We start from the raw sequence: 57,671 nt of genomic DNA on the forward strand, positions 1-57,671 counted from the left end.
GTATCTGGCACGACGCAAGTGCAATACTAACCGAAGCAAAGAGAACAAGTTTCTTTTTCATGTTATTCATTTTAAGTAATTGTTTTTAGAAGTTTTGTAACTGATGCAAAAGTAACCGAAAGACTAAACTTTCCGTTGCAGGATTGTCCAAAAGGTGTTTGAACCTTGCTTTTCAAGTTTTGATTTTGTTGAAAATGGTTTTAAATTTCTCCAATATGCCCTATCTAAGGCATATTGGAGAGAAATTATGTTTCTATTTTAAATCAATTATTTACCCCAGCCCGGATTTTGATTGAACTTTTTCATCAGGTCTAAATCTCGTTGTGGAATAGGGAGTAATTCATGTTTACCTTTCTTCGTAAAGGTGTAGGCTATAAAATTACCTTCTGGATACCAACCCACAATATCTTTGTACGTATTAACAATTGATTCATAATAAATTCCCCAACGCACTAAGTCTTGACGACGTTGACCTTCAAAAGCTAGTTCATAAGCACGCTCATTTTGAACGGCCTTTTTGAAGTCTTCATATGACATTGTTTTTAGATCAATTGCAGAATTGCCTGTTAGATAAGGTTTCCCATATCCGCGACGACGTACCATATTAATTGCAGCTAATGCATCACTGGTTGGTCCATTATGACACTCGTTTAAGGCTTCAGCATAAAGTAGGAGGACGTCTGCATAACGAAGAATATACCAATTTATGTTTGACTTATCTTTGTTTAATAGTGAGTTGTGTTGCTCAACATATTTTTCGGTATCCCATTTTGCCGGAGTGTAAATTTGTTTGTTTTTCTGTCCTGCACTTGGATCTTCTAATTCACTTTCTTTGACGTATAATATTTTATTTGGAGCATATTTGTAGTTGGCAATTGATAGATCACGACGCAAATCATTGGGCTCTTTTTCTTTCCATCTTAGATAAAAAGGGTGTATAACTTTTACGTTTGCTGAATTACTAGCACGTTTACCTTCAATTTCAGATACGGCTACTCCATTCCATTTGCCGATACGACCACATGGATCTTCACTTGCGCTACCTGTAACAGTTGGAGCAAAGAAACTAACTTCAATTAAGCTTTCCGCAGGATCCCAAACACCATTACAAGTGTTTTTCCATAACTGTTCATAGCTATCTAACAAACGGTGTTTACCAGAATTGATGAGTAAAGAAGCGGTTTGAGCAGCCAGTTCCCATTTACTTGTATCCTTTAAGGGGGCACCCGCCCATGTTGCATACACTCTGGTCAGTAATCCTAATACAGCTCCTTTAGATAAACGGAATTTATTATCTCCCCGAAGTTCATCTTCAGTTGCATAGGGAAGTACGTCAATAGCATATTTCAAATCATTTTCAATATACTTATATACATCTGTGGGATCTGCTTGCACAAAGGTTTCTGGATTCTTATAAGATTCAGACGTACTTGTAATGAGTGCTATGTGTCCATACCACCGTACTAGTTCAAAATAATATAATGCTCTCAATCCCCGTGCTTCTGCTAAATAGAGTTTTGCTAATGCTTGGTCTTCAGTGTTATAAGTTATCATTTTTGCTTCTAATCTTTCTATAAAATCATTGGCGTCATAAATAGCGTTATATAGTGCAGCCCAAGTGTTTTGTACATATGAATTACTCGTAGTAAATGCGTTTGCCGGATAATCCCGGAAACTATTAGTTGTATTACCTTCGCATTGGGCCAAATCATTGGTTATGTCAAAGTATATAGATAGGTTTAAGGCATACATGTTGTCGGAAACCATATCTCTGTATACACCTAATAATACATTTTTAGCTTCTGTCGCGTTATTCATGTAGTTGTTTTTTCTGATTTCAGAACGTGGATCTTCGTCCAATAGGTCAGAACATGAAGTGAAAGGCAGAATGCACAAAGCTAATGTCGAAATATAATATACTAGTTTTTTCATTGTCTTTCTTTATTTAAAATTGAATATCAAGTCCGAATGTAAATACTTTGCTCTTAGGATAAGCTCCCCAATCCAGTCCTGGTGTCATCGGATTGCTGGCAGCTGAACTGACTTCAGGGTCGTATCCACTGTATCCGGTAATACAAAATAGGTTTTGCGCACTAGCATATACACGAAGTTTGGATATATATGCTTTCTTAGTCCATTTATGAGGTATAGTATAACCCAAGGTTAGGTTTTTCAATCGTAGAAATGAGCCATCTTCTACAAAACGGGAATATACATCTCCTTTTACATAGCCTTTTAAAGAAGGTACTTTGTTGGATGCATTCGTTTCTGTCCAACGGTCTGCAACTTCTGCTAGCATATTGTATCGTTCGTCTTGTGAGCAAGTGGCGAATAAACGAGTGGCATTATACACATCATTTCCATAGTTGAATTGCAGCATGAAACTAAGATCTACTCCATAGAAATTGAATGTGTTAGTGATACCACCGAACCATTTTGGCATAGCGTTTCCGATTACAGTACGGTCTCTGGTATCAATAATGCCGTCTCCATTCTGGTCTTTGTATTTTACAACACCAGGTGCTACTCCTTGTGTATAACGTGTATTATTAGTAATCCCGGGTTTTAGTACTTTTTGCCCTCCCGGAGTTGTATAAAAATCGTTGGCTTGATAAATTCCATCAAATTCATAACCGTAAATAAGACCTAATGATTCTCCTACAATAGCCCGATAGTCTGATTGAGTGAAGTTTGTTTTATCAAAATTAGAATATGCTTCAGCATAATTGGCTCCTGAAGATAAAGCTTTCAGTTCATTGCGGATAAATGAAATATTGAAATCTGTAGTCCATAGAAAATTTCGTTTCTGAATATTTGTACTGTTGACACTTACTTCAATACCCCTGTTTTGTATTTTACCAATATTCTGCATTTGTGATGAGAAGCCAGTTACGTATGCTAAGTTTTGGGCCAATAACAAATCTTTGGTGTTTTTGATGAAAAAGTCTGCTGTTATGTTCAAACGGTTAGCGAAGAAGCCTAAATCTATTCCGAGATTGGTAGTCGTTGAACCTTCCCATTTCAAATTATTATTTTTCAGATGTTTGGGGTTCAACACGGTTGCGGTGCTGTTGCCTATACCATATTTACTTAAAGAATATAAATCGAGAGATAGGAAGTTAGCAATCCGGTCGTTACCTACAGTACCCCATCCCAGGCGTAGTTTCATATTTGAAAGGAACGGTAAATTCTCTTTGATAAATTTCTCTTCGGAGATACGCCAAGCAGCAGAAAATGAAGGAAAGAATCCCCATTTGTTTTTGTATGAGAACACTGTAGAGCCGTCAGCACGTACAGTCGCCGTTAATAGGTATCTGTTGTCATAGCTATAATTACCACGGGCAAAGAAAGATAGCATGGTTTTATCAGTGAAAGAAGTCGCAACTTTACTAGGGGTGGCACCTAATCCAAGATTATCATTTTCCATTTCATCAGTTGGAAAGTCTTTTGCCTGTCCCAGTAGATATTCTGTGCTTTTGTACGAAATCTCTTCACCTAACATTACATCATAACGATGTTTTTTAATTTTCTGTTCCCAAGTTAATTGATTATAGTTTGTCCAACGTTTGTCACGTCCCATTTGAGTTTCTCCATAAGGCATTCGGCCATTTGTAATCGACTGGCGTGATTTCTCTTGATAGAATATATCTGTACGGCTGTTGTTAGTATTATATGTTCCGGCTGTTTTAAATGTCAATCCCTTTATAATCTTATAAGTTAATGACATATTTGCAGTCCACATTTCATTTCTTTTGTTATTTGTCACAGATTCAGCTTGAACGATAGGATTCATTTGTGCCAGACTTTCTCCGCTTTCCATCATGATAGGGTCTATGGCACTTGCCAATAGTTCTTCATTGGTCATTCTTAATCCACCGGTAGGACGAGCTCTTAATACTTGTGCCAACATATTGAAGCGTCCGCTATCACCGGAAGTTCCTGCTCCCATTTTATTCGTGTTAGCATAATTAATAGTAGCATCTAAGGTGATTTTCTTTGTGATTTTCTGGTTGACACGGAATTTACCTGTAGTTTTAGTGAATCCACTATTTTTAAATATACCGTTTTCTTTATAATGTGAGAATGAAGCTGAATATTTCGTGTCTTCATTACCACCCGTTATCGAAACATTGTGATCTTGTGACCAAGTTGGAGTGAAGGTCTCATCTTGCCAATCTATCGGACTAACTCCGATATAGTCATCTAGTGTCTGGTATCTGTATGGAACGCCATTTTCATCTTCTCCTTGTTTGTAGTAATTAGGAATATATTGCGCTTTTTGTTCACTTTGTAATTTTACAAATTCATATGGATTCAATACATCTAATGTTTGTGCGATTTTACGGTAGCTTGCCGAACCATTATAACTAATAGAGGGCTTGCCGGATTTTCCGGATTTTGTTGTGACTAATACAACGCCATTTGCTGCACGGGCACCATAGATAGCGGAGGAAGAAGCATCTTTTAATATTTGAATAGATTCAATGTCAGAATTGGATAAATAATCAATGTTGTCTACTTGAAACCCATCAACAATGTATAGTGGAGAAGCATCACCATTTAACGTTCCTACACCGCGAATTTTAATGTCGAATCCAGCACCGGGAGTACCATCTGTTTGGGTAATTTGTACACCGGCTACCTGACCTCCTAATGCTTCCATAACGGAGCTACTTTTGAAACCTTCAATATCTTTAGAAGCGACAGAAGCTACTGAACCAGTCAAGTCATTTTTCTTCATGGAACCATATCCCACTACTACGACTTCTTCCAGCATGGCATTATCGGGAAGTAATTTTATAGAAAGGACTTTTCCCGATTGAGCTTTTACTTCTTGTGTTTGATAGCCAATATAGCTAATAACCAACGTTGCGTTTTTGCCGGCTTTAACTGTAAACTTACCATCTAAGTCAGTCGTTGCCCCGGTTTGAGCACCTTTCACTCTGACTGTTGCTCCAATAAGAGGTAAATCAGTTTCGTCTACTACAACTCCTTTGATGTCTTGCGCTGAAACGCAAATTGTAATGAGGAGAGCTAAGAGGGTGAACCACCCTCTTTTGCTGATTGTTTTATTTAATATATTATACATAGTATATTTACTTTTTTAGTTTAGAAATTTTCGTCAAACCAAATTAATATAGGGAATATCTTGGAACCGTTGTTTATATTATTTTCATTTTTGTCTTTTGTAAACGTCATTTGTCCTATCATTATTCCATTTGCATAACTGCTGGCAGGTGCTTCTCCTTCATTAGATAAATTATCGTCGCCATACCATTTATTTGCATTAATCTTAACTGCGAATGTTTCGGGAATTACATAACCTAAAGGTTTGGTAAGATCTCCGGTATTTTTATAATATGACATTGGGCTCTTTTCTCCGTAGTTAGGTACTCCACTTCCATAATAGTTGCGCCATACTTGATTCATAAAATAAGATTCGTCAGCTGGAGTAGTGACTCCTCCAGTCGTCTTATTCGTACTAATAGCACCACTTTTGTGGGATTTAGGTCCATTCAGATTATAATAGAAGAATGAACGACGATAGTCTAATAATAACTGGGATGTGTCGCTTATACCACTAATTACAGGATTTGTTGAAGTCCCGCCCCTATTTGGATTCACTTTGAATACAAATGGAGTGTATTCGATAGTAACGCCACTAGATGCGGCAGCGTAATCAAAAGCCACTGGTATTTTAAGAGTTCTTTTTTCTTCTCCTGATCCGGCAGAAGCTTCTATAATAAGTAGAGCGACTGGTGAATCTGTTGATATGTAGTCATCAGCAGATAGAGTTATCTTACCTGTATTTGGATCAATGGTAGCATTTGCCATGTTACGTTGACTTGTAATTTTCCAAGTGATGTTGATTCCCTTACCATCCAAATTAGTGGTAGGCATTAAATTCAAAGCAGCTAGGCTAGCACCATCTTTTACTCTATATTGTGAGGCTTCCTTCGTTTTGTCAAGACCTAAATTGTTTCCATAATAAATATATTGGATGTCGTTGGGATTTTCCTTTATATTTAATGTAAATGTTGCATTCTGGCTACCTTTATTATTAATTGCTTGTACGGTAATAGTATAAGTCCCTATAGGGATCGTATTATTCTTTTCAGCTTTAATAGCTCCGGTCTCACTATTGAGTAGTAATTTACCATTCCACTTCGGATCTGGATCTACAAATGAAAATTGTATATCATCTCCTTTTAGCCCTTCTGAAGGAGCGACTGAAATACTTGTATATTGCACTCTTTCTACATTAGTATATGAGAAGTTTTCAATAGGAGCGATATATCCTACCGCAGATAGTGTAAAGGCACCTTCCATTACTATACCTTCTGGTGCATATTCATTGATAACTTTTATATCAATCACATAATCAGTTCCATTTATCATTCCATGATTTGCTGCTACGGATAATACACCGGTTGTCGGATCTATTTTTATTTTATCTGTAGCAGGTGTCACTTTTTCAATACTGTAAATCAAACCTTCTGTTGAGCCTTTTAGTGTTGGTATAGGGCTGGTATAGCTTGTCGGTCCACTTGAAACGGATTCTTCTTCTATTTTTCCCTTATTTTCAGAGTTGTAAGTTACTGATAATGGTTTGGAAGTTATATTGAAAGTAATTGCATTTTCAAATATACCTTCTCCAGCAAGCGTAGTTAGTTTTAAAGAAACAGGATAAATGCCAGGTTGCATTTCTGCTGTTTTATCTTTATTGATTGAGATAACACCCGTGTTGGATATTTTAAAAAAGTCGCTATTTGGTCCTTTTGCGATCGCATAAGTTCTGATAGACACATGCTCTCCTTCAGTGGTGACTTGGGCAGTTGCTTTAGATTCTCCAACTTCTTGGAAATTAACCTTTATATAGTTAGGTTCTACTTTGATACCATCAGGAACAGGAGCCATCATGTTTATTGCAATTGCATCTTTAAATTCATGATAAGAGCCATTGGACTTACACCCAATTGAAATGCTATAAAGACCTACTGCTAAATTCTCCGTATTAGTGATTTCAATAGAGCCTTTATTAGGATCTATGATGAAACTTTCACTCGAACATACTTCTCCGTTAAGAGTGATATTGGTTATGTTGAATTCTGATGGCGTACCTCCGACATACGTTGGAGGATTTACAGTGTAACTCATTGATGGCCCTATATCAGTTACACCATAGTAATAGACTGCAAAACCGATAGTATTCGTTGTCTCTGTATCTTCACAAGAGATACCTATAGCACTTAAAGTAGCTATAGACAAGGTTATAAAGAATCTTGTTGTTAACTTTTTTAGATTCATTGTTTTTATAATATTAGTTAGTTATTATAGTGTATAGCTTAAATTATATTCTTCGCCATTGACTGTGACTTTGATAGAACTTCCGTTCTCGCTGTAATTTTCATCTGTAAATTCGGCAGATATGGTAGCTGATGCGGCATCTGCAATAGGTAAAATTACTGTGATAAAACGAACAGCTGTCTCTTTAGCTCCCTTTCTAAGTGTTACCGTATATCCTTTGCGATTAATTGAAGTGTCGATATCATTGGATAGCTTTCCATTGAATGAAGTTGCAGCGTCAGTGATATTCTTGCTGGCAAATGTTCTCATTATAATGTTGTTTCCGTCAGCAAAAGCAGTATGAGCTCCAAACTGGTTTAAGTCAAGAACTACTTCTTCATCAGTTCCTGGGCAGAGGTTGAAATTTAAATTGTATTTTTTTCCGTTATCAGCTCCATACCCTTCATCTATAAGAACAAAGAATTCTTTATCTACATTATTCTTATTTACATAGAAAATGGCACGGCGATGAGATAAGGTTTCGTAGCTTGCATTTTCTGTTACTACAACATCCACATTATTTTGTGTTTCCATTTTCAGAAAACGTCCTTCTGTTGTTGTAATATTATTCGCATAGATAGTCATTGTGTTGTGCCATTTAGTTTGGCGGAACTCATTACGCTTAGCTTCATTGCCACTATATGCGAATACTCCTGAATCAGGGAAAAAATTACGTCCGTTACGATATAAACTGAATGTACCATTATCTGGTTGACAGTGCCATTTGTCATCCGGATTATAGTTGTTTTTTAGAATCAACATAGTGGAACCTGCGTCCCAACCGTTACGTAAGATATAATAACCGGAATATTTGTAGGCTTTGGTTAAATAGGTGGGTTTTTCCCCCTCATTTCCTTCGGTAGCCATCCACTTCATGTTTTCATTATCGGGAAACATCTCAACATAGCGTTTGAAGTTCTTGATTAATACGCTCTTTGATAAACGTGCTGACCGGGTATCATTGAAATTATCCATTGTATAGTCAGGGTAAGTGATATCCATGATAAACTCTGTAGCTTTACGTAATGACTCCATATAATTGGCAGGAAATTTATTAGCCTTATTGTTTTTTTGAGCTACTTCGTAAATATTGTAAAAATCGGATATTGCACCAATATGATAACTTGGGTCAAGCTCATAATGTACACCGTCTTCATTGAACTGTTCTTGTACTTGAGTATTCAGCTTATTAGCTCCTTCTTCTAACCATGTGGAAGCATTCTTAAATTCGGGCAATAATACGCCTGCCATAGCTACTGCATATGCTTGTGTTACTAAAATATTACTATCTGCATAGTAGTTTTTGCGAATGTTTTCCACTTCATCAGAGAACTGACTTAGAAAGATTGATAACCAAGCTGGAGTGAAGTTGGAAGAATACATATAATAAGTCATCAATTCTATTTGTGAAGTAACGCGTTCTGCTACTTGCAATCCGATCCATGGATAATAATCATTAGGAGTGATACCGTCTGGGCATGGATAATTCGCCATCCAATTTGAATAAACTTCAATCCATGATTTAACATATGATTCATTTTGAGTGACCCGATAAGTTTTGGCTTGGGGGACCATCCATTGATGACGATGAAGCTGATATTTGAATTCGTTGTCTGTTATACCACTAGGAATATAATTCCAATCAATTTTTCCATCTTTATTTTTAAAAGAGTAATAGACATTGTCGGCATCAGTTTCACCTTTTTTCTCCTGAAAGTTACGAATGTAAAATCGGTATTCTAAAGCTTGCTCTGCCATATTTTGCTCGGAAGCGGATGCTGTTGTACTAATAAGAGATATGTTAGGGTTGATTACCTCTGTTCGCAAACGATAATATTCTAGCAGTGCTTTAGCTGCTTCGTAATATTCTTCCGCTTGATAGTGCTTTTTAACTTCTTCCAATCCGGGATAGTCGAGGTTGATGACATCAAAAAGTTTTTTTTCAATACCATTTTCGAGGGATGGTTTGGATGTTGTTCCTTCTTTGTTGGGTTCTCCAATGATTAATTCGTCTTTGTCGTCTGTGCAATTAGACAGAAAGAACATTGCGAATAAACAAATAAAGATGTTCTTCATACTTTATTAGGTTTTAATTATTAAAAGTTATATTTTACTGTTTGCAAATGTAATCTGTTTATTTAGAAATAGTGATTGGTCTTGTTCACACTTTGTTCAAAAAATGATTTTTTGATATTAATATTGTTGAATCATATATCAATAATGTCTAAAAAAATGTTTTTTAGGCTGATAGTAAGTCTTTTATATATCATAATGTAAACTTTATCCTGTTCAATTCATGAAATAAACTAATTCATTTTGGTGCGGAAATGAGCTAAATAATCATTTATTTTTAGGCATAAGAACAAAAGAACATAAATGCTGCGCTTTGAAAATTATTTCAGTTGCTTATTGAACTGCTATTTTATTTTTTGTTCTTATGTTCTTCTGTCTGAATTAAATTCCCGTTTAACCAAAAACTGCCTGGTTTGGAATCAATTGGCACTAATGATTTTATTAGTTATTTTTAAGCAATCGTTTACCTATTAATAGGTATTTCATTTCCTAAGGAGTTTTCGTTTGACAATTGTCAAGCGATAGTTCAACATATGTCAAGCGTTCGTTCAACAACTGTCAAACGAAAACTTCTTAGGCAATTGAAAAAATAATATAAGCAAGAGAAAGAAATAAAAGCTGCATATTGACGAGTTATTGTCAGCGATAGTATTGGGGGCTATTTCCATACCGAAATGAATTAGTTCAAATCCGTGCGGGAAAGAAGAAAAGCGCTACTTTATATATTGGTGTATGTGCAAAACTTCACCTTGTACTTACAATAGGAATTCTTCTATATTATCAGGAGTAATCACTGTGAAAGTAGCTTCCGGATTTATCAAAAGAACAAAATTCAAGCTTTTTTCTTCAAATCCAAAAATATCATGGTTTTTGTGGATTGTATTCCGTAAAAAACATGATATTTTTGGATTTGCTTTGCTGGTTACTTATCCTTTTGCTTTCTTAATATACTCCGTAGGCAAACATCCGAAATACTTCTTGAAACTCGTAGCAAAATAAGACGGCGTATTGAAACCTACCATTGTGCTGACCTCTGCTATTGTATAGCGGCCATCCTTCAGTAATTTTGCCGCTTCGTTGAAACGAATCTTGCGTATAAAGTCAATAGTCGATTCGCCTGTGATGGCTTTCAATTTAAGATGCAGATTAGAACGACTCATATTCATTTCTCTGGCAAATTCGTCAGTAGAGAATTCAATATTATCCATATTCTTTTCTACAATCGCTACAGCACGTTTTAGTAAAGCTTCATCCATGGCGTTAAACGTAATCTTTTCCGGTTCCACTTCCAGGGATTTGGAATACCGTTCAAGCATACGTCTACGGGTACGCATCATATTCTGTATCTTCGTAGTCAGGATAGCAAGTGAGAATGGTTTCGGGATGTAATCATCCGCACCCATTTGCAGACCTTCCATCTGGTCTTTGACTTCGCTTTTAGCAGACAGGATAATCACGGGAATATGACAGGTACGGATATTTTGCTTCACATTCTTGCATAATTTGATACCATCCATCACAGGCATCATGACATCAGTTACAATGATGTCAACTTCATTGTCTTTCAGTTTTTCCAAAGCTTCTTCACCATTTCCGGCTTCCAGCGTATTGAAGAGTTCGGCTAGTCCGCTGCTAAGATAATGGCGGATTTCATTATTGTCTTCTACAATAAGAATAGTGCCACGCTTCTTGTCACCGCCTTCGATCGTTTCGTTTTCGACCTTTTCCGTATCAATGAAATACATTTCTTTCGAGTTGGTGGAATATACCTGTCCTTCCTCATTCAGAGTGTCATTAGAAGCTAGTTCGGAGGGTTTGTAGGTATTTATGTCTTGTGGCAGATAAACAGAGAAAGTACTGCCTTTACCCTCTTCACTATCCAGTTCGATACGACCATGGTGCAATTCTACCAGGCGTTGTACCAGTGAGAGACCGATACCACTTCCTACGTGCTCACTCTCTATCTGATAAAAACGTTCGAATATTTTTCCCTGTTTATTGATGGGAATACCAATACCGGTATCACTAACTTGCAGTACCAACCAATTATTTTCCTCTTTCAATGTCACAGTAATGCTTTGACCGCTTTCCGTATATTTGAAAGCATTTGAAAGTAGGTTATTAACAATCAGTTCCAGATAATTAGGATCAAAAAGTTCCTCTTTATCTTCCAATTCGGAATGGAGAGTATAGGTAATCTTTTTGTGGCGTGCCAGTTTATCATAAAACAAGAAATTATCTTGTATTAGTTGATGCGCATTCTCTCTCTTTGCTTTCAGCTCGAAAACTCCCAATTCGGCGCGGCGATAATCCATCAATTGATTGACAAGATGTAGCAGGCGATTAGCGTTGCGTTGGATATATTCCAGCTGATTACGAGTCCAGCGGTCACTGATCTTATTGATTATTTCTTGTAGAGGAGCTAAGATAAGAGTCAACGGCGTGCGAAGCTCATGGGAAATATTGATGAAGAAACGCATCTTCATCTGGTTGATTTCTTCTTGATGTTCCTTGTCCCTACGTTCAATCTCCAGCTCTGCTTCCATGCTTTTACGCATCCAGAAGAAGCGGAAGACGAAAGTGATAAAGCCGATAAAAATAGCGAGGAAAAGCACGATTGCCCACCAGGTCTTGTACCATATAGGGAGAACAACGATTTCCAACATCGTAGGAACGGTATTCCATTTCCCGTCACTATTAGCAGCTTTTACCAGAAAATGATAAGTACCTTGTGGCAAGTTGGAATAGGAGACAGTACGTTTGTCTGTCAGATAATACCACTCTTTATCATATCCTTCCAATTTATAAGCGAAAGTATTGTGTTGACCTGAAATATAGTTGGATACCACAAATTCAAGCGTAAAAGCCGTTTGCCATGATTTTAGCGTGATACTTTCTGTTTCATTGATATTCTTAGTCAAGATACCGGTTTCATCATCCGGACGGACTGTTTTGTTAAACAGTTGAAGTTTAGTAATGACTACCGGAGGAGTGTAAGGGTTGTCCAGTAGGAGTTCCGGGCGGAAAGTTGTGATACCGTTGATACCCCCGAAGTACATTTGCCCGTTAGAGGTGCGGCAGAATGAAGAAGTATTAAACTGATTACTTTGCAACCCGTCGGATTCCGTAAAATTGCGGAACTTCTCTGTCTCCGGATTGAAACAGGAGATACCACGGTTGGTGCTTACCCAGAGACGCCCAAAGGTATCTTCCAGAATACCGTAAACCACATTATTGGGTAAACCGTTAGCAGTCGTATATCGTTTGATTTTCTTCTCTTTTTCATTAAAACAGTAGAAACCTTCACGCGTACCTACCCAAATGATGCCATTGGCAGCTTCATAAATGCAATTGGTAAACATCTTTGTTACAGATGATTCCGGAAGGATAGGGGCTTTTTCTATTTCGATCCCTTCCTGCTGAAAGACTGATATACCTTCTTCACCACCAATCCAAAGACGTTTACGAGAATCTCTGAACAGGATTGTGATTCGTTGTGAAGTAAATGGCGTACCGTCTTTTTCTTTATCTATGGTGGTGAAGCTCCGTTTCTCCGGATTAAAACTAACCAGTGCACTTAAAGTTCCTAATAAGATACTACCCTCCTTGTCAGGAAGAATGGCATAGACATTTTCATTGACCAACTGGCTATTCAGCTGATTGAAACTTTCCATTTGTCCACTGTTGCGGTGGAGAACAGTCAGACCACCGGCATGTGTTCCTATATATACAAGTGATTTTTGTTCGTCTACATATACGGCTTTGATATTGTTGGAACCAATACCGATTTCCCGTTCGTTTTCCTGTAAGATATAGTGCGTAAACTGTTGTGTCTTGGGATTATATAGATTCAATCCCCCATCATTCGTTCCTATCCATAAGTTCTTATCCTTATCTTCGGTAATGCAACTGACTACGTTGTCACTTAAAGAATTCTTATATGGAATACGCTGAATATTCTTGAATCTGTTGCGGATCGGATGATAATAGTTTAGTCCTCCGAAATAGGTTCCAAGCCACATTCCACCCTGCGAATCCATAAAGATACTGCGGACCGAACGCTGTGACAGACTGCCGCTTTCTACCGGACTGCTGCTGTAAGAAACGAAAGAATCGTTTCCTTCATGATAAATGTTCAGATCATTGAATGTTCCTATCCATAGGCGATTTTGCGAATCCAATGCCAGAGAACGGATATAATTGGAACTGATACTTTTAGGATTGGAAGAAGAATGATGATAGGTCTTGACTTCTTGTGTTTTCGGGTTAAATAGAAGTAGACCGGCTCCTTCGGTAGCTATCCAGATGCGGGTAGGAGATTGTTGCAAAATGGCTTGAATCTGCTTAGTGCCTGTTATCGGAGTAATTCTTTCCAGTTTCTTTTGAGGAATGGAGTAGCTGTAAAGCCCGTCAACCGGGGTGCCGATATAGATAATATCGCCTTGCCTGTAAAGAGCAGAAGCCACTATCTTATGCATAGCCGTACTAAAAGAATCATCAACGAATCGTGATTCTTTAATATCGAACATAGTCAGACCTTCCTGTGTACTTATGAGCAGTTGTTCCGGTGAGATCTCCGCAATTCCGTTGATTTGCAGCTTCTTCCCCTTCTTTTCGTAGAAGAAATTTCTGAATTTATCCTTCTCTTCATCATAATATGACAAACCATCCCGCGTGCCGATCCAAACCCGTCCCTGACTGTCAGCCTTTACGATTCGCGAAATGTCATTAGCGATGCTGTTCGGATCATCTTCATTATGCTGATAAACTGTAAATGAATACCCATCGTACTTGTTTACTCCGTCATAAGTTGCGAACCACATATTGCCTCGTTGGTCCTGATCGATAGAGAATACAGTACTTTGTGACAATCCTTCATTAATAGAGATATAGGAGAAGTTGATTTGCTCCGGAATATCAGAAAAAGCATAATTAACCCCTGCGCATAGAAAAAGTAGACAGATTGCTATTTTGTTAAAGCTGCTCATTATTAGTTCATAAGATTAATAATGGCATCAAAGATAGTGAAATCTTTGATATACCCCATGAATTGACCGGAAAACTATACAATCTTTCCAGTCTATACAGTGGGTGTATGGAGGTGTTCAACAGAGAGAAAGAAAATGTAGGAGGATGGAAAAAATGCCACCGATTTCACAGATTAACATGGACTTTTGTATCGAAAATCTTCGAATTACATTTAAGTCCATGTTAATCTGTGAAATCGGTGGTGAAACTTGAAACTGGCAGGCAATTTATTATTTAGCTAAATCTCCTATTTCGTCTAAATTCTTCTGAATATCATCATCAGTCAATGAATAGTTTACCAAGTCACCGGCCAAATACTTATCATAAGAAGTCATATCGATCAGGCCATGTCCGGAAAGGTTGAACAGAATCACTTTTTCTTCTCCTGTCTCTTTGCATTTGTTAGCTTCGCGGATAGCTGCTGCAATAGCGTGGCTGGACTCTGGAGCCGGAATAATACCTTCAGACTGTGCAAACAGACAACCTGCTTCGAAAGATTCCAATTGCTGTATATCTACTGCTTCCATCAGATTATCCTTGAGCAACTGTGAAACGATGACACCTGCACCATGATAGCGAAGACCGCCGGCATGGATATGGGCCGGAGCAAAATTGTGTCCTAAAGTAAACATCGGTAGCAACGGAGTATATCCGGCTTCATCACCGAAGTCATACTGGAACTTACCACGTGTCAGTTTCGGGCAAGATGCAGGTTCGGCAGCAACGAAACGAGTCTTTTTTCCTTCCTGTATCGTGTGACGCATGAATGGGAAAGAGATACCTCCGAAGTTGGAACCACCTCCGAAACAACCGATTACGATATCCGGATATTCGCCTGCCATTTCCATCTGTTTTTCGGCTTCCAGTCCGATAATAGTCTGATGAAGAGTAACATGGCTAAGTACAGAACCAAGCGTATATTTACAGTTGGGAGTCATTTGTGCCAGTTCAATAGCTTCAGAAATGGCTGTTCCCAATGAACCCTGATAAGTAGGGTGTTTAGTCAGAATATCCTTACCGGCACGGGTAGACATGGATGGAGAAGGGGTTACCTGTGCTCCGAAAGTCTGCATGATGCTGCGGCGGTATGGCTTTTGTTCATAACTGATTTTTACCTGATAAACAGCAGCTTCCAAACCGAAAACCTTAGCTGCATAAGAAAGAGCGGCTCCCCATTGTCCGGCACCGGTTTCAGTGGTGATGTTGGTAACTCCTTCTTCTTTGCAATAATAAGCCTGTGCCAATGCAGAGTTCAACTTATGTGAACCGATAGGGCTGACACTTTCATTCTTAAAATAGATATGAGCCGGAGTACCGAGTGCTTTTTCCAATCCGTAAGCACGAACCAGCGGAGTACTGCGATAGTACTTATACATTTCGCGTACTTCTTCCGGTATTTCGATCCATGCATCGGTTTGATTCAGTTCCTGATGGCACAGCTCTTTAGCGAAAATCGGATACAAGTCTTCCGCTTTCAGCGGTTGTTTGGTTCCCGGATGCAACGGAGGCATAGGTTTGTTTACCATATCCGCCTGAATGTTGTACCAGTAGTGTGGAATTTCTTCTTCGGGTAAGATATACCGTTTTCTTTTTTCACTCATAATATTGTAGTTTTTTAGTTTCTTGTTGCCAAAAGTACTCAATTTTTTAATATTCAGAAAATTTTGTCAACAAAGAATCGGTTCTAATTGTTATTTTACTTAAGTTTGCACGATCCTGTTAAAAAAGATGATATGAAGATTTATCATAAGTTTTTATTGTATCAGAATAAACTGCTAAAACCCTATGTACGTATCCTGTTAGGACTGGTAGAAGCACTCACTTATCTGGTATCTCTGTTGTTGATTGTTGGAGTAGTATATGAACACGGTTTTCCCTTATCCGTAGATGAAGTGGCTAATTTGCAGACATTGTATAAAACTGTCTGGATTATCTTTCTGATTGATGTTACTTTACATATTTCACTGGAATACCGGAATACTAAAAAACAATACCGGCGATTAGCCTGGATATTAAGCGGGTTATTATATCTTACTTTAATACCCGTCATTTTTCACCGTCCGGAAGAAGAAGGAGCTATTTTGCAGATTTGGGAATTCCTGCATGGGAAGTTTTATCATCTCCTGTTATTATTAGTCCTTTCTTTCCTCAACTTGTCCAATGGTCTGGTGCGCCTGTTGGGACGGCGTACCAATCCGTCTTTGATATTAGCAGTCAGTTTTATGGCTATTATCCTGATTGGAGCAGGTCTACTGATGCTTCCGCGCTGCACGGTGAATGGTATTACCTGGGTAGACTCTTTATTTACGGCTACCAGTGCCGTATGTGTTACAGGTTTGGTTCCGGTAGATGTATCCACTACATTCACCACTTCCGGATTAGTTGTCATTATCCTGTTGATTCAGATTGGAGGATTAGGAGTGATGACATTAACCAGTTTCTTTGCCATGTTCTTCATGGGAAACACCTCCATTTATAATCAGCTTGTTGTACGTGATATGGTTAGTTCCAATTCGTTAGGTTCATTACTGTCCACCTTATTATATATATTGGGCTTTACCCTAGTCATTGAAGGGATTGGCATGGTTTCGATTTGGTTTAGTATTCACGGTACGCTGGGAATGACTTTGGAAGGCGAGTTAGGTTTTGCTGCTTTCCATGCTATATCAGCTTTTTGTAATGCGGGTTTTTCTACACTTTCCGGTAATTTAGGGAATCCGATGGTGATGACCAATCATAATGGACTGTTTATTTCTGTTTCTTTGCTGATAATCTTCGGTGGTATCGGTTTCCCCATTCTTGTCAATTTCAAGGATATTGTATTATATCACCTGCGTCGTTTCTGGAAATTGGTCCGTACACGCAAACTGGATCGTCACAAAATGCAGCATCTTTATAACCTGAATACGAAAATCGTGTTAATCATGACTTTTCTGCTTTTATTAATCGGTACATTAGCTATTGCTGCTTTTGAGTGGAATGCTTCCTTTGCCGGTATGCCTTTGGCAGACAAATGGACACAAGCTTTCTTTAATGCCACTTGTCCGCGAACAGCCGGTTTCAGTAGTGTCGATCTGGCATCGTTGAGCGTGCAGACTTTGTTGGTTTATCTATTCTTGATGTGGGTTGGCGGTGGTTCACAATCTACGGCAGGTGGTGTGAAAGTGAACGCTTTTGCAGTTGTGGTTCTGAATCTTGTAGCCGTATTGCGTGGTACTGAACGGGTAGAGGTGTTTGGCAGAGAATTATCTTACGATTCAATCCGGCGTTCCAATGCAACAGTAGTCATGTCATTGGGAGTGTCATTCATTTTTATTTTCACATTGAGCATACTCGAACCGGGTGTTTCCATCATGGCATTGACTTTCGAATGTGTCTCTGCACTTAGTACTGTGGGATCTAGTCTGAATCTGACCCCTCATTTGTGTGATGCCAGTAAGTTGTTGGTATCCTTGTTGATGTTTATCGGACGTGTGGGATTGATAACATTGATGTTGGGAATTGTCAAACAGAAAAAGAATACAAAATACCGTTATCCGAGTGATAACATTATAATAAACTAAAGATATGAAGTATATTATTATCGGTTTAGGAAATTACGGCCATGTGTTGGCAGAGGAATTGTCTGCATTAGGGCACGAGATTATTGGTGCGGATATTAGTGAAAGTCGTGTAGATTCAATCAAAGATAAGGTTGCTACGGCTTTTGTCATTGATGCCACTGACGAACAATCATTATCAGTGTTGCCATTAAATAGTGTGGATATAGTAATTGTAGCGATTGGTGAGAATTTTGGTGCATCGATACGTGTTGTTGCCCTATTGAAGCAGAAAAAGGTTCCTCGAATCTTTGCCCGGGCTATTGATGCCGTACATAAAGCGGTGCTTGAGGCTTTTGAACTTGAGCGAATCCTGACTCCGGAAGAAGATGCTGCCCGCAGCTTGGTGCAATTGCTTGATTTTGGAACGAATATGGAAGGATTCCGCATCGATCAGGATTATTATGTTGTGAAGTTCACGGTTCCGGAGAAATTTGTAGGATATTTTGTGAATGAGTTGAATTTGGATGAAGAGTTTCATTTAAAGATGATAGGGTTGAAGAGAGCCAATAAAATAACCAATTGCTTGGGCATTTCTTTAATGGAGCTTCATGTAAAGAATGAATTACCGGCGGATGAGAAAGTGGAAGAGGGAGATGAGCTGGTTTGTTACGGTAGATATCGCGATTTCCAAGCTTTCTGGAAAGCTATTTAATGTGCAAAATCTAGTGGATTTCAAGATAGAGGGATGATGATATTTGTTGGTAAATAGTATAATGTTGGCAGTTATCCCCTTTGGTTTTGTCTGATTATTGTAATTCCGGTTTGCAATTATTAATTGTTGCAGGATGAAGTTTTATACTATATCCTATAGAGGTGAAATTGAGCTGCACAATCAGGCTTTGTGATGTTTCCGGTTTTCGTTGGTCGAACACGAAGTTGCCTAGACTATAGAAAATAGGCTTACCTTTAAAATATTCTTCTTTCTGAATGACATGCGGATGGTGTCCGATGATGGCATCCGCACCTGCACGGATAAGCCGGCGTGCTCCTTTTCTTCTGTCTCGCGTTTCAGATATCCCTTAAAATCCAGACCAAAACCTCTCCATGCATATTCCGCTATCAGAAATTTTCCACTTCGTTCCCGTTCCACGGTGCGTATCAATACAGGAGTATGTTCACGAATCACTCTAAAATCTTCCAAAGGTTGTGCTACCCTCGAACCTAACCAAAGTGGGCGGATATACGCTTCATCTGCAATCCGGTAAATAAATAACCGCTTGTCGGGTTTGGGATCGAATCGGGTAGGCTTGATAACCCCCACAATAATTTCCGGCATCCCGTCTCCTGTAACATCTCCATAATCAAATTGATAGACAGGATAAGGCAATTTCCAAACAGAGTGGGAGGGTTGGTCTGTATTCAAATGAATGACATAGAGCGAATCAGATTCTTTGTTCAGAGATACTTCCATGTGTCTTTGATTTACTTGCCATTCAAACCAGTTTTCTTTCCGGCATGAACAGAACATCAGTAAAAGACCTGTAAAAATAAGGAAGTGAATCCTGTGCGACATATCTGTAACGTTTTCTTTGGCAAAGATAGATATTAACCTGTATTTACCTGCTTCTTTTCTCGTAAAAGTGAAAAATCCAGTATATTATATATGAAAACCACCGGACTTCTCTTTAGTTAAGAAATCCGGTGGCTTATCAGATATTATAAAGCGTATACCTTATTTCGTTTGAATACGAATATTTCCGGCTTTCACTCCATTTGCTTTGGCTGTAAATACAATTTCTCCGGCAGTTTCACCAGCTTGTATGATAGCTGTCAACATTCCGTTGAAAGCATGCATCTTCGGAAGATGAAATTGTTCCAGATTTGTCGGGTCGCCATTGGCAGCGGCACGATATTTACCGGTTCCCTTTGCAGAGAAGTTAATCTGACGATTATCAGTAGGGCAGAGGTTACCATCTTTGTCTACAACTTTCACAGTCACATACGCTAAGTCTTTTCCGTCTGCAGTCAATTCGTTACGGTTGCTGACCAGTTCGATATGATGAGGTTTTCCGGCAGTACGAACCACTTTTTCCGCTACAGCTTTTCCTTCTTTGTTATAGGCTACTACTTTTACTTCTCCCGGTTCATATACAGCATCCATCCACATCAGACGATAGCGGTTCTTCAACGAACTATTATTCTTGCTTTGTTTACCATAACTTTTACCGTTGATAAACAGTTCGGCTGTAGGATAGTTGGTATATACAAATACAGGAGTCACTTCGCCTTCACGTCCCGGCCATGTCCAGTGAGGCAGAATATGCAAGGTTTCCGCATCCTTGTTCCATACACTGCGATACAGATAATAGCGGTCTTTAGGCAGACTGGCAAGGTCGATAATACCAAACATGGAACTGTGATTGGGCCATGCATCCGTGTCATAAGGTGATGGCTCGCCCAGATAGTCAAATCCTGTCCATACAAATTGTCCGATTGTCCAATGGTTATCGTCGGCCAGTGCAAAGTCCTCGTCCGGAATATTTGACCAGGAACAGGCTTCCACATCATAAGAGGAACACTGATGGTCTTCATACTTAGTACTTTTCTTATCCTCTACCGGGAATTTGTATACCCCGCGTGAACTGACAGTAGAAGCAGTTTCACTACCCAGAATCAGATTCTGCGGAAGTTGGTCATAAGATTCCTTATAGCGTTGGGTACGGTAATTAAGTCCCGGAATGTCAATCATTGCTGCAAATCCGTTCGCAAGTACACAAGTAACCTGATCCATTCCACAAGTGACAGGACGTGTCGGATCTTCTCGGTGGCAAATGTCTTGCAGGAATTTAGCCACTTTATAGCCGACAGGGCTACATTGGGTCGGCACTTCATTACCGATACTCCACATAATCACACACGGATTATTCCGATAATTATGGAGCATATTTACCATATCACGTTCCGCCCATTCATTGAAATAACGGTGATAACCGTTTTCACACTTGGCGATGTCCCATTCATCGAACGGTTCAATCATCATCATAAATCCCATTTCGTCACACAACGCTACGAGTTCGGGAGTCGGCATATTATGAGAAGTACGGATAGCGTCACATCCCATATCTTTCAGCAATGTAAGTTGATGGCGAAGCGCTGCTACATTAATAGCGGCACCCAGCGGACCTAAATCATGATGATTGCATACCCCTTGGAATTTGCGATGTTTTCCGTTCAAATAGAAACCCTTATCAGCGATATATTCAATGTTGCGGATACCGAAACGGGTCGTGTAAGTATCCACCAGTTTATCATCTGCGTAAATTTTGGAAACAGCCTTGTAGAGCGACGGACTTTCCGGTGACCAGAGCTCGGGTGCATTTACAATAAAGTTTTGTTCGAATGGTTGTCCGTGATTAATGCGACTCGTATTTTCTTTGCTGGTAACCACTTTTCCGTCCGGAGAAAGAATCTCTGTCTCTATACGGATTTGTGTTTTCTCACCGGCATTATTAATCTTCGTTTGAAGACGTACGGCTGCAAAGTCCTTGCTGACATGAGGAGTTGTGATTTGTGTTCCCCATACAGGCACGTGCACTTTATCAGTCACGATCAGATGCACATTACGATACAAACCTGCTCCCGGATACCAGCGCGAGGACTGCGGACGATTTTCCAAACGTACGGCCAGCGTATTATTCTTTCCGTCTTTGTTTAATAAAGACGTCACGTTACAGTGGAAAGAGTTGTAGCCGAAAGGCCAGAAACAAGCTTCTTTTCCATTTACATAGACACGTGCTTCGCTCATGGCACCATCAAAGAGCAGCGTCACCTCCTTATCGGCAGGAGCATCAAAACTGGTTCGATACCATCCGGTGCCTACATAAGGGAGCCCACCGGTACGTCCTGTTTTCAAGGAAGCCTTTTTCTCGAAGTTCTGTGTTACAGCTACATTCTGCAGGTCATTATTCATATCGAATGGACCGAAAATCGCCCAATCATGCGGAATAACAACCGACTCCCATTTAGTGTCATTAAACTCCGGCTGGCTAGCCTCTTTAAAATCTCCTTTACTGAATTTCCAGTTTTTCTCGAGCAGCGTCTCACTGCGTTGCGCTTGCAATGTGCAAGCGACGCCCATCAAAAGTACAGCTAATAACTGTTTTTGGTGTTTCATGTTCATTTTTGCTTTTCAGGTATAAAATATTTTGGATTCGGGGTAAAGTTATAAAAAATGATTCAATAATCTTATCTCTTGAAAGCATTAAATGCGCTGGTGGGTTTACCGGTATCGTCAAACAAGCCTTTGTGATAGCCTTTCCAACCACCGTAACTTTGAGGTTCCCAAGTGAAAACACCGAGGCATTGATCTATTTCTTTAGCTTTAGTCATGAAATCGGTAAAAAACTCTTCTGCTTCTTCATAATTCCAGTAAATACCAAGCTCACACATCATGACAGGTGTATTATATCGTTCAATCAGACTTTTCATATTAGCAATACAATCATTGTTTAATTGTCGCCAGTCTTGGGTATCCGGTTCCGGATAAAGAGACATACCGATTACATCCCATTTTCCCCCATCGGCTTTCAGACCGTCAAACAGCCAGATATATCGATTGGGATTATTGCCCTGATCGATATGTACGATAACTTTAGCTTCCGGGTAGATTGTTTTAACGGCATCGTATCCCGCTGTTACCAGTTGAGCGAAGTTGGCGGTTTTTCCGCTGCTAGCAGCTCCGTCAGGTTTTAACATGCCTGTACGTGTCTCATTACCCACCTGCACCCATTCTACATCGATACCTCTTGCTTTGATTGCACTTAATACTTCAGTGGTATGGTCGGCTACTGCTTGTTTTAATTCATCAAAGGATAGGTCGGCCCAAGCCGCCGGTTTCTCTTGCCGTCCCGGATCCGCCCAAATATCACTATAATGGAAATCAATCATAATACGGTAGCCTAAGTTGTGAGCGCGCCACGCCTTGGTCACTACATCGTCTTTATCACACCATCCTTCCGGATTAAAGAAACCTTCCTCTTCCGACCATCCCTGATCGGGATTTACCCATACACGTAGACGGATGGCATTCATGCCCAAATCCCGGAGTAGTGACATACATTCATGTCCGTTTCCTTCAGCATCATAGAATTTGTAACCTTCCTTTTCCATTTCTGTCAACCAACTGACATCGGCTCCTTTGGCAAAACCAGACATGTCATAGGCTTGATCTTGATTTTCCGGAAATACCGGTTTATCATCATTGTTGTCACAGGCTGTGAAGAAGGCTCCGCACAGTAGTGCGGAAGCCATCAATATATTTTTGAATCGTTTCATAATTATATACTGTTATCTAAAGGTTATTTATTAGAAGCGGAATAAGTACCGTCTATCAGATTGACTGTGATAGTATAAGTTCCGGCAGTCAATGGAATACCGTCGTTGCTGTTATAATATAGTTTTCCATTGCTTCCTCCATACGCTCCGGTCCAGTCATCTTTTATATAAAATTTGATACCCCAGTTAGAATCTTGTGATAACGTAATCGTTCCCGAATATTCTCCGGTAGTTCCTGTTGTGGCGATAGGATATAAATTGTTATCCCCCTCTATTCCATAATAACAATAGATGTTATTTCCAACTGCATAAGTTTTATAGGTCAACTCTTTTAATGAAACGTCAAACAGATAAAGACCGGCAGCAGGTGCAGGAATATTCTTTGCTTGTCCATTTACAAGAGTTCCAGCTTCTGCCGTACTTTCCGAGTCATCATTGGCAATGGTGTACATTTTGTCGGTGTCCCATGCATCTCCTGATGAGAACAGGGTCATCGCATAATTTCCGTATTGTGAGTTGACATCCACTATACCTGCATATTTTTGTTCTTCCTTATAGTACACTTCAATTTTATGATCGTATGTCCAGTCGCTACCTTGGCCGATTCCCGGCAAATACAAATATTGTCCCTCTTCCGGTTCCGGCTCCGGTTCTATAGAACCTTCTTCTACTGATACAGTCCATTGTTGAGGGTTGCTTAGATCGATAGAAAGCGTACACTCTCCTGCCTGTGGCACATTAACTGTTATGTCTCCAGCTGTTTCTCCGAGATTTAACGCTGTGCTGCTGCCGCTGAATGCCATAGGAGTATCTTTAGCTTTCGTGTCATCAATGTCGTATCCACCATTATCATTCGGATTGGCACATGTATGGTCATATAATTTACCCGTTCCACTGATTTGGATAGTCATACTTCCGGCTGCATTAGCATTGAATGTAGCTGTCCATTTTCTGCTTGTTTGGTTAAATTCCATTGTTGCATCGATATCTCCACTGACGTTCAATGTTGGTATTTGTATTCCGTTCCATTGCTTATTATTCGTGTCAAATGTGATATAATAACAACCTCCAACTCCTGGGAACCAGCATTTCCAATCCCCTGCTGTAGTTAGTAAGAACGGCATTCCGGTTTCGTTGTCATTTCTCCAGATCGTTCCGTTGGCTTCTTTAATCAGGAAGTTGTACCAGGCATTTACTCCTACAAATCCTTTGTATACACCATCTGTATTTACTGAAAATAAACTCATACCGGTGTCTGTGCCGTTTTGATCCAGCATGCTGGCGAAACGCATATCCAGTTCATAAGGAGTGATGTTGATTACTTCCACATTGCTATATGCCGGTTCGATGTTGTTCCCCGTTGTTCCTTTCAGTCTGAAATAGAATTTAGTGGCTACATTGGCTTCAACCCCCAGATTATTGGTGACAATATTTAATTCGGCTCCATTGTAAGTCTTGGAAAGAGAGGTTTCGGTAGACTCAACGATCGTTCCGGAGAAATCTTCGTTTAATGCAACCTGTATACTTGTTTTCAATAAGTTGGTTGGTTTGAAATCCGGATTGTTGATAGCCAATGTCCGGTCGGTCCATGCCAGTGACAGAACATTCTTTTGTGCGATATCTTCCGTCAATACAATGTTGTTTGTAGAAGCTATCAATTCATTTTCTGTCAGGCTCGATAAATAATATTTATCTGCGTCATCTTCACAGGCACTCCATATAAAGAGAGCCGCCAATGCAAGGAACAGACTATTTATAGTTTTCATATATCGTTTGTATTAGAGGATGATTAATAATTTTCATTATATAAATTGGGATTAGCCGTCAGTTCGGTAGCCGGTATCGGATAGATATTATACTTGCTATTTACAACTACGCCACCTTTTTCACCACCTTTCCATTGCCACAGATATTTGTCGGTAGTGAACATTCCGAAACGGATTAAGTCGGTGCGACGGTATCCTTCCCAATAAAGTTCACGGGCACGTTCTTTCAGGATAAAGTCCAGTGTCAGGTCGGCTTCCGCTTTATTATGAGAGTCGTCGCCATAAGCACGTTCTTGCAGTTTATTGATATATCCCAATACAGTTCCTTTATCACTACCCGTTCCGCCACGTACCACAGCTTCCGCCATCATCAGATATACGTCTGCCAAACGGAATAAAGGATAATCTGTATTTACACCACCATCTGCAGTGTTGGAAGCAGTTGCTCCGACATCTGTCAGGTTAGTCCATTTTTCTACAAAATATCCGTTTGACTGGTTATCCATCACATCCAGATATTGTGTTTGTCCGTCAGTGAAGAACATATAGCGCTTATCATCAGTTCCACTAAATAAGGCCGGAATCTCTCCGCGTACACGGAACATTCCCCAACCGCTTTTCACACCATAATTTTCAGGAATCTGTTTGTCGGAAGTATTACTTACGGCACCACAGACGATGTAGGTGGAAGAACCCCAAGATACGGTATGTGTAGCGTCCACAGGTAAGGTGAATATAATTTCGTTGGCAGTACGCTTATCATTATCCGCATTGAATAGTTTGCTGTAGTCATCTTCCAATGAATATCCCTGTGCGATAGCCTGTTGACAGGCAGCGATACATTCTGTATACTTCGACGTTTCAATATACACCTCTGCGTTCAGATAAAGTTTGGCAAGCAATGTATAGGCGGCTCCTTGTGAAGCACGTCCATAAGGACAATCCCCTTTGCTAAGCATATCATTTGTAATGGCATTTAATTCAGATTCTATATAACTGAAAATTTGTGCAGACGTATAACGTGGAGGCAGATAGCCGACAGTCGGGTCATTCTCTGTTACGAACGGGATGTTGCGGAATAAGTCCATTGCATGGTAGTAGAATAAAGCACGCATGAAACGAGCTTCAGCCCGGTAATGGCGGATTTCAGTTTGATCCTGTTCGTTAAATTCTGCCAGCTTTTCATCGGTTGCGTTACGGAGAAATTCATTGCATAATGCTATGTTATAATAAATCCGATAGTACATGTCTGATACCCAAGGATCATTAGCATCCCAACTTAAATAAGTCAATCCACTCACATTATCACCTGACAACCAGGTAGAGGCCACCTCGTCTGTTCCACATTCCTGCAGGTTGAAGAAGCAACGCATATAATCCTGTCCACTATTACTGCTCAAGTCTGGATCACCCCCTTTTTCCTGTCCGGTGGTCACCATGGCAGCATATATCTTACCTAAAACGGCTTTATAGTTTTCAGCATTGGTATATATCGTAGAAGATGTTTCGTCTTCATGCGGATATTGGTCTAAGTCGCCTATGCAGGAGTTCAGCAATAATGCACTGCAAAAATAGAAGGCTGTATATAATATCTTTTTCATGATTCGCTTGTTTTTAAATAGTTAGAAGTTGAAACCTACATTCAGTGAGAAGGTGCGCGGACGTGGATAGAAGGAATTATCCACACCATTAGGAACCTCCGGGTCGACGCCGCTGTACTTGGTGATACAGAATACGTTCTGAACCATGGCACTCACATTCAGGCTACATCCTTTGCAGATTTGACCGAAATTATAGTTCAACGATAGATTATCCATTTTCAGGAAAGAAGCATTTTCTACATAATAGTCGGACAAGTACTGACGGGTCTGGAATCCGGTTTTCAGATAACTTGTAGACAGGTTATTCAATTGATAGGAGTTGTAGCTTACTGTTTCCCAGGCTCCGGCGTTCATAGCCATGGCATTATAGACATAGTTACCGATGTTTGCACGCAAGCTTGTACTCAAAGTCCATTTTTTCCAGCGCAGTGAAGTACTGAAACCGAGAATGTAATCCGGAGCGGGAGAGTGGTAACGATATAAATCGGAAGAGTTGATTTGTCCGTCTCCATTCACATCAAGATAGGCACCTTCTACCGGTTTTCCTGTTTTTTCATCATAGAGTTGATGATAAACGTAGAACATATAAGGGGCGTATCCCTCACTTAATGTTTGTACTTGGTAACTGTCGATATATGGACCTACTGAAGTATTTGTAGCGACAGTTCCGGCAGATAAAGACAGATTTTTTACCTTCATCTTTTGCCAAGTCATGTTGAAGCTGACATCCCAGTTCCAGTCTTCTGTCTGGATAGGAGTTGCATTCACGCTGAATTCAATACCCTGACTGTCCACATTTCCCACATTGGTGGTGATGTTACGGTCGAAGGTGGTACCTGCTGCGGTGGGAACTGTTGCAATCAAATCTTTAGTCTGGCGAGTGTAGTAGTCAAAGCTACCGGTAATACGGTCTTTCAGAAAGCCGAAGTCGAATCCAATATTCCATGAGGTAGTGGTTTCCCATTTCAAGTCAGGGACGTAAGAGCTGGGACGGTAGGTATGGATATATTCATTTCCCATGATACCTTCTGCACCATTTTGGCTTTGAGTATAGATAGGTAGATAATTGTAGTTACCAATACCGTCCTGTTGTCCGGTCACACCGTAACTGGCACGAATTTTCAGATTGCTCAATACTTTATTATCTTTCAGGAAAGATTCTTCCGTCACTCTCCATCCCAAGGCTACAGAGGGGAAAGTACCCCAACGTACATTCTTGGCAAAGCGTGAAGTAGCGTCCCGGCGGATGGTGGTAGTTAGCATATAACGTGAATCGAACGAATAATTCAGACGACCGTAGTATGAAAGTAGTACATGGCGTTCGTCTTTAGCCTTTGAAGTCTTTTGTATTTCTCCCAGCGTGTTCATTTCGTAGTAAAGCGGAGTTGTAGCTTTCCAGTACTGATAATCGTAACCGGCTGTTACGTCAAAACTACTTTTAATCGATTCTACCAATTTGTTGTAGTTGGCATACAAAGTCAGCAGGCGATTTTCTTTCTTCTGTGGACCGTAGCTGTAATCCAGACCGGAAGTGGTGTAATTCTGTGCAGCTTCTGCCGGAACATATACACTTCCCTTACCTTGTGCATAGTCGTAACCTAATGTAGCGTGTAGCTTTAAATCGGGGAAGAAATGAACACGATAGTCCGCATCGATATTTCCGATGAAACGTCTTACGTTACTTTGGGAATCATTCATTTTGATAAGTCCCACCGGGTTCATTACAGCACCGTTGGCTGGTGCACCTGTATTGTCTATTGCTTCCGTGTATCCTCCAAAAGTATCCAGTCCTGAATAAACGGGGATGGTTGGATTCATTGTAGAAGCAGCCCAGATGGCATTCGTGTTACCAAATGTATTGTTATTAATAGACCCTTTCGCATTAATATTCAGTTTCAAGTGGTCTTTGAAGAAAGAGGGGGTTACCATGATGCTTCCCGTGTAGCGTTCTGCGTTGTCTGTGCGTAACAAACCGCTTTGATTGTAATAACCTACTGATATACGAAATGGCCAGTTTTTAGCAATTTTTCCGGAGATACTAAGATTATTATCCGTACCGAAAGCATTCTGGTAAATCTCATCATTCCAGTCCGTATGGGCTGTGCCGAGTAAAGATTGTTGGGCAGTCGTTCCTTGCGTACGGATAGTGTTGACAAATTGGTCATAACTTAGCATATCAGCCAGCTTAGTACGTGTCTGGATGGAATTTGTCGTACTGAATGTAATCTTCAGTTTATCCGAACTTCCTTTCTTGGTAGTAATCAGAATAACCCCGTTGGATGCACGCGAACCGTAAATGGCAGTCGAAGAAGCATCTTTCAGAATGGTCATACTTTCAATATCGTTCGGGTTGATGAGGCTAAGGAAATTCCCGTCATTACCGCTGATGCCTCCCTGTTCCAAAGGAACGCCGTCCAGTACGATCAAAGGGTCATTACTAGCGTTCAGTGAAGCACCACCACGCACACGGATCGTACTTCCCGCAGTGGGAGAACCACTGTTGGACATGATTTGCACACCGGAAATCTTACCATTAATCAGTTGCTCGGGAGAGCTGACCAATCCCATGTTGAAGTCCTTGCTGCTGACGTTAGTTACCGAACCTGTCAGGTCGCTTTTACGCTGCGTACCATAGCCGATTACTACAACGTCGCTCAATACCTGTGAATCACTTTTCAACTGGACATTCAAAGTAGTACTGTTGGCAGGAACTGGTACTACCTTTGTTTCATATCCTACATAAGAGAATTGCAACTCTTTGCTGCCTTGTGGCACATTGAGTGTATAATTACCGTCGAAATCGGTCACTGTTCCGGTAGAAGTACCGACAATGAGGATACTTACTCCGATCATCGGTTCCTTGTTCTCGTCAATCACTTGTCCGGTGATTTTCTTGCCTCCTTGTTGGGCGAAGGCAGGAATGGTGCCTCCTAAAAAGGCTGTACACAACATAAGTAGTACAGTCAGATGGCGTAGATTTAAGATATTCCTGTTCATAATTACTGTGTTATTGATAATAGATTTATTTTTACTTTTTATTTAAAAATCAGCGGCTTTTCCCTTTCTGTCTCTTCCGTTTGCTACCCCCTTTCAGAAGGCTTCAGACGTGGTTCAGACGAAAGATTTGTTCCTCACCGAGGAAGACCTTGTTCCTCACCGATGAACGACCCTTTCCTCACCGAGGAACGAAGGCTTCGACAACGGGGAACTTTAAGAACGATTATTCCAGCCAGATATTTCCTAGTTCAATCTCAACTAACTCTTTCTTGTTTCCTGACATTGACAACTCCAGCTTTTCAATCCTTTCCGGTAAAAATGCGATTTCCGTTTCCGGATGGAAATACTGTTTCAAGAAGGTCGGATAAGCTATCGGCAGCAGTGCCGTGTCTGTCTGGCGTAAATCTTTCAACGGTATCCGTATGATTCCCTCCGATGATGGAGCAGGACAAGGGCTTTTATAAGTATATCCGTCTGACGTTACGAAACCGGCACTGAGTCCTTCCGGAAGTGCTTTCGTGCGATTTACCCGGATACAGAGAACGCTACAACCCTTTACTCTTTCTTTTCTTTCTTCAATCAGGTTCTTTACGAACGTGCGGAGGAAATAGTGCGGATTTTCTCCTTTAGGAGTAAACCGGAACCGGAGCAAAGGTTTTTCCACCGGAGAAGAATCAACCAAAGTACGTTGGAGATCATTCCATTCGGGAAGCGTGTATGCTTCTATCCGGCTATCTGCGTCCGTAATAGTCAATAGTGGTATCGCACTATCTGGGGCAACAACACGAGTAGTCCAATAGGCTCCGGAAGTATAATTCCAGTCCAGTGGATTTCCCTTTATTCCCGATGATGAATTCCTGTAATCGGAATTTCCTGTGGGATAAGTGCGAGTGCTGTTGCCCCGGCATACGATGATGTTATACCTGAAACAATCATCCTTTATTTCTGTAGCGGGTATCGTTGCTTGATAGGTATATCCGCCTGTACGTTTCATCTTGATATATGGATTATGCTCATTCCAAAAAGATATCTTATCGGTGTAGATAATCACAGAATCCGGGAATTCGGTTCCTACCACCTGTGCACTAATCGTCAAATCCTTATTTGCTTCAGTGGTTGCCGATGGAGTATGAACGACTTTATAATCCGTCACACGTGGAGCAGGAGCCACATACTCTCCGATGCGGATGGAATTCCATTGAGAGTCTGCCTGCCAGTTCTGTTTGGGCGTACAGTTTTTACGTTTCAGCAGATAGGTACCCGGACGAAGTCCGCGGATAGTCCCGTCTGTCACATCTCCTTTCTGCTGATTTCCTTGATTGAGGGCCGTAAAGGTAAATTCCATCCCTAAATCAGGTATTTGCAAAGCCATGTCCCAAGTACCATAAGCGATGGTAACCACTTCTTTATCGAGTGACGGTTTGGCAAACGGATCGTTCACTACTACCGCGTCCGGCATCACTTCCAGTCTCCAGACTCCCGGTTCGAGGCAATCCATGAAATAAGCACCTGTTCCCTCATAATGAATGATCGGAGAACTGCCACAACCGGCAATGGAAACAAGTTGTGACGCATCTTTGGGCTGGGTGTTGGTATGATTGGAATAATAGAATTTCTTTCCATTATTTAATTCGCTCAAGTCCTCTGTATAACTGACACGAAAACCGTCACCAAATAAAGTGTTCTGTGGATAACTGCCGTATGATTCACCTCTTTTCAGACTGCGTGCAGCTTCGGCGGCTATCTTCATACTGATAGCTTTATGAGGCGTACAGGCAAGATTCAAGAAATGAGTCTGATATTCCGTATTGGCATAAGCGATATCCATCGGATCATACGCAAACTGGGTAATCCATTGAAAACCTGCTGTACGGAAAGTGTGTACCATGGCCGGATACATATAAGAATACATGATATCTGCCGGATCGAACTCATATACCATCCGTGTTTTCTTATCGAATCCTTTCACTTTATCGGAAAAGGGAATATCATAGCGGTCTATATAGGGAAGGAAATTTCCCTGCTGTGTCTGTCCGGATACCAGTCCGATGGGATACCATTGATAAGTAGTTCCCTGAATGGCAGTTTCGTAATAAGCCTCTACTACATATCCGTTGTGGCTTACATTATAGAATACAGGTTTGCGGTTTCCTGTTTTATTGATCGCTTTCAGCATCCGGTTGATATAGGCTTTTACCTCTTTCTTCGTACCGGAATGACAAGGTTCATTATTGATTTCGAACCCAACAATGGAGGGATCGTCTTTATAAGCTAACCCCGTATATGGATTGACGTGCTTCACCAAACCATGAAGATAGGTTTCTTGTGCAGCGATAGCTTCCGGGTGGGAGTGCATATCGCATTTATCATATTTATAGGAGAAGCCGCCCGTCTGTATGTTTCGTTCGGGATATCCGTTCCCGAAGTTGGTCTGCGCGGTAATCACAATATGAATATTGCGTTCTTTGAGTTTGGCAATCAGGTAGTCCATCAAGTCGAGATGCTCGTTTTCGAGGAGATTTCCCTGTCCGTCTGTCAGTTCCACATCCCATAAATGAATACGGTAAGCATTCAGTCCCAGACGGGAGATATGATATACATCTTTATCTATAGCAGCTTTGCGGTCCAGTCCCAAATATCCAATGGCACGGTAAGCATGGGCGAAAGGCAGCGTATAATTAACACCGAAAAAGGAAGCCTCCCGGCGGGTGTCACTCCAACGCATCACCCCATTTCCATCTATATATATAATAGGTGTAGAGGATGATTTGCCTTGCACTTTGACAAAGGTAGATATCAAACAAATAAAGGTAAGGATCAACAGTCTTTTCATGCTATCAAATTTATCGGTTTATTGACAGCAACAAAAGTAATTTATTGGTCATTTCAATAAAAGCACAGATTGGACATATAAGGATAAAAATAGGACGAAATGTCTCCAAATACCTCTACAGGTCTTCATTAAGGTACTGGCGTGGCGTTTTTCCGAATTCTGCCTGAAAACATTTGGAGAAGTAAGAATGATTGGAAAAGCCTACCATGTACATCACTTCGGCAACGGTAAACTTCTTTTGTTGCAACAACATGGCCGCCTTTTTCATCCGGATCGATTTGATGTATTCCACTGGAGACATTCCGGTCAGCTGTTTAATTTTCCGGTAAATCTGCTTATTACTGATACCGGATAATTCACAAAGCGCATTCACATTCAATTCCGATTCAGAAAGATGATCCTCAATCAGGCGGATAATGTTCGACAGAAATTTCTCATCTTGAGATTCTGCTTCGATTGGTTTAAGAACAGGCAACGATTCCAACTGCTTTTTCACTTGTGTCGCCGGAATCTCTTCTTTCTCTACGGCGATGACAGGGATATTCAGGCCAATGGAAGTTCCTTTTCCTTCGTTCGAGGTGACTCCGTTGATGTGACCGCCATGAAGTTCCGTATAAGTCTTGACCAGATAAAGTCCGATACCTGTACCTTCCTTATTGCCGGAATGTGGAGACTGGAAAAAGCGCTGGAAGATATATGGAATATCTTGTTGCGGGATTCCGCTTCCTGTATCAGAAACACAAATATCCAACAATTCCGTTTCTTCACGATAGAAAAGAGACAGGCGGACACTTCCACCATCCGGGGTGAATTTGACGGCATTTGAAAGCAGATTATCTAAAATCACTCCAAGTTTGATGGCATCCATATCAGCATAAATTTTGGCTTTATTCGTCTCGAAATGGAATGTGATCTGTTTGTTTTCCTCATAGACGGAAAACAGGCTACGGCTGAATGACACAAGTTCGATGCGCGACAAAATCAGCAGCGAATCTTTATTATCCTCTATCCGGTTGAAGTTTAATACCTGATGAATCAATGAGTTTATTTTCATTGCATTACGCTGTACCTCCTCCAGTGTCTGTTTCTCATGCACTTCTTCTGCAACGGGGAGCAATTGACTGACAGGAGCGATAATCCGGCTAAGCGGTGTCTTTAATTCATTAGACAAATGGGTAAAGAAAGCCATTTTCTGGCGTGATTGTTCCAGAATCTTCTCTTTTTCCATCCGTTCCATTTTTAGACGGTTCTTGACACGGAAAAAGTTGATAACCCAGGCAATGAGGCTCAAGAATAAAAGAATGTAGATTATCTTTGCCCAAAGTGTGTAATACCATGGAGGGAGAATTTTAATATTCAGGATATATGGATGCTCGGAAGGAGAACCGCTCTTTTCTACTTTGCTGATTACCAGCTGATAATCCCCATAACCCAGATTACTGTACGTAATGCGATTCGTGTTGGATTGCAGGAAATTCCATTCTTTGTCCATACCTTCCAGCCGGTAGACGAATTCATGTTTTTCTTCTAGCGAGTAGGGGAGGTCTGAAAGTTCGAAAGCCAGGTTGTTCTGGTCGTATTTTAGTTCGATAGCATCGGTATAACGGATGTTGGGAATATTCTCTCCAGTATGCGGAGACATCAGTTGATTGTTGATATATAAGGCAGTCAGTAAAATGGAGTGTTCCGGCTGATTCATGGCTTGTATTTCGGGACGGGATATGCCGAACCCGTCTGCACCTCCCAGATAGATATTTCCATCTTCCGGATCAAACATGAGACTGGTGAAACGTTTATCCGTCAGGCTTTGCTGGCGGGCATCCATTGTTCTCCGGTCGATGATCCAAAGTCCGTTAGTGGTGGAAACCCAGATATGTTCTTTTACAGAGGTCATAGACAGAATCTCGTTATTGCTGAAATTGCCGAAAGAGATACTTTGCTGACTCGAGTCTTTGGGATTGATACGCATCACCCCTCCGTGAAATCCTACCCAAAGCATGCCGTCTTCATCCCGTAAAAGGTAGTTCGGGCTCTTCTCGCCACTTAATTCATCGGCAAACAGCTTTGTCACTTGCCGCGTACGGGCATTGATTTTGTCTATTCCTTTGCTGTTGTATAACAATACCCATACATTACCTTCCGCATCAGGGACAATCTGATTAATGAACATCCCCGATAACCCATTATGAATGGAATAATTTTGATCGGCTACATACGATTTTCCGGCAGATTGTATCAGTTTATGTTTGTCCACTACAAAGATGCCTCCGAGACAGGTGGCGATCCAAAGCTTCCCGTCAGTATCTTCAAACAGGTAATAAGCCCAGTTGGTATTATAAGTTCCTGTATTGTCTACGATGTTGTAATGTACAAATTGATGGGTATTATAGTCATAGCGGTTGATACTTCCGTCTGTGGCTATCCATAACTGCTGTTCTCTATCCTCGTAGATGTGCCGTATCCGGTTGTGGGATAACGGATGGTTTTTATCCCCCATTCTATACCAGATAGCATCGTGTTTATTGCCTGCCGGATGGGTGAACCGGATCACTCCGTTTGTACCTCCGAACCAATAGAATCCTTTGGAATCCCGGAACAGGGAATAGAACTGATTTCCGTCTCCCGTGCCTGTGATTTGAGAAATCGGTACAAATTGCAGCGCACTGTTATAGCGTGACAGGGAAATGCCATAATCTGTTCCCAGCCAGATATTATGTTCCTGATCCGAGAATATGTTCCAGATAATATTGTTGGTTAGTGACTGGATATTGCGTGAATCGTGAATGATATGCTGCAAAGGTTCTTTGTCATTCTGGTACACATAAAGCCCGTTGTCTGTACCTGCCAGCAAATTTTCATCTCCGTCCAGTGCCAGTGATTTGATGGAGTTGTTATGAAATACCTCTATCGCCTTCATCTCTCCTGTAGTGGGATTGTATTGGAAGAGATAACCTTCCATCCCGATCCAGATACATTGTCGGGTGGTGTCTTCCAACAGAGAATTGACAAACAAATTGCTGCCTCCCCGGTTAACGGGCAAAAGGATGTTTTCAAATTTTCCACTTGCCTGCACATAGCGGCATAATCCGTTGTAAGTACCTATATAAATTTGATTATCTTTTGTCTGAATGACGGAATAGATGGTGTTATGAGGCAATCCGGTCTGTTTGCTATCGAAATGATTCAGTTGACGGCTTTTTAACTGATAAGTATATAATCCATTCAACGAACCTATCCACAATGTATCTCCCTGGAGTACCATGGTACGGACATCCGTTGGGAAATCAGTATCCGGTTGCTCATATTTGTCTGTTCGATAGTTATAAACAAGAATCCCGTTATCTGTTCCCAGATATAAATAAGTGTTATCTGCTATAATACCGCAGTAGATACGTGTGTTAGTACGTTCTCCATACGTGAAATGCTGTTGTGTGGAATAACCGTCATAACTGAATAAACCCTTGTTGGAACCCACCCATATCAGTCCCTCGCTATCTTGCAGGAAGCAACTAATCACCGAAGCTTCGGCCCCGAGATAGATGTTGTCGAATTGCTGATAATTTACTTTTTGCCCATACACATTGCCACTGCTACAGTAGGCAAGGATGAGAAAAAGAATTGTTGTAATTCGTTCGCGCATGGTGTTAGGTTTGCAGGTTTTTAAATCTGTAATTGTTGTAAAAGTATTCCTTCTTTTCTGCAAATGTAGGAAAAATGTCGGTTACACTTGTAAATATCCCGCTCTTTTTGTTCCTTTGCTATCTATTTATAAACAGAAAACTTACGTATGAGAAAACTAATTTATTGGCTTTTATTGCCGTTGGCAGTGGCTGTGAGTGCATGTGGCGGTAAAAAAGGATCTTCAGATAATACGTCGACATTGGCGATGATAGACAGTGTGGATGCTCACGGATTGCAGCGTATGCAGACGTCTAAGAGCGAAACCGACTTTAAATTTAAGGGGAAAGATTATCATTCCCTCGTTTCGCGTACTCCGGATGAAAATCTGCCCCATGTGACAAACGAGCTGGGAGATACCTATGTCGACAATAAAATAGTGTTGCACCTGACTCGTGGTAATGAAACCGTGTTGAACAAGACCTTTACCAAGAATGATTTTTCATCGGTAGTCGATGCGAACTTCCTATCTAAGTCTATATTGGAAGGCATTGTATATGACAAGACTACTCCGCAGGGAATTGTGTATGCAGCGAGTGTTTGTTATCCGCAGACAGATTTGTATATGCCGCTTTCCATAACGATTACCGCTGATGGAAAAATGAGTATACAGAAAGTGGATATGCTTGAAGAAGATTATGACGATGAAGCACCTAATTAAGCTTGTAGGCGGGTGTTGACAGTAAAATTACACAAATGTGAAAACATTTGAGACAAAAGAAAGGCAGCCAATGAGGTTGCCTTTCGTATTTTTGCACCGTCAACAAACTTAATACCGAATAGAATGAAGAAAAACATTTTTGCTATCTGTGTGGTAGCAGTAGGATGTACGGCACTGACCGCTCAAACCCAAGATACACAAACGTTGGTTCCGCTTACGGAACGGGTAAACGTGCAGGCGGATTCGGCACGCGTCAATCAAATTATAGACGATTGCTGGGTAGCAGTAGGGACTAAAAAGCCTCATGCAATTCAACGCGACTTCACACGTATGTTCAACGGTAAGCCTTCCTATCGTTTTGAATTGAAGGAAGATGATAACACCCTGTCAGGATATGCCAAAGGGGAAACAAAAGGGCGTGCGGAATTTTCTTATTGTTATGCAGCTTCCGATGATTTCAAAGGCCTGCCTGCCGATGTTTATCAGAAAGCACAGATTACCAAAACTGTATATCATCATGGGAAAGGTATTTGTCCGCAAGGAGCTTCCCGCGACTATGAGTTTGCCGTATATATTCCTTCTTCATTGGGTAGCGATGTCTCGACAATTTTTGCCCAATGGCATGGGATGCCGGATCGTACATTGGTACAAACTCCACAGGGAGAAGTGAAGAAACTTACGATTGACGAGTTCGTTGAACTGGAAAAGACTACAATCTTTAAAAAGAATGAAGGGCACGAGAAAGTAGCCAAGCTGGATAAACAAGGTAATCCGGTGAAAGACAAACAAGGAAATCCTGTATATCAGGCCGGAAAGGCCAACGGATGGCTCGTGGAACAAGGAGGCTATCCTCCATTGGCGTTCGGGTTCTCCGGCGGATGGTTCTATATCAAAGCAAATTCCGACCGTAAGTGGCTGACGGATAAAGACGACCGTTGCAACGCAAATCCCGAAAAAACACCGATCATGAAACCTGTAACATCAGACTATAAAGCATCGACCATTGCTTACAAAATGCCTTATGCCGATTTTCCGAAAGACTGCTGGATTACATTCCGCATTCATATTGACTGGACAGTCTATGGCAAAGAGGCGGAAACGATTGTAAAACCGGGTATGCTCGATGTGCAGATGGACTATCAGGAAAAGGGGAAAAAGGTTAGTAAACACATTGTAGACAATGAAAAAATCATGATTGGACGTAACGACGATGATGGTTATTACTTCAAGTTCGGTATTTACCGTGTAGGTAATAGCACTAAGCCGGTATGTTACAATTTGGCAAACTATTCAGAAAGGTAATTAGTCAGAAGGTAAAAAGAGAGTGATATCCGGATGTTCTTTTTGTGAGCATCCGGATATTTTTTTAGTTCTTTTACCGTTTATTTGTCAGCGCAGCAATGATAGTGATACCATTTTTACTGTCATAATTTGCTGATTGTAATAAAGTTAAAAATGATAAAAAATAGGACTGCATCTAGTAAGTACGTGTCAGGTATGCAAAAAGATTTGTTTTTTTGCCGCTTGCCAAATGGCATATATAAAATAACTAGTGATGCAAATGATGAACAAAAATGGGTTTAGCCGATGTGCAGAGTTCTACATCGGTCGTTTGCGAAAGGAAGGAAGGCATTCTACAGCGCATGTCTATAAGAATGCTATCTTCTCTTTTAGCAAATTTTGTGGCACGTCCAATGTGTCGTTCAGACAGGTTACCCGCGAGCGTTTACGACGTTACGGGCAGTACCTTTATGAGTGTGGCTTGAAGCCTAATACGATTTCTACGTATATGCGTATGCTTCGTTGTATTTATAATCGAGGAGTGGAAGCAGGTAGTGCACCTTACGTACCCCGATTGTTTCATGATGTTTATACGGGAGTAGATGTTCGCCAAAAGAAAGCTTTGCCTATCGGTGAATTACGTAGACTTTTGTATGAGGATCCCAAATCGGAGCGTTTGCGTCGAACACAGGCTATTGCTGCCTTGATGTTTCAATTCTGTGGAATGTCATTCGCGGATTTAGCTCATCTGGAGAAATCAGCTTTAGATCAGAATGTGTTACGGTATAACCGTATCAAGACTAAAACTCCGATGAGTGTGGAAATACTTGATACTGCAAAGGAAATGATCAACCGGCTTCGTAGTAACCAGGATTCTCATCCGGATTCTCCGGATTATCTGTTTGATATTCTTAGCAGTGATAAGAAACGGACGGATGAAAGGGCTTATCGGGAATACCAGTCTGCCCTCCGTCGATTCAACAACCGTTTAAAGGACTTAGCGAGAGCTTTACGTTTGAAGTCTCCTGTCACTTCTTACACACTTCGCCATTCTTGGGCAACGACAGCGAAGTATCGGGGAGTATCGATTGAAATGATTAGTGAATCATTGGGACACAAATCTATAAAAACCACACAAATCTATTTGAAAGGCTTCGGACTTAAAGAACGTACGGAGGTAAATAAAGGGAATTTATCTTACGTGAGAAACTGTTGTGTAGACAGATGGTAGATATGTAAAATGTTGATAATCAGAAGTAAAATATGTGTGTTACTTCTTAGGTAACAGAACTTAAATTTGACGCAAAGATAGACAAAAACACGAATAGTAAGCAAATATTCTTCCACTTTTTTTCGTTTTATCTGAAACATAGAGCAAAAAACTATCTGAACATGAAATAATCTTATTTCCATGCTCTATACTTTTTCATTGCCTAATTCAATAGTTTTCTTATTGAATATTAGGCTTTTCCATTTTCTACGCCTTTGTCATGTATGTGATTTCTATTTTCACTGTAGTATGCGTTTCGTGTATGTATTGTCTGTTACCTAAGAAGTAACGGATGAACATGGGGTAAAAAAATATGATTTTAACGAAACCGAAATCAGTAAATGCCGGGCCTAGTAGTGGGACAGGGGAAGGCGTAGCACACTCAAAACGCTGGTATGTAGCACTCGTTCGAATGCATCACGAGAAAAAAGTTGCCGAGCGTTTGTCTAAGATGGGAATTGATTCTTTTGTTCCCGTTCAACAACAAATCCATCAATGGAGTGACCGTCGTAAGATGGTTGATACAGTCTTACTCCCAATGATGGTTTTTGTACATGTCAATCCAAAAGAACGTATGGAAGTCCTTTCATTTTCTACGGTCAGCCGTTATATGGTGATGCGTGGAGAGAGTACTCCTGCCGTTATTCCTGACGAGCAGATGGCCCGTTTCCGTTTCATGCTCGATTATTCCGAAGAAGCAGTCTGTATGAATGATACTCCACTAGCGCGTGGTGAGAAAGTTCGTGTCATAAAAGGTCCTTTGAGTGGACTTGTTGGCGAACTTGTGACTGTAGGCGGGAAGAGTAAGATTGCCGTTCGTTTAAATATGCTTGGCTGTGCTTGTGTAGATATGCCAATCGGTTATGTAGAACCCACAAAGATCACCAATGACAACACGAAGAAAATTTAACGTATTTCTATTCATTCTGTTGCTGGGAGTTTTTTCTCCTTTAATGGCTCAAAATATGAGCGACTCCCAAGTTCTTGAATATGTCAAGGATGGCATCCGCCAGGGTAAAGAACAGAAACAACTAGCTTCTGAACTGGCACGTAGAGGTGTGACCAAAGAACAGGCAACTCGTGTGAAGCAACTCTATGAGCAGCAAAACAATGTCAATGCTTCCAATGCAACGGGTACCGACATCAATGAATCACGCCTTCGTGAGGAAATGAAAGAAAACACTTCCGATATGCTGGAAGACCACCCGAGCACTCAAGACCTCGCACTTGGGAACCAGGTTTTCGGACGAAATATTTTCAACACCCGTAACCTTACTTTTGAACCCAGTGTCAATATCGCCACCCCCTTGAACTATCGTCTGGGTCCCGGTGATGAAGTGATTATCGATATCTGGGGAGCCAGCCAGAACACTATCCGCCAACAGATTTCTCCTGACGGCACGATCAACATTCAGAAAATAGGTCCTGTCAACCTGAACGGACTAACTATTGCTGAAGCCAATGACTATCTCAAAAAAACATTAAACAAGATATATAATGGTCTTAATAATGCGAATGATCCCACCTCTGACATCCGTCTGACTTTGGGCAGCATACGTACTATCCAGATCAATGTAATGGGTGAGGTTGTCCAACCGGGCACTTACTCTCTCTCTTCTTTTGCCACAGTCTTTCATGCACTTTACCGTGCGGGTGGAGTCAGTGACATAGGAAGTCTTCGCAATGTGCAGCTGGTACGTAACGGCAAAAATATCGCCACGATCGACGTCTACCAATTTATCATGAAAGGAAACATTCAGGATGACATTCGTCTTCAGGAAGGCGATGTAGTAATAGTCCCTGCCTATGACGTATTGGTTAAGATCGACGGAAAAGTGAAACGCCCGATGCGTTTCGAAATGAAAAAGGATGAGAGCTTATCCACCCTTATTAGTTATGCCGGTGGCTTTGAAGCTGACGCCTACACCCGTTCCTTGCGTGTCGTACGTCAGAACGGACAGGAATATGAAGTAAACACAGTCAAAGACCTTGACTATAGTGTCTATAAAATGCGGAACGGTGATGTTGTGACCGTCGAAGCCATCCTTAATCGTTTCATCAATAAACTTGAAATCCGTGGAGCCGTTTATCGTCCCGGCATCTACCAGTTGAATGGAAAACTGAATACAGTCCGTGAACTGGTAAACGAAGCTCAAGGCCTGACCGGTGATGCCTTCTTGAACCGTGCCGTTCTCTACCGCCAGCGTGAGGACTTGACTACCGAAGTTGTTCCAGTAGACATTAAAGCTATCATGGACGGTACTTCCCAAAACATCATCCTGATGAAAAACGATATCCTTTATATTCCGAGTATTCATGACCTGGAAGACAGAGGCAACGTCGTAATCCATGGTGAAGTAGCCAAACCTGATTCCTATCCTTATGCGGATAACATGACCCTTGAAGACTTGATCATTCAAGCGGGTGGATTGCGTGAAGCCGCTTCTGTGGTTCGTGTAGATGTATCCCGTAGAATTAAGAATCCTCGTAGTACAGTAGATAACGATACTATCGGCCAGATATATACATTCTCCCTAAAAGAAGGTTTTATTGTAGATGGAACTCCTGGCTTCGTACTTCAACCTTATGATGAAGTTTATGTACGTCGTAGTCCAGGGTATCAGGCTCAACAGAATGTGGTTGTTGAAGGTGAAATTCTGTTCGGAGGCTCTTATGCAATGACCAGTCGTGAAGAACGTCTTTCGGACTTGATCAATAAAGCTGGAGGTGCAACGAATTATGCCTACTTACGTGGTGCAAAATTGACTCGTGTGGCTAATGCAAGTGAAAAGAAACGCATGGGTGATGTGATCCGCTTGATGAGCAGGCAGTTGGGTGAGGCTATGATGGACTCTTTGGGTGTTCGTGTGGAAGATACCTTTAGTGTTGGTATTGACTTGGAAAAGGCATTGGCTAATCCTGGTAGTACAGCAGATATTGTCTTGCGTGAAGGTGATGTGATTTCTATTCCGAAGAACAATAATACGGTTACAATTAATGGTGCTGTAATGGTTCCGAATACAGTTTCATATATAGAGGGTGAGAATATAGATTATTATCTGAATCAAGCCGGTGGTTATTCTGAAAATGCAAAGAAGAGTAAGAAATTTATCGTATACATGAACGGCCAGGTAACTAAAGTGAAAGGTAGTGGTAAGAAACAGATTGAGCCTGGGTGTGAGATAATTGTTCCCAGTAAATCAAAGAAGCGTACTAATATAGGTAATATTCTAGGTTACGCTACTACATTCAGCACTTTGGGAATGATGGTTGCATCTATTGCTAATCTGATCAAAAAATAAAAGATAACAGCTTATACCACTATGATAGAAGGAGAATCTGAAAAAGAAATAAGACAGAAGCAGAGTAACCATACAGATGAAGAGATCGAAATTGATCTAATGGATATTCTTCGTAAGATTATAGGTATTCGTAAGACAATCTATAAAGTTGCTGGTATTGGTTTGATAATTGGCATTATTATAGCAATCAGTATTCCTAAACAGTACACAGTTGAAGTTACTCTTTCTCCAGAGATGGGAAGTAATAAGGGCAATGGTTTATCTGGTTTGGCAGCTTCTTTCCTTGGAAATGAAGTTGCCATGGGTGATGGTACTGATGCATTGAATGCTTCTTTGTCTGCCGATATTGTTTCTTCTACTCCTTTTTTACTAGAACTTTCTACAATGGAAATATCAGTATCGAAAGATGAAAATATGACATTGAATATTTATTTGGATGAGGAATCTTCTCCATGGTGGAATTATGTAATTGGATTCCCTGGTATGGTAATTGGTGGAATGAAGTCATTGTTTGTTGAAGAAAATAACGAATTAGTAACTTCAGATAAAATCAATCAGGGGATAATTGAATTATCTAAGAAAGAGTCAAGGAAGATTGAAACTTTAAAAAAAATGATAACTGCCTCTGTAGATAAGAAAACATCTATGACCACGGTTGCTGTGACTTTACAAAATCCTAAAGTAGCTGCGGTAGTTGCTGATTCTGTTGTAAGAAAATTGCAAGAGTACATTATAGACTATCGTACATCCAAGGCTAAAGAAGATTGTCTTTATTTGGAGAAACTCTTCAAAGAACGTCAACAAGAGTATTATACTGCCCAGAGAAAATATGCTAATTATGTAGATTCTCATGACAATATCATATTTCAGAGTGCGCGTGCTGAACAGGAGCGATTACAGAATGATATGAGTTTAGCGTATCAAGTGTATAGTCAGGTTGCAAATCAGCTTCAAGTTGCTAGAGCTAAAGTTCAGGAGGAGAAACCTGTATTCGCTGTTATAGAGCCTGCAGTGGTACCATTGAATCCTTCGGGAACCAGTAAGAAAATATATGTTTTGGCTTTTGTTTTCTTTTCTGTTTGTATTGTCATACCATGGAATTTATTTGGGAAAGATATTTTGAATAAATTTAAAGATATGCGAGCTTAAGATCAATAAGTAAAGTGATATGGCATCAACTAACCAGATAAATAAAATAGTAGAACTTATTGCTGTTTTAGGAGATTTGATCATACTGAACTTTAGTTTGTATCAATTCCTTTTCTTTTGGAAAAAAGTATTCATATATTTACCTTTTTCTTGTACTGCTTCTTTTATGATGACTTCACTAAGTCTTTGCTATTTGGCATGCTCGGTATCTCGTGGAAAAGCTTGGAATAGTCGAGAGATTCGTGCAGACCAGCTAGTGTTACGTGTATTGAAGAATATTATAATATTTTCAGTCTTTTGGGCATGTATCATGGCTTTTAGCGGAATTTCTATTATTTCTCCACTTTTTTTTGTTCTTTATTTTTTTATTCTCTTTGTTATTTTAAGCATCTATCGTATCATTATTCGTCATTTGCTAATTAGCTATTGTGCTAAAGGTAATCATAAACATTATACAGTTTTTGTAGGTGGAGGTAATAATATGCAGATGCTATATGAGGAAATGGAGAGCTCTTTGGCATCTGTCTATGAAGTTGTCGGCTATTTTGATATTCTCCCTAATGAGGAGTTATCCTCACAGTGTCCTTATCTAGGTACTCCTGACTGTTTTGCGGATTTTATGGCAGGAAGGACTGATATAAAGCATATCTTTTGTTCTTTGTCTGTGGAACAGGGGCGTTATAATGTTCCTATAACAAATTATTGCGAGAATCACTTACTTTATTTTCATGGTGTTCCTAATGTTTTTAAGGGGTTTCCTAGGCGTATTTGTCATAGTATGGTAGGAAATATGCCGATTCTTAATTTACGGTACGAACCGCTTAGTAAAATGGAGAATCGTCTATTGAAACGAGTGTTTGATATAGTTTTGTCAGGATTCTTTTTAGTTACTATTTTCCCATTTATTTATCTAATTGTGGGGATTATTATTAAACTAACTTCTCCTGGACCTATCTTTTTTACACAAATGAGGACAGGCTTGAATGGTGTGGAATTCAAGTGTTATAAATTTCGTTCTATGAAAGTAAATGAAGAAGCTGATAGTAAACAAGCAACGATTGATGATCCTCGAAAAACAAAATTTGGAGATTTCATTCGCCGTTATAACATTGATGAACTGCCTCAATTTATAAATGTTTTTAAGGGTGAAATGTCAATAGTGGGGCCTCGTCCTCATATGTTAGCTCATACTGAAATTTATGCACAGCTAATTGATAAATATATGGTACGTCATTTTATCAAGCCTGGAGTAACTGGGTGGGCACAAACACATGGCTTTCGTGGTGAAACTAGAGAATTGTCCCAAATGGAGGGTCGTGTTAAGGCTGATATTTGGTATATGGAACATTGGACACTATTACTTGACTTATATATTATTTATAAGACTGTGATAAATGCACTTATTGGAGAAAAAAATGCATACTAAGGAAAGATATATAAATAGTCTTTCTTTCTAGGAAAAATGTTGTAAAAAATAGAAATATGGAAGCTCGAATTATAGATTTGCCTAAGATTTTAGATAGACGAGGTAATCTTTCTATTATAGAGGAAGAAAATCATATACCATTTAAAATAAAACGTACATATTGGATTTATGATGTTCCTGGAGGAGAAAAACGCGGAGGTCATGCTTATAGAGAAAATCAAGAGTTTATAGTAGCTCTCTCTGGAAGTTTTGATGTACTTCTTGATGATGGGAAAGAACAAAATATTTTTCATCTAAATCGTTCTTATTATGGATTATATGTACCGAAAGGATTTTGGCGGAAAATGGAAAATTTTTCAACAAATTCACTTGCTTTAATATTATCATCTACTCCTTTTAATGCGGATGATTATATATATGATTATGAACAATTTAAGAAAGTATTTAATGGCTAAGTCAACAGTATATGATTGTTCTATCATAGAACTTCCTAAAATAGAGAATCGTGCGGGAAATATAACCCCTATTCATGGAGGTTTGAATGTTCCTTTTGAGATAAAACGTGTGTTTTATAGCTATGATATACCTGGTGGAGAAGCTCGTGGAGCACATGCTCACAGAGAATGTCATCAATTTCTTATTGCTGGTAGTGGTAGTTTTGAGGTAGTACTTGATGATGGAGTAAATAAGCGTACTGTATTACTGAATCGTCCTTTTTATGGATTACATATTCCCCCTGGAATATGGGCTTCTGAACAGGGTTTTTCTTCAGGATCTATTTGTTTGGTATTAGCTTCCGATACTTATAATGAGAAAGATTATATAAGAAATTATGATGATTATTTAGTATATAAAAATGCGCTATGATTGAAATACAACAATATAAACCAGATTGTATACAAGTTTGGAATCAGTATGTCCATAATTCAAAGAATGGGACTTTTTTGTTCGACAGAAATTATATGGATTACCATTCAGAGCGATTTCAGGATTTTTCCTTAATGATATATCGAAATTCTAAACTTTATTGTCTTTTACCGGCAAACAAAGTCGATAACATTCTATATTCTCATCAAGGATTGACTTATGGTGGTTTTATTATAAATTCTAAAGTAACAGTTTCGGATTTAATAGAAGTTTTGGATGCTGTTAATTGTTATTTGAAAGAAAAGGGGATTGTGAAAGTCATTTATAAGGCAATTCCATATATTTATCATAAATTGCCAGCGCAAGAAGACCTATATGCTTTATTTAGAATTCCTGGATGTAGATTAATTGCTCGAAATATTTCTTCAACAATCTTTCTAAGTAATAAAGTGAAATTTATAGAATCTCGTAGGTCTGGTATTCGCAAAGCTTTGAAGAATGAAATAAGAATAGAAGAAAGCGATCATTTAGAATTATTTTGGGATATATTAAATACAAATCTGAAAAATAGATATGGTGTGAGACCTGTTCATACACTTCAGGAAATGCAATTATTAAAATCTCGTTTTCCGGAGAATATAGTTCTATATTTAGCTTTTCAAGGAGAACGTGCAATAGGGGGAACCTTATTGTATCTAATGGGGCATATTGTTCATACACAGTATATTTCAGCCAGTTTAGAAGGTAAAGAGGTTGGGGCTTTAGACTTGCTTTTTGATTATTTGATTAATACACAATATGCAACTTGCGAATATTTTGATTTTGGTCAGTCAACAGAAAATAATGGTGAGTATTTGAATGAAGCCTTGATTTTTCAGAAGGAAGGCTTCGGGGGGCGGGGAGTTATTTATGATATTTATGAATATGAACTATGAAGATTGATATTTATGATGGCTTTATCATTAATCCTACTGTTGAAGTAACTCCAACCATTCGGATTTCTCCTTTCATCGAGAAGGATTTGAATCGTTTAAATGTAGATATAGAGATTGCTAAAGAATATTTGCGTGAAAGATTTGGGGAATATTTATTGACCATAAAAGCACGTGATGCAATTTCTTTGGCTTTGTCATATTACGATCTAGTTCATGATGATGTTGTAACGATATTAACGACATCTGGTAATTATTATATAAGTAGCTGTGTTACTAGAGAAATAGAGAAATATTGTTTATGGTCTAGAGAAATAACAGAACGGACTAAGATTATTTTTATTAATCATGAGTTTGGGTATCCTTGTGAGAGATTAAATGAATTGAAAAAATATAATATACCGATTATTGAAGATTGTGCACATTCTTTTATTTCTAAAGATAAACATTCACTGATAGGAAAAATAGGTGATTTTGTAATATATAGCTTACCTAAAATTTTTCCAATGCAAATAGGAGGTGTTTTAGTCTCAAATAAAATGCAATTTCCTTCTGATAATATGATACCATCACGTTATCAAGATTATATTTTAAAGAATCTTTCAAGAAATATACCATTAATAGATTATATTGCTGAACGGCGTTTATTTAATTATACATATTTGTCTGAAAAGCTTTCATATATAGGGATCTCTCCGTTTTTTTTATTGGAGAAGAAGAGCATTCCAGGTGTCTTTTTATTTAAATGGGAGGATAATATAGACTATAATTCACTGAAGATTTTTATGCAAAACAATGGTGTTGAATCAAGTGTTTTTTATGGTAAAAGTGCATTTTATATCCCAGTCCATCAACAACTCGATATGTTTCATTTGGATTATATGATAACTTTACTAAAATATTTCAAAGATGGTTTATGCTAATATTATGCTAGGTGAAAATGTGCAATTAGACCCCTCATCGTCGATTAATAATATAATTATAGGAAATAATGTAAGAATAGCCAAGTATGTATCTGCATATGGTGGTCCTAATAATTTATTAGAAATTGGAGCTAATACCTATATTGGGATGAATTGTATCTTAAATGGGTTTTCTGCAAAGTTAACAATAGGAAAATATGTAAGTTTTGCTCAAAATGTTAATATTATGGTAGATTCAGGTCCAAATGCTAGTAGTGAAATGCAAAAAATTTATCCAATATATAAAAAAGAAGTCTCTATTGGAGATCATTCATGGATTGGTGCATCGGCAATTATTATGCCAGGGGTTATATTGGGCAAATTTTGTGTTGTTGCAGCTGGTAGCTTTGTAACAACTTCATTTCCTGATTTTTCAATAGTTGGCGGAACACCGGCAAAACTGATTCGAAATTTTTCAGATAGTGAAATAAAAAAATTAGCTTATGATTAAATTTTTAGATTTACAAAAAATAACAGAAAGATATTCTGTTGAAATACATGAAGCGGTTAGTCGTGTTATTGATTCAGGCTGGTATCTTCAAGGGAAGGAAAATGAAGATTTTGAGGTAAATTATTCCCAGTATATTGGGACTAAATATACCGTAGGTTGTGCAAATGGGTTAGATGCATTAGTTTGGATATTTCGTGCTTATATAGAAATGGGGGTAATGCATCCTGGTGACGAAATAATAGTTCCTGCTAATACTTATATTGCCTCTATTTTAGCGATATCAGAGAATGGGTTAATCCCTATTTTGGTAGAACCTAATATTGAGACTTATCAAATAGATGACTCCAAAATAGAAGCATTTATAACAGAGCGCACAAAAGGTATCTTAATTGTTCATCTTTATGGCCAATGTGCCTATACTGATAAAATAGGGGATATTTGTAATAAATATCATCTTAAGTTGGTGGAAGATAATGCTCAAGCTCATGGTTGTATATATCAGAGTAGAAAGACAGGTTCATTAGGAGATGCTGCTGGGCATAGTTTTTATCCAGGTAAGAATTTGGGGGCATTAGGAGATGCTGGTGCAGTAACAACTAACGACGAGGAATTAGCAAAGGTGATTCGTGCGATTGCTAACTATGGTTCACATAAAAAATATGTATTCAAATATTGTGGACGCAATAGTCGATTGGATGAGATACAAGCAGCTGTGCTAAATGTGAAATTAAAGCATTTGGATGAAGATTTAGCTATTCGTAAGGAATTTGCAAGATATTATATTGATCATATAACTAATCCAGCAATTATTACTCCAATAATAAAAGACTGGGATACTCATGCATTCCATATTTTTACTATTCGTGTAAAAAAACGTAATGAATTGCAGAAGTATTTAGCTGACAATGGTGTACAGACTATTATTCATTATCCTATACCTCCTCATAAACAAGAGTGCTTTAAGGAGTGGAACAAACTTTCGTACCCTATTACGGAACAAATTCATAATGAAGAACTTAGTTTGCCATTAAGCCCAATAATGATGAATATGGAGATAAAAACTATTGTTGATTTACTGAACAAGTGGGAATGATATATAAGTTTGCCTCTTTTGCTAAACGTACAGCGAAAGAGGATATAGTAAAAGTGTTTTCATTTAATGCTATATCTACCTTAGTGCGTATGCTTACAGGATTAATAAGCGTAAAAGTTGTGGCTTCTATTATAGGTCCATGTGGGATTGCTCTATTAGGTCAATTGAATAATTTTTCAACTATCTTATTGGGAGTAGCTAATGGCGGAATTAATAGTGGAATAACGAAATATGTAGCAGAATATAAAGAAGATGAATCTGCAATAAAAAAAATTCTATCCAATGCTTTACAGATAACTTTATTTTTCACTTTTATAGTGAGTTTAGGGTTAATAATTTTACATAATCAACTTAGTCGTTTGGTAATGCTTTCTGATGAATATGGATATGTATTCTTAATTTTTGGTTTTACAATATTTCTGTACACTCTGAATACTCTATTAATTTCTATCCTAAATGGATATAAAGAGTTTAAAAGATATGTGATTGTGAATATATCAGGGACTATAGTTGGATTACTTTTTACTATATGTTTTGTTTTTTCTATGGGATTGAAAGGTGCATTGATTAGTGCCGTTTCTTATCAGAGTGTGGTGTTTTTTGTTACATTTTGGATATGTAGAAAAGCTCCATGGCTATCTGTCATCTATTATAGAGAGAGGTTAGATAGGAAGATACTTCGACGTTTCCTGAATTATTCAGCTATGACATTAGTCTCATTATCAGTTGTTCCGGTTAGCCAAATGTTATTACGTGGATATGTTATTTCTGAAATATCTATGACAGAAGCTGGATGGTGGGAAGCAATGAATCGTATTTCAAACGTATACTTAATGGTGATAACCACCTCTTTTAGTATTTACTACTTACCTCGTTTATCAGAGATAAAGGAAATTTCGGAATTACGGTATGAAATATTCAAGTGTTACAAAGTCATTATTCCTATATTATTATCGGGGTTAACTCTTGTATATTTATTGAGACATTTTGTTGTTATGATACTTTTTTCTCCAGATTTTTATCCGATGGAGAGCTTGTTTATTTGGCAATTGTTAGGAGACTTTTTTAAAATATCTAGTTGGTTGTTAGCTTTTTTGATGGTAGCAAAATCTATGACTAAAACATTTATTGCAACTGAAGTCGTATTTTCTGGTTTATTCGTGGTATTAGGATATTTGTTTATGAATCTAAATGGAGTGGTTGGGATAACACAAGCATATTTTGTGAACTATGTAATATATACGGTTTGCATGGTTGTCATATTTAGGAAAATTATCGTTTATAGGGTATTATGAGGCAATAATAGAGATAATGTAAGATTATAAATTCTCTTTTATTTTAATATTAATTTGTAGTGTTGAGAACGTAGATTGTTTTGTCGTTGAAAATCAAAACTAAAGTATATACTTCATAACTATATAGAAAACTAGATAAGCTGATAGTTTAAATAAGTTTAGATTATTTGTGAACAGAATAGAATGCTAAAGTGGCATAGATTATGAAAAAGGGTACATTGACAGAAAGGCAAGTAATAGACATTTTTGAGATAATAAAACAAAAAGCTTCTGATAAGATGCAAAGTGGGCATTTGGAACAGAGTATTTGTTATATAGAAGTAGCTGCACAATGGGCTTATAATTATAATTTTAAATATGTTGATGAAGATTTGGAGTTTCTTCTGCAAAATATATCTTGTAGTATAAAAGAACGTTTGCTGCAGGATAGATTCACGGTAAATAATGGAGAAGAACGTATCGTGCTTGTTTGTAACAGAACTATAAATGGAGGGGAAGTGACTCAACAATATAGTAAAGCATTGGCCAAGGTCGGAGTTCCTGTTTTAATAATCGTATTAAATCGTATTGTTCAAATTAATGGGGTTAGAATTGGTTCTACAGAAATTCCAGCCTATTTGCAAGATAAAGAAAATATTACCATTAAAATAATTGAGGAGTCAAGATCTTTAATGGATACAACGGAGGAGGTGGCGAGAGAAATCCGTAATTTTAATCCAACGAAAATATTGACTCATGTATGGCCATGGGATGCACGGTTAATAATTGCTGTCATGGCTGCTAAGCAATGCCCATGTTATAATATTAATTTTAATGATCACACATTTTGGATTGGTAAATCAATGCTTGATTATTTGATAGAATTTAGACCATATGGAGCTTCAGTTTCGGTAGATAGACGTGGGGTGAAGTTGAGTCAATTGCTTTATTTACCTTATTATCCTATCATATCCGACGATATACCTTTTCAAGGATTCCCTTTTGATCGAACAGGGAAAGTTGTGATTTTTACAGGAGGGACAGAGTATAAAATGTTAGATGAGGAGAATTTATTCTTTGACATCATGGATAAAGTTTTAGATGATAACCCAAATTCGATTGTCTTTCTTGCATCTACATCATTAAGGGAGATAAAAAAACGTATCCTTAGAATGAAGAATGGAGAGCGCGTATATACATCTAAATATAGAAAGGATATATCTCAACTTTTTAGAAACTGTGATATATATTATGGTACATATCCTTTGTCTGGAGGTCTAATGTGTCAATATGCAGCTGCTTTTGGTAAACCAATTTTGGCTTATGCAAAAAAGAGAGTAGAGTTGGATGAGGTGGATGGCATTGTTAATTATCATAATGAAGCACCGATTGCCAAAAATGATTTAGATACACTATTTGCATATGCTAAGGAATTATGTAATGATCCTTTGTATAGAAAATCAGAGGGACAAAGATTGCGTTGTGCAGTAATTAATTCCCAAGAGTTTGATAAAAAACTTAATGATTTATTGACTGGTAATTATGAATCAAAGCAAATGTTACCTTTGGATATTGCTTATGATAACATTAAGGAGTTCTATTTTAATTATGCAAACAACTATTGTAATGGGTATTTATCACTTCTACTTAAAACATTTAAGTTTCGCTCTTTTATTTATTTTCCTCGTTATTCTGTATTATTTGTAATGCGATTATTAGACTTTTTTATATATAAGTTGAAAGCTTTCTTTTAATGGACATATCTAGCTATATGTGCTATGTTAATATGGGAGATTTGCAGATGAAGAGCATTTTAATGATATATAGTTTTGATGAATTGCTAAAATATAATGATGTATGGTTTATTTATTGGTATTTCAGTTGTTAGTTTTCTTATTGATATGCAATACTACTTTTGTTGCGCTGACATCACTAATAGTATTTTTATCATATAAGATAAAAAGAAAATATAAATTGGGAGGGGTGGACAGTCAAAACGATGTAATAAAGAATAAACACTCTTCTCTTTATCTGTTGAAACGCTATTTGGGTGGATTTATGCGTTATTATGATTACCGGGTATCACAAGTACCATCCCATCATTTTCGTAACTTTGTTTATCGTAATGTATATTGTGTAGATATGGCACCGAAAGTCGTAATATATTATGGTACTGAAATGAGAGAACCCTATAAAATAAGAATAGGATGTGGAAGTATTATTGGAGACCGGGCCATATTGGATGGGAGAAATGGCATTGAAATAGGTGAAAACGTAAATTTATCTTCTAATGTGTCTATTTGGACAGAACAGCACGACCACCGAGATTCATTTTTTCGTTGTGATACACAAACGAAAACTCCTGTTAAAATAGGTAATCGTGTTTGGATAGGTCCCAATGCCTTAATTCTTCATAGTGTGGAGATTGGAGAAGGAGCAGTAGTGGCAGCAGGTGCAGTAGTCACGAAGTCTATAGAGCCTTATACTATTGTTGCAGGAGTTCCAGCCAAAAAAATTGGGGAACGAAATAAGAATTTAAAATATGAAATGACTGGGGAATATGTACCATTCTACTAGTATCTTGATATGAATATTGATGATTTTACTATAGGAATAAAAAAGAATGGAATTCTAATCTTTTTAAAGTGTAATAGTTGATGATATAGGATCCTTGAGCTTTTTATTTGTATGAGTTGAAGATTAGAGAATACTTACTAATAAAAAAGAATGTATGTTTTTCCGAAGAATGCAAGACCTTTGTTTTAAAATTATGTCTAAAATGGTAAGCCCACATGGTGCAGCTGAGCTTATGAGGAGTAAGTTTCATTATCTTGGTAGAAATGTGCAGTTATATTCGTGTAGTATACCAGAACCATATTTAGTTAGTATTCATGATAATGTAATTTGTGCTGCAAATGTAAGGTTTATAAATCATGATGTAAGTTGCTTTAATATAGCACAGTATTTGGGGATTTCATTATCAGAAGTGGATAAAGTCGGTAGTATTGAACTTTTTGAGAACTGTTTTGTAGGGGCATATTCAATACTTTTACCTAATACCTCTGTTGGTGCAAACTCTATAGTTGCTGCAGGTAGTATAGTTACTAAACATATTCCATCTGGGGAAGTATGGGGAGGAGTTCCTGCTAAATTTATAATGACTACGGATGAATATGCCAAAAAAGTAATTAAGAATTGCCATAATTATCCGTGGATGAGTAAAAGATGCAATAATAGGGATCTTATAAAAATGAGGCAACAATATTTTTTTAGTAAAAATAAAGCCTAGTATTTTCTTTTTTTGATAGATGATTTCTTCATGTTTACATTGTTGTATTTAATAATTAGTTTAAGATTCTTATTTATATTCTAATTAGAAAGTGTTTATTAATATTGGGGATGATAAATGAGGGTAATATATTTATATGAGTGATGCGAATTAACCGTAAAACATTAGTCGATTATTGGGGAGTTTTAGTCATAATATTAGGGTCTGGGTCATATTCATTTGCTCATAAGTCATATGTTCCAGCATTTATTGTAATGTTGTTAACTTCACTATTTTACCTTTATTATGATAAGCATACCGTAAATAAACATCGTCTGCATACTTTAGGGTTCATATATTGTTTGATATATGGAGGAATAATCTTTGTAAATCGGTTTGTTATACATACAGATGTATTGAATCATAGTTGGGTGTCTTGGCTGTTTAATTTGATGTTTTCTTTTGTTATAATTTGTCGTTATCCATTTTATATCTTTAAAAAGATTTATTTAAATATTTTGACAGTACTAGCTATATTTAGTCTGATAGTTTTTGGAGGGGTTGAAATGGAATTATTTACTCCTCAAATAGTCAGTAGATCTGGAGAAGAGGGGCAGTATTTAGAATTTTTTTTTCATTGTGTTGGGTGGGATTATTTATTTCATCGGAATGCTGGTTTATTCCATGAGCCAGGTGCATATCAATATTTCTTAAATTTTGCTTTTATATTGTTCATTCCTGAAATAAAAGAGGGGATGTTGAATCGAAAAGAAAAATGGCAAATGTTAGTTATTGTAGTCACACTTCTTACAACTCTGTCTACAATGGCCTATATTGCTTTTTTGGGAATAGCTTCATTGGTTATTTTCTTCTCAAAATATGGTAGGATGCATAAGGGGTTTTATCCTATAGCTATGTTGTTGATATTTGGGTTATGTATTATGATGATAAATTCTCCCGTGGTTGCAAGAAAAATAGCAGCAAATGATGCAGGAGAGGAGCACATATCTAAAGTGACTCGTACTCGTGATTTGATTACTCAATTTGAAATGACATTAGAACAACCGATTTGGGGATATGGCATTGCTACAAGAAACTTTGAGAAACGAAATTATGGGAATGCTGGCGGATGTATTGGTTTAGTAAATAACTCTGCATCATTGGGATTGCTATGGTTAGTGATATTTCTTTGTTTTGCTTATAGAGGTATTAAACGGATGCAATTAGGCGTTCCAACAATTCTTGTTCTACTTATATTTATTTTAATAGAATGCAATGAGAACTTTGTGGATTTACCTATTACTTATCTATTTATCTTAAATTTTTTGAACTATCAACGTATTAATGTAAATGCAAAAATAGAAAATAATGAAAGTGTGTAATATTGGATATATTCAAATCTTTACAATACTCAATACTTTGCTTTTGTCTGGGGTGTCTTGGCTGATAGGTTGGCATATCAGTGCTATTCATTTTCCTGTTGCGTTTATATTAAGTGTTGTTATCCTGCATTGCTTTAGGAAGAATATAATCAAAGATGTAAGTATTAGCTTACTTTTAATGTTGTTTGTAATCTTACTATCAGCTATCATTCCTGACGGCAGTTATGACGGACAAGCTTATCATCAACCTATGATTTACGCTTTGTCTCATGGATGGAATCCTATTTATGATAGTCACAATACAATAATATCAGAAAACTGGGAAATGAATATATGGATAGATCATTATTGTAAAGGAATGGAGACTGTTTCGGCAACAATTGTAGCTATGACAGGAAATTTAGAATCAGGAAAGGCTGTCTCTTGGCTACTAGGATTATCTTCTCTTTTTCTTATTCATGATTTTTTGGGTAGGAGTGTAGTGGGGAGGACATTAGATTTTAGAAAAAAATTATTTTATACTCTTTGTTTAGCTTTACCTCCCATTTTTGCAACACAAGTATTTTCATATTATATAGATCTATGTGGGTACTTTACTGTTGTTTGGCTTATTGTCGCTTTATATGGAATTTACAGTAGAAAAGCTATTTTAGATTATTTATTAATGACTGCAGCAATCATTTTAGCTGGAAGTACAAAATTTAATATGTTATTTTGGGTTGGATTTTTTACTTTTGTCTTTTTAATATTTCTTTTTGTACAGAAAAAATATAGATTAATGAATAGAATTATAGCGGTGGCTTTGGGGGCTGTAGTTCTTACTATTCTAACTTCAGGTTTTAATCCATATATTACTAATACCATCGATCATTGTAATCCTATTTATCCTCTTGGAATTGGAGATAAGGAGACTGAATATCTAAATGATGGTGCTCAACCGCAATTTTTGCAAAAGAAAAACCGTATTATACAAATATTATATAGCTATACTTCTCGTCCTAGCAATATTCTTGATGGAAAATATATTCCACCATATATTGTAACAGAGAATAATATAATGAGTGCCGGTTCTCCTGGTGCTAGAATAGGGGGAGGTGGAATTGTATTTGTGGATGTTTTATTACTTTCTTTTATATTGTATGCTATATCTAAAAAGAGTTCAATATATAGGAATACTTGTATTTTTATAGGTGTGTTGTTATCATCTTTACTGATACTTCCAATGGGAAGTTCATATAGGTATGTACCTTTTTTCTATATCCTCCCTATTGTGATTCTATTATATACTGAATATGCAGGACTTAAATATAATATTGGGAAATGGTTGAGACGATTAGTGTATGTGTTACTTGTGCTGAATGTAAGTATGGCTATGACGATTTCTTTAGGATATTCAATTCTTAATAAATGTGTGACGGAATATTATGTAAAAGCTATACAGCAAACGAGTCCGCAATACTTTAGAAGTAAAAATTGGAGTTTCAATTATAAAGTTTTTAAAGATGAAATCATAAGGTATGATCCAACGGAAATTGGAGAAGACGCAATAGATTATGAAGAAATTCCTTTTCAAAAAAGTATTCCAATATATGTCAATAGAGAAGAGTTGGACAAAGCAAAAAAGGGATGGGTTACCAAGTTTTTGATTAAGTAATTTTATACTATATGTATGTTCTATTTATGAATTTATTGAGGCTAATTAGGCCACAGCAATGGCTAAAGAATTTATTTATTTTCTTGCCATTATTTTTTGGCGGACATATTATGGACTTGTCTTATATGTTCACATCTCTAAAAGTTTTTTTTGCCTATTGCTTTATAGCTAGCAGTATTTATTGTTTTAATGATATTTATGATCGTGAGTCGGATCGCTTACATCCTAAGAAAAGGCTACGTCCTATAGCAAATGGAAGAGTATCAGTGTTTGTTGGATATATACTAATGATGGTGATGTTTACTCTTTCTATAGTAATATGTTTTTTGCTTACTGATGAAATTGCTTGGAAAGTGATAAGTATTATCATGTTTTATTTTATAATGAATATTGCTTATTGTATTAGATTGAAACGAGTTGCTTTGATAGATGTGTTCATTATAGCAATAGGTTTTGTATTGCGTATATGGGTAGGTGGGATCGCTACTGGCATTTGGATT

General features: G+C 38.5%; 38 protein-coding genes (2 of these 38 cut by a window edge). 22 read left to right on the forward strand and 16 right to left on the reverse strand.

Going from position 1 to position 57,671, the window contains the following annotated elements:
• The 7 genes from DXA54_RS06665 to DXA54_RS06695 all read right to left on the reverse strand — a co-directional run.
• Window positions 1-70, reverse strand: the beginning of a protein-coding gene (locus DXA54_RS06665) for a DUF4995 domain-containing protein (protein WP_008651379.1). The gene continues 1,217 nt to the left of window position 1, outside the view; only the first 70 of its 1,287 coding nucleotides appear in the window; it begins with the start codon at window positions 68-70; its stop codon lies off the left edge, out of view.
• A gap of 197 nt (window positions 71-267) precedes the next feature.
• Window positions 268-1,932 carry a RagB/SusD family nutrient uptake outer membrane protein gene (locus DXA54_RS06670; RefSeq protein ID WP_120079117.1) on the reverse strand — a complete coding sequence of 555 codons (1,665 nt, stop codon included), beginning with the start codon at window positions 1,930-1,932 and terminating at the stop codon, window positions 268-270.
• Window positions 1,933-1,945: 13 nt separating this feature from the next.
• Window positions 1,946-5,089 (reverse strand): SusC/RagA family TonB-linked outer membrane protein, encoded by a 3,144-nt coding sequence (locus DXA54_RS06675; RefSeq protein ID WP_008651384.1) that lies wholly within the window; start codon window positions 5,087-5,089, stop codon window positions 1,946-1,948.
• Window positions 5,090-5,109: 20 nt separating this feature from the next.
• Window positions 5,110-7,308 carry a surface glycan-binding family protein gene (locus DXA54_RS06680; protein WP_008651385.1) on the reverse strand — a complete coding sequence of 733 codons (2,199 nt, stop codon included), beginning with the start codon at window positions 7,306-7,308 and terminating at the stop codon, window positions 5,110-5,112.
• A 24-nt stretch (window positions 7,309-7,332) separates the two neighbouring features.
• Window positions 7,333-9,423, reverse strand: coding sequence for a heparin-sulfate lyase HepC (hepC, locus tag DXA54_RS06685; RefSeq protein WP_008651387.1), 2,091 nt, complete (start codon window positions 9,421-9,423; stop codon window positions 7,333-7,335).
• 923 nt (window positions 9,424-10,346) lie between these two features.
• Window positions 10,347-14,408: a two-component regulator propeller domain-containing protein gene (locus tag DXA54_RS06690; RefSeq protein WP_120079118.1), complete on the reverse strand. Its 4,062-nt coding sequence runs from the start codon at window positions 14,406-14,408 to the stop codon at window positions 10,347-10,349.
• A gap of 270 nt (window positions 14,409-14,678) precedes the next feature.
• Complete coding sequence (locus tag DXA54_RS06695) at window positions 14,679-16,049, reverse strand: TrpB-like pyridoxal phosphate-dependent enzyme (protein ID WP_004325359.1); 1,371 nt, start codon at window positions 16,047-16,049, stop codon at window positions 14,679-14,681.
• Window positions 16,050-16,181: 132 nt separating this feature from the next.
• On the opposite strand from DXA54_RS06695, the gene DXA54_RS06700 reads away from it, so the two are divergent.
• Window positions 16,182-18,011, forward strand: coding sequence for a TrkH family potassium uptake protein (locus DXA54_RS06700; protein WP_120079119.1), 1,830 nt, complete (start codon window positions 16,182-16,184; stop codon window positions 18,009-18,011).
• A 4-nt stretch (window positions 18,012-18,015) separates the two neighbouring features.
• On the forward strand, window positions 18,016-18,702 hold the full coding sequence (locus DXA54_RS06705; protein ID WP_004305738.1) for a potassium channel family protein: 687 nt from the start codon (window positions 18,016-18,018) through the stop codon (window positions 18,700-18,702).
• 94 nt (window positions 18,703-18,796) lie between these two features.
• Here the strand turns inward: DXA54_RS06705 and DXA54_RS06710 are convergent, their stop codons facing one another.
• The 9 genes from DXA54_RS06710 to DXA54_RS06750 form a co-directional block, all read right to left on the reverse strand.
• Window positions 18,797-19,024, reverse strand: coding sequence for a CapA family protein (locus DXA54_RS06710; protein WP_371682935.1), 228 nt, complete (start codon window positions 19,022-19,024; stop codon window positions 18,797-18,799).
• On the reverse strand, window positions 18,931-19,563 hold the full coding sequence (locus DXA54_RS06715; protein ID WP_120079120.1) for a nuclear receptor-binding factor 2: 633 nt from the start codon (window positions 19,561-19,563) through the stop codon (window positions 18,931-18,933). Before DXA54_RS06715 ends, DXA54_RS06710 begins: the two co-directional genes overlap by 94 nt.
• A 159-nt stretch (window positions 19,564-19,722) precedes the next feature.
• Window positions 19,723-22,170, reverse strand: coding sequence for a beta-galactosidase GalB (gene galB, locus DXA54_RS06720; protein WP_120079121.1), 2,448 nt, complete (start codon window positions 22,168-22,170; stop codon window positions 19,723-19,725).
• 65 nt (window positions 22,171-22,235) lie between these two features.
• Complete coding sequence (locus DXA54_RS06725; RefSeq protein ID WP_120079122.1) at window positions 22,236-23,324, reverse strand: arabinogalactan endo-beta-1,4-galactanase; 1,089 nt, start codon at window positions 23,322-23,324, stop codon at window positions 22,236-22,238.
• Between the two features lie 23 nt (window positions 23,325-23,347).
• Complete coding sequence (locus tag DXA54_RS06730) at window positions 23,348-25,090, reverse strand: DUF5114 domain-containing protein (protein ID WP_120079123.1); 1,743 nt, start codon at window positions 25,088-25,090, stop codon at window positions 23,348-23,350.
• Window positions 25,091-25,113: 23 nt separating this feature from the next.
• Window positions 25,114-26,691 carry a RagB/SusD family nutrient uptake outer membrane protein gene (locus DXA54_RS06735; RefSeq protein WP_120079124.1) on the reverse strand — a complete coding sequence of 526 codons (1,578 nt, stop codon included), beginning with the start codon at window positions 26,689-26,691 and terminating at the stop codon, window positions 25,114-25,116.
• Window positions 26,692-26,712: 21 nt separating this feature from the next.
• The gene (locus DXA54_RS06740) at window positions 26,713-29,688 is read right to left on the reverse strand and encodes a SusC/RagA family TonB-linked outer membrane protein (RefSeq protein ID WP_120079125.1); all 2,976 of its coding nucleotides are present in this window, start codon (window positions 29,686-29,688) and stop codon (window positions 26,713-26,715) included.
• A gap of 223 nt (window positions 29,689-29,911) precedes the next feature.
• The gene (locus DXA54_RS06745; protein WP_120079126.1) at window positions 29,912-32,521 is read right to left on the reverse strand and encodes a cellulase family glycosylhydrolase; all 2,610 of its coding nucleotides are present in this window, start codon (window positions 32,519-32,521) and stop codon (window positions 29,912-29,914) included.
• Window positions 32,522-32,636: 115 nt separating this feature from the next.
• A complete protein-coding gene (locus DXA54_RS06750) occupies window positions 32,637-36,161 on the reverse strand; it encodes a two-component regulator propeller domain-containing protein (protein WP_008651436.1) in 3,525 nt (1,174 codons plus the stop codon).
• 147 nt (window positions 36,162-36,308) lie between these two features.
• Here DXA54_RS06750 and DXA54_RS06760 point away from each other — a divergent pair, with 147 nt between their 5' ends.
• The 20 genes from DXA54_RS06760 to DXA54_RS06860 all read left to right on the forward strand — a co-directional run.
• The gene (locus DXA54_RS06760) at window positions 36,309-36,860 is read left to right on the forward strand and encodes a DUF4738 domain-containing protein (RefSeq protein WP_008651438.1); all 552 of its coding nucleotides are present in this window, start codon (window positions 36,309-36,311) and stop codon (window positions 36,858-36,860) included.
• Window positions 36,861-36,983: 123 nt separating this feature from the next.
• Window positions 36,984-38,162: a heparin lyase I family protein gene (locus DXA54_RS06765; protein ID WP_008651441.1), complete on the forward strand. Its 1,179-nt coding sequence runs from the start codon at window positions 36,984-36,986 to the stop codon at window positions 38,160-38,162.
• 259 nt (window positions 38,163-38,421) lie between these two features.
• Window positions 38,422-39,372 (forward strand): tyrosine-type DNA invertase cluster 3b, encoded by a 951-nt coding sequence (locus tag DXA54_RS06770; protein WP_004325372.1) that lies wholly within the window; start codon window positions 38,422-38,424, stop codon window positions 39,370-39,372.
• A gap of 352 nt (window positions 39,373-39,724) precedes the next feature.
• Window positions 39,725-40,321, forward strand: coding sequence for a UpxY family transcription antiterminator (locus DXA54_RS06780; protein ID WP_004325374.1), 597 nt, complete (start codon window positions 39,725-39,727; stop codon window positions 40,319-40,321).
• A complete protein-coding gene (locus DXA54_RS06785) occupies window positions 40,299-42,713 on the forward strand; it encodes an SLBB domain-containing protein (RefSeq protein ID WP_008651445.1) in 2,415 nt (804 codons plus the stop codon). The genes DXA54_RS06780 and DXA54_RS06785 overlap by 23 nt, the downstream gene beginning before the upstream one ends.
• Before the next feature lie 21 nt (window positions 42,714-42,734).
• Window positions 42,735-43,862: a Wzz/FepE/Etk N-terminal domain-containing protein gene (locus DXA54_RS06790; RefSeq protein ID WP_008651448.1), complete on the forward strand. Its 1,128-nt coding sequence runs from the start codon at window positions 42,735-42,737 to the stop codon at window positions 43,860-43,862.
• 19 nt (window positions 43,863-43,881) lie between these two features.
• Complete coding sequence (locus DXA54_RS06795; RefSeq protein ID WP_008651449.1) at window positions 43,882-45,288, forward strand: undecaprenyl-phosphate glucose phosphotransferase; 1,407 nt, start codon at window positions 43,882-43,884, stop codon at window positions 45,286-45,288.
• A 56-nt stretch (window positions 45,289-45,344) separates the two neighbouring features.
• Window positions 45,345-45,743, forward strand: a complete 399-nt coding sequence (locus DXA54_RS06800; protein WP_032852924.1) for a sugar 3,4-ketoisomerase — start codon at window positions 45,345-45,347, stop codon at window positions 45,741-45,743.
• The gene (locus DXA54_RS06805) at window positions 45,736-46,155 is read left to right on the forward strand and encodes a sugar 3,4-ketoisomerase (RefSeq protein WP_032852925.1); all 420 of its coding nucleotides are present in this window, start codon (window positions 45,736-45,738) and stop codon (window positions 46,153-46,155) included. Before DXA54_RS06800 ends, DXA54_RS06805 begins: the two co-directional genes overlap by 8 nt.
• Window positions 46,152-47,090: a GNAT family N-acetyltransferase gene (locus DXA54_RS06810; RefSeq protein WP_008651451.1), complete on the forward strand. Its 939-nt coding sequence runs from the start codon at window positions 46,152-46,154 to the stop codon at window positions 47,088-47,090. The genes DXA54_RS06805 and DXA54_RS06810 overlap by 4 nt, the downstream gene beginning before the upstream one ends.
• Window positions 47,087-48,010, forward strand: coding sequence for a DegT/DnrJ/EryC1/StrS family aminotransferase (locus DXA54_RS06815; RefSeq protein WP_008651453.1), 924 nt, complete (start codon window positions 47,087-47,089; stop codon window positions 48,008-48,010). The genes DXA54_RS06810 and DXA54_RS06815 overlap by 4 nt, the downstream gene beginning before the upstream one ends.
• The gene (locus DXA54_RS06820; protein ID WP_008651455.1) at window positions 47,997-48,500 is read left to right on the forward strand and encodes an acyltransferase; all 504 of its coding nucleotides are present in this window, start codon (window positions 47,997-47,999) and stop codon (window positions 48,498-48,500) included. Before DXA54_RS06815 ends, DXA54_RS06820 begins: the two co-directional genes overlap by 14 nt.
• Window positions 48,493-49,593 carry a DegT/DnrJ/EryC1/StrS family aminotransferase gene (locus tag DXA54_RS06825; RefSeq protein ID WP_008651457.1) on the forward strand — a complete coding sequence of 367 codons (1,101 nt, stop codon included), beginning with the start codon at window positions 48,493-48,495 and terminating at the stop codon, window positions 49,591-49,593. Before DXA54_RS06820 ends, DXA54_RS06825 begins: the two co-directional genes overlap by 8 nt.
• Window positions 49,590-50,888 (forward strand): O-antigen translocase, encoded by a 1,299-nt coding sequence (locus DXA54_RS06830; protein ID WP_008651458.1) that lies wholly within the window; start codon window positions 49,590-49,592, stop codon window positions 50,886-50,888. The genes DXA54_RS06825 and DXA54_RS06830 overlap by 4 nt, the downstream gene beginning before the upstream one ends.
• Before the next feature lie 203 nt (window positions 50,889-51,091).
• Window positions 51,092-52,621, forward strand: coding sequence for a hypothetical protein (locus tag DXA54_RS06835; protein ID WP_008651460.1), 1,530 nt, complete (start codon window positions 51,092-51,094; stop codon window positions 52,619-52,621).
• Between the two features lie 103 nt (window positions 52,622-52,724).
• The gene (locus DXA54_RS06840) at window positions 52,725-53,444 is read left to right on the forward strand and encodes an acyltransferase (protein WP_008651468.1); all 720 of its coding nucleotides are present in this window, start codon (window positions 52,725-52,727) and stop codon (window positions 53,442-53,444) included.
• Window positions 53,445-53,637: 193 nt separating this feature from the next.
• The gene (locus tag DXA54_RS06845) at window positions 53,638-54,156 is read left to right on the forward strand and encodes an acyltransferase (protein ID WP_229090527.1); all 519 of its coding nucleotides are present in this window, start codon (window positions 53,638-53,640) and stop codon (window positions 54,154-54,156) included.
• 143 nt (window positions 54,157-54,299) lie between these two features.
• Window positions 54,300-55,517: an O-antigen ligase family protein gene (locus DXA54_RS06850; RefSeq protein ID WP_371682936.1), complete on the forward strand. Its 1,218-nt coding sequence runs from the start codon at window positions 54,300-54,302 to the stop codon at window positions 55,515-55,517.
• Window positions 55,504-57,171, forward strand: a complete 1,668-nt coding sequence (locus DXA54_RS06855; protein ID WP_008651476.1) for a hypothetical protein — start codon at window positions 55,504-55,506, stop codon at window positions 57,169-57,171. The genes DXA54_RS06850 and DXA54_RS06855 overlap by 14 nt, the downstream gene beginning before the upstream one ends.
• Window positions 57,172-57,197: 26 nt before the next feature.
• Window positions 57,198-57,671, forward strand: partial view of a decaprenyl-phosphate phosphoribosyltransferase gene (locus DXA54_RS06860; RefSeq protein ID WP_008651477.1) — the 5' portion only. 402 nt of this gene lie beyond the right edge of the window; 474 of the gene's 876 nt are visible here — the first part of the coding sequence; its start codon is at window positions 57,198-57,200; its stop codon lies beyond the right edge, outside the window.

Source organism: Bacteroides sp. OF03-11BH (genome assembly GCF_003604005.1).
GTDB classification, from domain to species: Bacteria; Bacteroidota; Bacteroidia; order Bacteroidales; family Bacteroidaceae; genus Bacteroides; species Bacteroides ovatus.

Excerpts from the sequence above, each read along its gene's own strand:
- DXA54_RS06670 (WP_120079117.1), bottom strand. The coding sequence starts at position 1,932 with ATGAAAAAACTAGTATATTATATTTCGACATTAGCTTTGTGCATTCTG.
- DXA54_RS06675 (WP_008651384.1), bottom strand. The coding sequence starts at position 5,089 with ATGTATAATATATTAAATAAAACAATCAGCAAAAGAGGGTGGTTCACC.
- DXA54_RS06680 (WP_008651385.1), bottom strand. The coding sequence starts at position 7,308 with ATGAATCTAAAAAAGTTAACAACAAGATTCTTTATAACCTTGTCTATA.
- hepC (WP_008651387.1), bottom strand. The coding sequence starts at position 9,423 with ATGAAGAACATCTTTATTTGTTTATTCGCAATGTTCTTTCTGTCTAAT.
- DXA54_RS06690 (WP_120079118.1), bottom strand. The coding sequence starts at position 14,408 with ATGAGCAGCTTTAACAAAATAGCAATCTGTCTACTTTTTCTATGCGCA.
- DXA54_RS06695 (WP_004325359.1), bottom strand. The coding sequence starts at position 16,049 with ATGAGTGAAAAAAGAAAACGGTATATCTTACCCGAAGAAGAAATTCCA.
- DXA54_RS06700 (WP_120079119.1), top strand. The coding sequence starts at position 16,182 with ATGAAGATTTATCATAAGTTTTTATTGTATCAGAATAAACTGCTAAAA.
- DXA54_RS06705 (WP_004305738.1), top strand. The coding sequence starts at position 18,016 with ATGAAGTATATTATTATCGGTTTAGGAAATTACGGCCATGTGTTGGCA.
- DXA54_RS06715 (WP_120079120.1), bottom strand. The coding sequence starts at position 19,563 with ATGTCGCACAGGATTCACTTCCTTATTTTTACAGGTCTTTTACTGATG.
- galB (WP_120079121.1), bottom strand. The coding sequence starts at position 22,170 with ATGAACATGAAACACCAAAAACAGTTATTAGCTGTACTTTTGATGGGC.
- DXA54_RS06725 (WP_120079122.1), bottom strand. The coding sequence starts at position 23,324 with ATGAAACGATTCAAAAATATATTGATGGCTTCCGCACTACTGTGCGGA.
- DXA54_RS06730 (WP_120079123.1), bottom strand. The coding sequence starts at position 25,090 with ATGAAAACTATAAATAGTCTGTTCCTTGCATTGGCGGCTCTCTTTATA.
- DXA54_RS06735 (WP_120079124.1), bottom strand. The coding sequence starts at position 26,691 with ATGAAAAAGATATTATATACAGCCTTCTATTTTTGCAGTGCATTATTG.
- DXA54_RS06740 (WP_120079125.1), bottom strand. The coding sequence starts at position 29,688 with ATGAACAGGAATATCTTAAATCTACGCCATCTGACTGTACTACTTATG.
- DXA54_RS06745 (WP_120079126.1), bottom strand. The coding sequence starts at position 32,521 with ATGAAAAGACTGTTGATCCTTACCTTTATTTGTTTGATATCTACCTTT.
- DXA54_RS06750 (WP_008651436.1), bottom strand. The coding sequence starts at position 36,161 with ATGCGCGAACGAATTACAACAATTCTTTTTCTCATCCTTGCCTACTGT.
- DXA54_RS06760 (WP_008651438.1), top strand. The coding sequence starts at position 36,309 with ATGAGAAAACTAATTTATTGGCTTTTATTGCCGTTGGCAGTGGCTGTG.
- DXA54_RS06765 (WP_008651441.1), top strand. The coding sequence starts at position 36,984 with ATGAAGAAAAACATTTTTGCTATCTGTGTGGTAGCAGTAGGATGTACG.
- DXA54_RS06770 (WP_004325372.1), top strand. The coding sequence starts at position 38,422 with ATGATGAACAAAAATGGGTTTAGCCGATGTGCAGAGTTCTACATCGGT.
- DXA54_RS06780 (WP_004325374.1), top strand. The coding sequence starts at position 39,725 with ATGATTTTAACGAAACCGAAATCAGTAAATGCCGGGCCTAGTAGTGGG.
- DXA54_RS06785 (WP_008651445.1), top strand. The coding sequence starts at position 40,299 with ATGACAACACGAAGAAAATTTAACGTATTTCTATTCATTCTGTTGCTG.
- DXA54_RS06790 (WP_008651448.1), top strand. The coding sequence starts at position 42,735 with ATGATAGAAGGAGAATCTGAAAAAGAAATAAGACAGAAGCAGAGTAAC.
- DXA54_RS06795 (WP_008651449.1), top strand. The coding sequence starts at position 43,882 with ATGGCATCAACTAACCAGATAAATAAAATAGTAGAACTTATTGCTGTT.
- DXA54_RS06800 (WP_032852924.1), top strand. The coding sequence starts at position 45,345 with ATGGAAGCTCGAATTATAGATTTGCCTAAGATTTTAGATAGACGAGGT.
- DXA54_RS06805 (WP_032852925.1), top strand. The coding sequence starts at position 45,736 with ATGGCTAAGTCAACAGTATATGATTGTTCTATCATAGAACTTCCTAAA.
- DXA54_RS06810 (WP_008651451.1), top strand. The coding sequence starts at position 46,152 with ATGATTGAAATACAACAATATAAACCAGATTGTATACAAGTTTGGAAT.
- DXA54_RS06815 (WP_008651453.1), top strand. The coding sequence starts at position 47,087 with ATGAAGATTGATATTTATGATGGCTTTATCATTAATCCTACTGTTGAA.
- DXA54_RS06820 (WP_008651455.1), top strand. The coding sequence starts at position 47,997 with ATGGTTTATGCTAATATTATGCTAGGTGAAAATGTGCAATTAGACCCC.
- DXA54_RS06825 (WP_008651457.1), top strand. The coding sequence starts at position 48,493 with ATGATTAAATTTTTAGATTTACAAAAAATAACAGAAAGATATTCTGTT.
- DXA54_RS06830 (WP_008651458.1), top strand. The coding sequence starts at position 49,590 with ATGATATATAAGTTTGCCTCTTTTGCTAAACGTACAGCGAAAGAGGAT.
- DXA54_RS06835 (WP_008651460.1), top strand. The coding sequence starts at position 51,092 with ATGAAAAAGGGTACATTGACAGAAAGGCAAGTAATAGACATTTTTGAG.
- DXA54_RS06840 (WP_008651468.1), top strand. The coding sequence starts at position 52,725 with ATGGTTTATTTATTGGTATTTCAGTTGTTAGTTTTCTTATTGATATGC.
- DXA54_RS06845 (WP_229090527.1), top strand. The coding sequence starts at position 53,638 with ATGTCTAAAATGGTAAGCCCACATGGTGCAGCTGAGCTTATGAGGAGT.
- DXA54_RS06850 (WP_371682936.1), top strand. The coding sequence starts at position 54,300 with ATGCGAATTAACCGTAAAACATTAGTCGATTATTGGGGAGTTTTAGTC.
- DXA54_RS06855 (WP_008651476.1), top strand. The coding sequence starts at position 55,504 with ATGAAAGTGTGTAATATTGGATATATTCAAATCTTTACAATACTCAAT.